This is a genomic window from Nocardia sp. NPDC004573 (genome assembly GCF_053602135.1).
On the sequence record NZ_JBSGDA010000014.1, the window covers coordinates 57,477 to 113,224 of the forward strand.

The window sequence follows — 55,748 nt, forward strand, 5'->3', positions numbered from 1 at the left end:
CCGGAGTTCACCAGGGTCCGGCTGCGCACCGAGGCGCTGCCTCTGTTGGAGCAGATCCTCGGCGGTGGCGTGGCCCCCGCGCTGGCGCGCACGGCCGAGCAATTGCGCGAGGACGGCGCGGTGCTGGATGTGCTCGCCGCCGACCTGCGGCACAGCGCCGGTGATGGGCGGGCGCTGGTGATCGAGACCCTCGCCACTGCGCCCGCCGCGCTCCGCAAACGGGCGATCCGGGCGTGGCTGCTCGACAACGGGGCGAAAGCCCTGACCACGAAGCATTTACAGGCAGTCGACGAACTGGTTACGGCTTGGCGCGGGCAGGGCGGCGTCGCGGTCGGCGGAGGAAGGCCGGGTAGCAGGTTGGTCGCCAGGCGCGAACATGGCAGGCTGACACTGCGGCTGGACGCGGACGGCATCGGACCGATGACGCAGACCGAACCGGCCCAACGGGCTCACCACCACGGAAGGGAATCCAGCTGACGTGTACGGGGATGACATCGCGTCGGTGCTGATCACCGAGGAACAGATCGCCGCAAAGACCCAGGAGCTGGCCGAACTCATCGCCAAGCGGTATCCCCCGGACGCTCCCGAGGGCGATCTGCTGCTGGTGGGCGTGCTCAAGGGCGCCATCTTCTTCATGACCGACCTGGCCAAGGCGCTGCCGATCCCGACCCAGATGGAATTCATGGCCGTCTCGTCCTACGGGTCGTCGACCTCTTCCTCGGGTGTCGTGCGCATCATGAAGGACCTGGACAAGGACATCGCGGGCCGCAACGTCCTCATCGTCGAGGACATCATCGACTCCGGGCTCACGCTGTCGTGGCTCAAGCGGAATCTGTCCACCCGCAACCCGGCCTCGCTCGAGGTGGTCACCCTGCTGCGCAAGCCCGACGCGTTACGCACGCCCGTGGAAGTCGCGCACGTCGGCTTCGACATCCCGAACGAATTCGTCGTGGGTTACGGTCTCGACTACGCGGAGCGCTACCGGGACCTGCCCTACATCGGCACCCTCGACCCCAAGGTCTACGGCGGCTGAGGCGTCAGCCGGGCAGGATGCCGAAAATCGTTGCCGGAGAGCCGGAACCGCCGCGATAGAGCGGTCCGCCGACCAGCACCCATGCCCCGGTCGCGGGCAGCGCGGCCAGGTTCGCCATGCATTCCAAGCTGATCCGGCGCTCGCCGTAGAGCAACTTGGACACCGCGTACGTCTGATCGGTACCCACATCGGGGCCGAACGTGTCGATGCCGAGCGCGCCACGGCTGCCGAGCCTGCCGCTGCGCAGCAGCCATTCCACCGTCCGCACCGCGAAACCGGGCTGACGCCCGGCCGATTCGCCCGCGCCGATGAACTCCGGTGTACCCCACTTGGCGTCCCAGCCGGTCCAGGCGATCACCGCCGCTTCGTCCGGGATCCGGCCGTGTCCTGCCTCCCAGTGCGTCAGATCGTCGACCGTGATCGCGTAGTCGCGGTCGGTCGCGCAACGGTGCCGGACATCGATCTTCACGGCGGGCAACAGCAGGTCGTCCGGCTCCAGTTCGTGCGCGGCCAGCCCGTCGGCGCGGAAATGGATCGGTGCGCCCCAATGGGTTCCGGTGTGCTCGCCCTGCCGGATGTAGCGCAGGTAATAGCCGTGATCGGCGATCGTGGCCACCACGTCGGTGCGGAACTCGGGGTCCTCCGGATACAGCGGCGTGGTGGCCGGGTCGTGGACGTGCGACAGATTCACCAACCGTCCCAGTGGGCGCGGGGTGGTCATCGAGTCCGCTGCGGGATCGCCCTGGCCAGCGCGAGCAGATCTGCTTCGAGGATGCGAAACAGCCGATAGGTCAGCACGAACGCCAGGATGCCACCCACACTCAGCACGCGCACCGGAACGATCACCAGCTCCAGGTCGGCGGCGTCGACGAAGGTCGCGCTCGCCACGCCGAGCAGCGGGACCGACGCCGCGACACCCAGATAGAAGTTGCCGCGCCGGGCCAGCGCGCGCAACTGGCGTTCGTCGTCGGGCCCGATGCCGCCGCGCACCAACAGCTGTGGATAGATCGACCGCACCGCGTAGACCATGATCGGGAAGAACGGATAGGCCAGTGCGATGGCCGCGCACACCACCTGCGCCGCGAAGAAATGCAGGAAGGTGCCGCGCGGCAGGTCGACGCCGGAGAAGGCCAGTCCCAGTGGCCAGATGATGCCGGCCACCAGCCAGAAGCCGAAGGGTATCCACACCGCCCAGTCGCCCATCAGCAGGGTGTCACGGCGCGCTTTCGCCAGCGTGCGCGCCGAATAACCGTGGCCGTGGCCGAGGCGGTAGGCGATGGCGAGCGGCCGCCGGGTCATGAACAACAGCAGCAGCGCGGCGACCGGGAACGCGACGACATTGTTGATCAATCCGACCGTCGCGAACTTCTCCTGGTCGGCGGCCGACATCCGGTCGATGATCAGGGCCTGGTTCAGCTGGATGTTGTAGAAGCTGGCCAGCACGTTGGGCACGCCGACGCACAGCGCCGCGACGGGAAGCAGCCACCCCCTGGCTCGGTGCGCGAGGCTGCCGGGCGGGGGATCGACCAGATCGCGGGCGCGGGTGTCCAGGCACAAGTCGAGTTGTGCGGCGAGTTCCGCGCCGCCGCGCCAGCGGCGTCGGGGGTCCGCGTGCAGGCAGTCCAGCAGTACGCGGCGCAGCGCGGCGGGGGTGTCTTCCGGCAGACGCGCGAGCGCCGCCTGCGAGACGCCCGCGCGGCGCACCGCGAGCATCGCCGCGTACGTCTCGGTGTCGGGCCCTTCCTCCTCAGGGGGCGGATCGTCGAAGGGAGTGGCGCCGGTCAGCATTTCCCACAGCAGCACACCTAGGGAGTAGACGTCGCTGGCGTCGCCGGGGACGGGCGCGCCGGGATCGAGATAGGCGGCCAATTGTTCGGGGGATCGGTAGGCCGAGGCGTCGGGCGCGCCGGGCCCGCGCGGCGCGGGAACGCGCGTCGCCGACTCGCCGAGGGCGAAATCGGCGAGTTTCGGAATGCCCTCCGCGGTGAACAGCACGTTCGCCGGCTTGATGTCGTGGTGTAGCACGCCCTGGTGGGCGGCGTAATCCAGCGCGTCGGCCAGCCGCCTGCCCACCCATGCCACGGTCTCCGGCCAGCTCAGCCGAGCGATCTCCGAGCGAACGCTGGAATCCGCGGGCCGGATCTCGCCCTTGGCCTCCATGGCGTTGTCCACCGCGCGCAACAGGAGGGTGCCGCCATCGGACACCGGGCCGCGACGGCGTTGTTCGAGGAGACCGACCGCCGTGCCGCCGGGAAGATACTGCATGTAGACCAAGCGCGGCAGGACGGTTGTCCGGGGCTCCGGGGCGAGGGCCGTTCCGGAGCGCGCGGACGTGGCGTCGTCCGGGGGACCCGCGATGGTCGCGTCCGGATCGACCGAGCCTTCGGTCACCGCCGTGTCGGGGTGAGCGAGAACCGCCGCGCCGGGCTCGGCCGATTGTGCGGACTCGGGCGTCCGAGGACGGCGAGAGGGAAGCGAGGGGGATCTGTCGGGCTCGGCGACGATGGTCTCGTCATCGACGGTTTCCCCGGCGACGACCGTGGCCTCGTCCAGGACGGACGGCTGGGTAACGGTCGCGCCGTGGCTTTCGGCGACGCGCGGGCGAGACTCGTCGTCGCCGGCGCGGCTCGGCGTCCGGAGGGGTGCGGCCGCGACGGTGGCTTCGAGATCCATGAGAGTGTTGTCGTCGCCGGAGCGGCCTGCGGTCCGGGCGGGCGGGGTGGCGACGGTGGTGTCGAGATCGAACGACTCGGTGGCCGAGGTATCGAGGTCAGAGGGCGGCGCAGCGACTGTGCTGTCCTCCACGGCATGGCCCCCGTTCGCGGGGGTTGCTGCCCTGGTGCGCGTCGGCGTGGCGTCGGCGCCGAGCACCCGCTGATCGAAGACGCGCACGATGTGGGCGTGGTCGAGCTGGGCCATCGTGCGCGGCGCGCCCGCCCGGCCCGCCGAGAACCGCACGGCGACCAGCCGCTGCATGGAACGCTGTCTGGCCAGGAAGACGCGGCCGAGCAGCCCGGAGCCCAGGTCGGTGAGCAGATCGAAGTCATCGATCCGGTGGCCGGGGGCGAGGTCGGCGAGCGCCGCGAGGGATTCGCCCGACAGGTCGCCGACGTCGTCGTCGGAATCGGCGAAGTCGGCGAGGATCTCACCGACCGCGCCCGCGAGATCCGGGTAGTCGCCGAGGAAGTCTTCCAGCGGCAGCTGGCCGCGGCGGCGGCGTACCAGGAATTCTTGGCACACGAGATCGACCAGCTCGGGGCTGTCGTCCACCTCCGGGAATTCCGCGCGGTATTCCGCGACTCGTTTGCCGAGCCCTTCGCGTTCCCAGCGCCGCCGCAGATCCACCCGGATCAGGTCGATGAGCACGGCCAAGCGAGCCTGCGTGCCGTCGGGCACGTAGTCGCGGATCTGGGGCGGTAACCGGTCGCTGTGAAGGCTGCGCTGCCAGTCGGCGGTGAACCGGGCGACGGCATCGGTGCGCGGGAAACTCACGTGCCGGACTCCGCGACGGTCGTGGTCGCTCGGACGGACCTGGTCTCGGTGGCTCCCGTTTCGGCGGCTTCGGGATCGACCACGCGCTCCAGCGCTCGCAGATCCGCTTCCAGCGCACGGAACAGCAGATAGGTGCCCACGAACGCGATTATGCCGCCTACGCACAGCAGCCGGACCGCGAAGATCACCGACGGGATGTCGGAGGGCGGCAGGAAGGTCACGCCGGCGACCGCGAGCAGCGGCACCGACGCGGCGACCGCGAGGTAACCGTTGCACCGCCGGTCCAGGCCGCGCAGCCACACCCCGTCCTCGGGGCTGATGTCCCCGTGCCGCAGGAACAGCGGGTAGATGCACCGCACCATGTAGAAGGTCAGCAGGAAGAAGGGATAGGCGACCGCGATCGCGCCGCACACAACCAATGAGGAGAAGAAGTGCACCACGGCGCGGGTCGCTATGTCTCCGGTCGACACCTGAAGCGCGATCGGGAAGATCAGTCCGGCCAGCACCCATAGCGAGAAGGCCACGACCACGGCCCGATCGCCCATCAGCAGCGCGTCCTTTCTGGCGCGCCGTAGGGTGTCCGGGTCGTATCGTCGTCCTTTGCGCAGACCACGCGGCACCGTCAGGACGTATCTCGCCATGTACAGCACGACCGCGATGCCTGCCGGGAAGAAGATGGCGTTGACCACGCCGGTGATGATCAGGAAGGTCTGCTGGGCGTCCTCGGTCATCCGGCTGATGATCAGATGTTGGTTGTGCTGGATGTTGTACAGCGACGCGAGCACATTCGGCAGCGCCACCGCCAGCAGCGCGACCGGCACGATGTACGGGCGCAGCCGCCGCCGCCAGCTTTTCGGCGGAGGGTCGACCAGGTCGCGCGCGCGCTCGTCCAGGCACATCTCCAGTTGCCTGGCCAGGGTCGCACCGCTGGACCAGCGGTCGGTCCGCTCCGGCGCGAGACAGGTCAGCAGCACACGGCACAAGGCGGCCGGGCAGTCGGGCGGAACCCGTTGCAGCGCCACCTCGTCCACGCCGGAGCTGCGCCGCTCCAGCATGGCCTCCAGCGTGGTGTCGTCGCCTTGCTCGCCCGCGCCCGCCGTCCGGTCGTCGAACGGCTTCGCTCCGGTGAGCAGCTCCCACAGCACCACGCCCAGCGAATAGATGTCGGCGCGAGTGTCCAGGTCGGCGGCGCTGCGGCCGAAGCTCGGGTGGCAGGCCTCCAGCTGTTCGGGCGACATGTAGGCCAGTGAGCCGCCGAAGTAGGCCACCGGGCTGGTGCCCTCCACATTGCGGCTGAAGCTGATGTTGAAGTCCGCCAGTTTCGGTACGCCCTCGGCGGTGAGCAGGACGTTGGCCGGTTTCACGTCGCGGTGCAGCACGCCGTGCGAGGACGCGTAGTCCAGCGCCTCGGCCAGCCTGCGGCCCAGCCAGGCCACCGTCTCCGGCCAGCTCAGCCGGGCGAGTTCGGCGCGCACACTGGAGTCGGTCGGCCGGATCTCGCCCTTCTCCTCCATGGCCGCGTCCACGGCGTCCAGCAGGAGCCTGCCGCTGCGCTCGGCGGGCGGGGTGGCGCGCACCCAGCGCAGCACGCCCAGCAGCGTGCCGCCGGGGAGGAACTGCATGTAGAGCAGCCGCAACCGGCGTGCGGCGCCCTCGGCGTCGTCGAGCAGCCGCTGATCGAAGACCCGCACGATGTAGTCGTGGTCCAGCTGCGCCAGCGTCTGCGGTTCGGTGCCGTGGTCGCTGGAGATCTTGACCGCGACCAGCCGCTGCAGCGAGCGCTGCCGGGCGAGGAAGACTCGGGCGAACGCGCCGCTGCCCAGACCGGTCAGCAGATCGAAGTCATCGATCTGCTGGCCGATCTCGATGCGGTCGAGCGGGTCGGGCCGGCTCGGTCCGGTGCCGATCGTCGTGGGCACGGCGGTCGCCGTACCCGTCAGATCGGCGGCGGTCGTTCTGGTCACCTCGGAATCACGAGTGGACTCGGCGGTTCGGTTCAACGCGGTGTCATCGAGATCGGCGCCGGTGTGGGCGAAGACGGTCCGGGTGACGTCCTCCCCGGGCGCGCGGCGGGTGCTCTGATCGACCTCGTCGGCGTTCAGCAGCTCGCGCAGTTCCTCGGCCTGACGTGGATATTCCCGCAGGCATTCACGCGGATCGACCCGTTCGCCGCTCTGGCGGCGGATGACGAACTCCTCGTACACCAGACCGGCCGGAATATCGTCGGAAACGAGTTCGGGAAATTCGGCGCAGTAATCGGCCAGGCGCATGCGCGCGGCAGGCTGCGTCGCGTCGCTCGTGCTGGCCCGGCGGCGGTGCAGCCAACGATTGCGCAGGTCGACGCGAATCAGCTCGAGCAGCGCCTCGCGACGCAGGGTGCTGGCATCGGGCAGGTATTCGGCGATGACCGGCGGGCGCCGGGTCGATTTCCAAGCCGCGGAGAACGCCGCCACCGCGTCGGATTCGGCGCGCGACAGCTCACCACTCCTGGCACGGGTGGAAATACCTGTGCTGGATTCGGAACTTCTCTCAGAGTTCGCACTCATGTCGGGACCTATGGCTCGGCGGACGCCGCAGAATCCGCATCGGTCGTTGCCGGATGGGCCGAAAATTTCTCGCCACACCCGACACCATCATCCCCCGCGCCGTATTCGAAATGATAACTTGCGGCTCGACAGTGGATCACCCGATTTCGACAACGACGCGACGGGGGATGACCAGCACATGTCTGACGAGGCCGCAACCGTGGCGGACAGCTCGAAAATCAGCGAACCCATGCTTTCCCGACCGTTGGTGACCGCTGCCGAAGCGCGGCCGGACAGCGCCGGGGACACCGAGAACGGTCTGGAACGCGGGGGCCCGGCAGCGACGATCGCGGCGTGTGTGCGCGACGGCCTGTTGCATCCCGGCCAAGTGGCGGCGGATGCCGGGACGCGGATCTCGGCGGCGGACCGGACCTGCCCCGCGTTCACCGTGCTGCGCGCCGAACAGGCGATGGCCGAGTCGGCGAGCCTGACCGAACGCGACGACCTCGACGTGTTGCCCATGGCCGGTGTCCCGGTCGCGGTCGAACACGGCGTACCCATCGCGAGCGAGCCGGTGCCGTGGGGCCCGGCGGCCGCCGCGGATGACCCGGTGGTGGCGCGGCTGCGCGCCGCGGGCGCGGTCGTCATGGGTCTGGTCGCGGCGCCCGAGCTGAGCCGCTGGGCGACGACCAAAGGCTCGGAGCGTGTCATCCGCAACCCCTGGAACCCGGCGCGCAACGCCGGAAGCGCGGCGGGCGCGGCCATCGCGGCCGGGCTGGTTCCGGTGGCGCACGGCTGCGACGGCTTGGGTGCGGTGCGGGTGGCCGCCGCGTGCTGTGGAGTCTTCGGGATCAAGCCGGGGCAGCACATGGTGCCCGGCGCAGGCGCCTGGTCGGGTCTGGTCGAGAACGGTGTTCTGGCAACCGGTGTGGACGACGCGGCGCTCGCGTTGTCGGTGCTGGCGGCGCGGCCGGATCTGGCCGAGGTGGATCCGCCCGGCCGACTACGCATCGCCCTGGCCGTGGACCCACCGTCTCGCCTGCTGCGCGTCGACCGGCATTGGACGGCCGCGGCCCGCCGAGCGGCCGCGGTGGCCGCGGCGGCGGGCCATGTGGTCGAACCGACCGCCCTACCGTACGGAAACGCACTGTTCGCGGCGTCCCTACGCTGGCTGGCCCTCGGTGCGCGCGATGCTCCCGCGCTACCCGAGCCCGACCAGCTATCCCGAAGAGCCCGCCGTCGACTGGCCCTCGGCCGGACGGTGCATCGGTTCCGGCTCGCGCGCCCCGCACAGATCGATCGGGTCGAGGCGCGACTACTGGAGTTCTTCGAGCGTTACGACGTGGTGATCACTCCCACGCTCGCCGCCCCGCCACCCCCGGCGCGGGCCTGGCACTTCCGCAATCGGCCCGCCACTCTGCTCGCCGGGGCGCGATTCGCCCCCTTCACTCCGCTCTGGAATCTGGTCGGCTGGCCCGCCGCGTCCATCCCGATGGGCATCCACCCCGGATCGGAGACGCCGGTGGCCGCCCAGCTCGCGGGGCCGCCCGGCAGCGAATCCACCCTGCTACGGCTGTCCGCGCAATTGGAGATCCGCTGCCCATGGCAGCGCACCGCACCCGAAGGCCGATTCAGACGCTGACCGGCGACTGCTGCGCCGCGAAGCCGCCTTCGACGGCACGACCGGCGAACTCGAGGATGGTCGGCCGGTTGTCGTCGGCCCGCCAGGCCACGGCGAGTTCGCATGGCGCGAGCCCCGACACGGGCCGCGCGGTCAACCCCGGCCAGCGGTACATCGGCACGTTGTTCTCGGCGAGCAGGCACACCCCCAGACCGAGGCTCACGGCTTCCAGTTTGTCCTCGGCGGTCGCTGCTTCGGCGCCGATCTTCGGCGCCCGCCCGCCGCGTCCGTCGTTGCCGAGCCAGAAATCGCGGACCGCGCCGGCTTCGGTGGGCAGCGCGACGAACGGTTCGTCGAGCAGATCGGCGAACTCGATGGTCTCGGAGACGGCGAGCGGGTGGTTCTCCGGGAGCAGCACCCAGCGCGGCTCGGTGCGCAGCACCTGCCACCGGTAACGACTCTGGTCCGGCAGCGGGAGCCAGACCAGCGCGAGGTCGGCCTGCCTGCCCGCGAGCCCGCTGGAGGGATCCGTCCACGAGGCGGCGTGCAGCGCGAGGCGATGTCCGCTCGCGCTCTCCAGATCGCTGAGCAGCCCGCGGCCGAGCGCGGACTGGATGCCGACGCGCAGCACCTCGCCGGCCTCCTGCAGCGAGACGTTCGTGACCTCCCACAGCTCCAGGATCTTGCGAGCGCCTTCGAGCAGTTCCTTGCCCGCGACGGTGAGCGCGACGCTGCGCTGGTTGCGGTCGAACAGGACCACGTCGAGCTGACGTTCCAGCTGACGGATCTGACGCGACAGGGTGGGTTGAGCGATGTGCAGCCGCTGAGCGGCGTTGGTGAAGTGCAGTTCCTCAGCGACGGCGACGAAATACCGCAGGTCGCGCAAGTGCGGGTCCATAGCCCCTTGCTATCAGAATCAGTCCGGAATTTCCAGCCTTATCAGGCCGAAAAGTTCGGATACGGGCACCGAAACAGTCGGCAGGTTTGTTAGGGACAGCATATTGCTTGTGCCGGTGCTCCGCACCAAGCGGTTGGGCGAATTTTCGGCATGCGGCCAGCGCCGACTGCCCGGGGTCCACACTTGGGCATTTGACCAGCATGGATGATGTGGCTCGAGTGGCGGCTTCGGCGGATTACGGCCGTCCGGATGCCGATGGAATGCGGCTGAGAATTTGCCGCTGACCGGCTATCCGAGGGAAGCGATATTTTGAGTGATTTTCATCACAAATCTAGCCTGGGTGCGGCGCTCGTAACTTACCCCGGACACGAGGAGGCGCCGCGCCCGAGACGAATCCCGGCCACGGCGCCCGCCTGTACCCAAGCTCACGCGCCGCGGGCGCGCTCCTCGTATGCCTTGCGCTTGTCGGCGTCCACGTCGTCGAGGAAGGCGCGGCCGGAGCCGAGTGCCCGCCCGATGCTGTCCCCGACCGCTTCCGGCAGCAGGCCGACGAACCGGGAGATGAACCCGGCCACCGCGGTCACCCTGACCTTCGACTTCGGCGCGACGATCAGGTTCGCCACGGCGTCGGCGATCTCCTCCGGCTCGGCGGGGCGCAGCAGCTTGGGCGCGGTGACGCCCGAGCCGAGCTCGGTGTTGGTCAGCGTGGGCAGCACCGAGGAGAAGTGCAGGCCGGTGCCGCGATACTCCTCACGCAGCGTGTCGGTGAATCCGAGCACCGCGTGCTTGCTGGCGTTGTAGGTGGCCAGGCCCGGGATGTGGGTCTCGCCGGCCAGCGAGGCGATGTTGATGATGTGCCCGCTGCCGCGCGGCAGCATCCGGCGCAGCGCCAGCTTGGAACCCAGGATCACGCCGTAGACATTGATGTCCAGGATGCGGCGGGTCAGCGGATCCGGCTCGTCCACCAGCTTGCCGGTCGGCATGATGCCCGCGTTGTTGATCAGCACGTCGATCGGGCCGAGGGTGCGCTCCACCTCGTCGAGGAAGCCGTCGAACGAGTCGTGATCGGTCACGTCGAGCTTGCCGTACAACTCGAAGCCGCGCGCCGTGCCCGACTCCTTGACCGTGGTCTCGTCGATGTCGCCGATCGCGATCTGCGCGCCGAGTGCCTGCAGCGCGGTCGCGGTGGCCAGCCCGATGCCGCGCGCGCCGCCGGTGATGACGACGACCTTGCCGCGGATCTGCTTCGCATCGGTCACTTGGCGTCTCCCTTCAGTTTCAGCAGGGCGGGCAGGTCGAGGCGGCGCAGACCGCGGGCGCCCGCCGCGCGCATCGCGCCGAGTGCGAACAGCAGCTTCGGCATCGAGTACGGGTACCAGAACAGTTCCTTCTGCTGGGTCGGCAGAATCGGCGTGGTGATCGCCTGCTGACGGCAGTACTTGCGCACGCCGTTCGCCCCGCCCCAGCGGGCCCCGACGCCGGACAGGCCCCAGCCGCCCATCGGCAACGCGTAACTGAACAGGTTGGCGAAGACGTCGTTGATGTTGACCGCACCCGCGTTCAGCTGCCGGGCGATCCGCTCGCCGCGCTCCTTGTCGCCGGTCCACACCGAGGCGGACAGTCCATAGACGGAGTCGTTGGCCAGCCGGATCGCTTCGGACTCGTCGGCCACCTTCATCACCGGCAGCGTCGGGCCGAAGGTCTCTTCGGTCACGCAGGACATGGTGTGATCGACGTCCACCAGCACGGTCGGCTCGAAGGCGGTGCCGAATCCGGCCCGCTTGCCGCCGGTGAGCACCTTGGCGCCCGCCGCGACCGCCTCCTCGACGTGACGCTGCACAATGGCCACCTGGTTCTCGTTGGCCAGTGCGCCCACGTCGTACTTCGACTCGCGCCCGTCGAGGCCTTGGCGCAGCGCCTTGACGTTGGCGGTGAGCTTGGCGACGAACTCGTCGTACACCGCCGCTTCGACGTACACCCGCTCCACCGAGATGCAGACCTGGCCGGAGTTGAACATGCCGCCGAAGGCGATGCCGTGCGCGGCGCGGTCGAGGTCGGCGTCGGCCAGGACGATGGCCGGGTCCTTGCCGCCGAGTTCCAGGCTGTAGGGCACCATCCGCCGCACGCAGGCGGCGGCGATCTTGCGGCCGGTCGCGGTCGAGCCGGTGAACTGGATGTAGTCGGCGTTGTCCACCACGGCCGCTCCGGTCGCGCCCGCGCCGGTGACCACCGCGAGGACCGGCGGAGCGCCGATCTCGGCCCAGCCCTTCGCCAGTTCGAGCGCCGACAGGGGAGTCACCTCGGACGGTTTGAGCAGCACGGCCGCTCCGGCGGCCAGCGCGGGGAACACGTCCATCACCGGCATCGCCAGCGGGAAATTCCACGGCGTGATGACGCCGACCACCGGGTAAGGCCGGTAGACCGTGGTCAGCCGCTTGACCCGTGCCAGCGGGCTGTGCGGCGACGGATGGTCGTCGGCGAGGAACTTGGCCGCGCGGCGCGCGTAGTAGCCGATCAGGTCGGCCGCGAAGCCCGGGTCGATCAAGGCGTCCACCCGGGGCTTCGCGGTCTCCGACTGCAGTACGGTGGCCAGCCGGTCGGTGTTGTCGATCAACCAGTCCTGGAACCTCAGCAGCCAGACCTTGCGTCCTTCGGGACCGAGTGCCTCCCACTCCGGCTGGTACAGCCGCAGTTCGCGGACCTTGGCCGCGACCGCGTCCGCGGTCTCGTCCGGCACCGTGCCGACGACCTCGCCCGTGCCGGGATTGCGCACCTCGATGACGGCGGGGCCGTCCTTCTTCGCGGTCGTTTCGCGTGCCCGCGCCTTTTCGGCCGCGGGCGCTGGTTCGGTGTTGGTCACTGCTGTTCTCCCACTGGCGTCTTGTTGAACCGCGGTCTGCTGACTGCTGTGAGGCAGGCCACTGAACTATGATCGTGACACAATCCGGACAGAGTTTCTTGGCCCAAGTTGTCAAGGAAAACAGGCGAATTTGTTTCCCCGAACCAAAGGATGCCGAGCCGAAGGAGAGGGCGATGACCGTTGGCCCTTCGCCGGGCGGCGCGGCCCGGCCGAGCCCGGCGCTGGACGAGGTGCGCGACTGGCTCGCCGAGTACGTCTACGAGACCACGCGCGCCGAGGCGCTGGAGCGGATCGTCACCCGGCTCGACGACGTGATCATCGCGCGCATTCCCGAACTCGCCGATCGCGATATGCGCCGCGACCTCGCGGCCAGCACCCGGGCGCACGCCAGGACCGTGCTCAGCCGCCTGGCCAGCGACGCCTTCGAGTTCTCACTGCCGGAGGAAGCGCACGCGTTCGCGCGCAGCGTGGCCCGGCGCGGCTTCGAACTGCGGTTGCTGCTGCGGGTGTACCACGTGGGCATGGAGGCCGTGCTGGACTACATGACCGAAGTCGTCGAACAGCGCCGGACCACGCCGGAACTCGAGCGCGTCGTCCTGCTGCGGCTGTTCGAGCGGGCCACCAAGTGGATCAGCACCTCGGTCGAACTGCTCACCGACACCTACATGGAGGAGCGCGAGCAGGTGCTGCGCGCCGCGCTCAACCGGCGAGCCGAGACCGTCCGCGCCTTACTGGACGGCGACGACGTGGACGTCGATCAGGCGTCGCTGCGGCTCGGCTATCGGCTCTCCCAGCAGCACCTCGCCTTCGTGCTGTGGACCGACGAGCCGACCGGCGAGCCCATGAGCGTGGACGCGGAGGCGACCGGCTTGCTGGAGCGGGTCGCGGCGCGGCTGGCCGCGGCACTGGGCAGCGCGCGGGTGCTCACCGTCCCGTCCGGCGCCAGTGCCATGTGGGCGTGGGCGGGCTCGGACGACGGGGAACGCGGCGCCGAACTCGCGGCGCCGGGCGAAGTGGAGCGGCTGGCCGCGGCACAGGTGGAGGCGCCGGTGCGGGTGGCGTTCGGCGTGCCCGCCTGGGGGATCGCGGGCTTCCGCCGCAGTCACCGTGAGGCGGTCGCCGCACGACTGGTTGCCGAGCGCGCGCCCGCGGGCGGCCTACGGGTCACCGGGTATCGAGCGGTGGAGATCGCCTATCTGGCAGGCGCGGACGAAGCGGCCATGCGGGGGTTGGTGGAGCGGGAACTGGGCGCGCTGGCGGCCAGGGACGCCAACGCCGCGCGCCTGCGCGAGACGCTGCACGCCTATCTGCGCAGTCAGCGCAGCCCGGAGGCAACGGCGAAAGTGCTCGGGGTACACAAGAACACGGTCCGCTACCGCGTGCAGCGGATCGAACAACTGCTGGGATATCCGATCGAAGAGCGCGGCTTGCCGCTGGAGATCGCGCTGGTGTGCGTCGCCGTCTACGGCGCCGACGCCCTGCCCTGAACCCGCGGCCGCCGGTTACTCGCCCGCCACAGCCTCGCGCGCGGCGATCCGGCGCAGCGGTGGCTCGGTGGTCGGCGCCACCCGGCGATCGGGTAACTCCGCGAGCAAGGTGGTGGTCGCCTCTGCGATGGCCGCGACGGCCTTGTCGACGGCCGATTTGGTGGTCGAGCTCAGGCCGGACACGCCACCGACCTTGCGCACGTACTGCAGTGCGGCGGCATAGATCTCCTGCTCGGTTGCGGCAGGTTCCAGACCACGCAGGACGGTGATGTTTCTACACATGCGAGAACACTAGCTCCAGATCACGACATGCGTGCGGGCAAGAAGCAAGCGCGACCGAAATCGATTCACCCGGCGGACCCGCCGTCGGTCCGCGCGGCGGGCGAACATGGGCGGCCATCGGCGAATCCCGCGCGTCGCCCGCGCGGGATGGGGAACAATCGGGACATGTCTGCGCGCGGTGTACCCACCTTGACGACGTTTCCGTACGCGGAGCTGGACGAGCGGGAGGAAGACCACTGGTCCGGCGTCGCGGTATCCGACGACGAACTGCGGGCACTCGCGCTCGGAGCCTTCTACTCGGCGCGCTGGGACGCCTTCCACGACGCGCTGCTGCTCGGTCCGGAACGCGCCCATCCGCTCGGCGATCGGCGGGAACTCGCGATCGACACGCTCACCGGCGCGTGGGGCATCACCGACGGCACCGAGGCGCAGGCGTCGATGGAGCAGCTGCTCGACGGTATGCACGCCCCGCTCTACGCATTGGTGCATCCGCTGGTGACGGCGTCGATCAACGCCAGCGAGCGCGATCGTTTCGGGGAACGGGCCGATCGGCACCGGGCGTTCCTGCGGCAGGTCGGCGCGTTCCGGGGGATGGACAATCCCGAGGCGCTGGTGCGCGACTACGACATCTGGTCGCAAGCGATCAAGATCGGGTTCACCGATCACCTGGCCCGGCCGCTGCCCAGCGACATCCATGCCTGGGACCTGGCCAGGGTGGTGGCGGTGGCGAGGATGGCCTACACCGCCGGGTACCTCGACGCCGACGTGGCTTGGAGCTATCTGGCGCGCGCCCTGCCGCTGGCGCAGAGCAAGTACCGCAATTGGCGTCAGTTCGGCGACGCCTACCTCACCGGCTGGACCTACTGGCAGGCCTGCGAGGACCTGGCCGAGCTGAAGAACGGCGGCGTCGACCGCCGCAAGGAGTTGCTGCGGCTGTGGCTGCGCCCGACCAGCCCGTGGCGGCGGATCGCGCTGAACTCAGCTCCCGTCGGGGAGTGAGCGCAGGATCCCGCGGCCGTAGCGCTGGAACTGCGCGTCGTCGACCATGCCCAGGGAGTGCCGCTCGACCAGCAGCTCCCACTCCGAATACAACTGGGCCACACCGGGGTCGGCGGAGCCCGCGGCGCCGTCGGCGGATTCCCGGCGCACCGCGAAGTTCAGCGCGCAGGTGACCCGCTCGGTGTCGGCGCGGTCGGCGCCCGCGAAATGCAGGGTCCGGCTGCCGTCGTGCACCTCGATGCCGGTGGCGCCACGCCCGGGACCGATCTCGCCGCGGCCCGCGGTGGGTGTGTCGGTGACGCGAGCCCACACGACCACCGGAATCGGGAGTTCGTGCGCGTAACGGCCGTCGCCGATCGCGATGAACAGCAGCCGCGTCGTCGTCGCGGCGAGCAAGCCGGAGCCGTTGCCCGCGGGCGGCTGCGCGGCCACCACGGCGGTCTCCAGGACGTACTCCTCCGGCGTCACGTAACGATGCAGAGCCGCTATCGCCTGCTTCGCCTCGCGGCGCGGCGACATCCGGCGCGTCGCCCGCTCCACGTCCGCGCGAATGGGCCCGCCACGCCCCCAGGTGGGCGCGGGCGGGCGCAGATCCGGCGCCGCCACGTCGATGCGCTGGGTGGCCATGATGTGCGCGTTGATCCGGTCGACGATCTCGGTGGCCGCGGGGACGTCGTGCTCGGCGATGATGACCGGAAGGGGGGTGCGGTCCGCGGGCACGCCGGTGAGCACAGGCGTCGGGTAGCGCAGATAGATCTCGATGACGACCGCGTCGTCCGCGCGCCGGTTCAGCCGGACCTTCAGCAGGTCGGAGACCGGGACATCGAGCACGCGTTCGCCGTCGGAGCCGGGCCGCAGGACGATCAACCTGCCGCGGCCGTGTCGCAGTATCGCTGTGGGTGTCCGTAACTCGACTATGTCCATACCCCCTGCGCTCGTGTCTGGTCTGCGGCGCTCCCGGGGTTTTTCGTGGTGTGCGAGCTACCGCCTACGTGCCCGTCGCTCGCGCCGCGAGGTTGTGTCGTCGCTCACGATAGGCCGAACATGCCATGATTGTTGCCACTTGGAGGAAGCCGGACCGGGGACATCGGGAACCACCGTCGGCCCCCGGCCGTTTACCTCTTTAACTGCACCTGCAGCCGAACTGCGCGATGTATCGAGTAGACCGTACGCGGTAACGTGGCTTGTCCGCATCCGAACCCCCGCGGAACCGGACGCGCCAGACGCATCGCTAGGCAAGAACCGGAGACACCGGAAAGGACTGGCCGCCCCGGCCGACGCTCTATGAACCGCAAGACTGTGTTTCGCACCCTGGCCATAGTCTCGGGCATTTTGCTCGTGATCTATGCGTTCAGCTACTTCGGCAACGACACGCGGGGCTGGAAGAGCGTCGATACATCGGTTGCCCTCAGCCAGCTCGAGAACAAGAGCAATGTGCAGAACGTCCAGATCGATGATCGCGAGCAGCAGCTGCGCATCGAGCTGAAGGACGGCAACGACGCCACCGGCGGCCAGAACAGAATCATCGCGAAGTATCCGGGCGGCAGCGAGACCTCCGCCCAGATCTTCTCGGCCGTGAAGAACTCCGGCGCCCCCTACAACACCGTCGTCAAGCAGGAGAGCTGGTTCACCCAGATCCTGCTGTTCGTGTTGCCGATGGTCATCCTGCTCGGTCTGTTCATCTTCGTGATGGCCAGGATGCAGGGCGGCGGCCGCGGCGGCATGATGGGCTTCGGCAAGTCGAAGGCCAAACAGCTGTCCAAGGACATGCCCAAGACCACGTTCGCCGACGTGGCCGGAGCCGACGAGGCGGTCGAGGAACTCTACGAGATCAAGGACTTCCTGCAGAACCCGGTTCGCTACCAGGCCCTCGGCGCCAAGATCCCCAAGGGTGTGCTGCTCTACGGCCCGCCCGGCACCGGCAAGACCTTGCTGGCCCGCGCCGTCGCCGGCGAGGCGGGTGTGCCGTTCTTCACCATCTCGGGTTCGGACTTCGTCGAGATGTTCGTCGGCGTCGGCGCCTCCCGGGTGCGCGACCTGTTCGAGCAGGCCAAGCAGAACAGCCCCTGCATCATCTTCGTCGACGAGATCGACGCGGTCGGCCGCCAGCGCGGCGCGGGCCTCGGCGGCGGTCACGACGAGCGCGAGCAGACCCTCAACCAGCTGCTGGTCGAGATGGACGGCTTCGGCGACCGTACCGGCATCATCTTGATCGCCGCGACCAACCGCCCCGACATTCTGGACCCGGCCCTGCTGCGTCCCGGCCGGTTCGACCGCCAGATCCCGGTGGGCAACCCGGACCTCGCCGGTCGCCGCGCCATCCTGCGGGTGCACTCGCAAGGCAAGCCGATCTCCCCGGACGCCGATCTGGACGGCCTGGCCAAGCGCACCGTCGGCATGTCCGGCGCCGATCTGGCCAACGTGATCAACGAGGCCGCACTGCTTACCGCCCGCGAGAACGGCGCGGTGATCACCGGTGAATCGCTGGAGGAGTCGGTCGACCGGGTGATCGGCGGTCCGCGCCGCAAGAGCCGGATCATCAGCGAGCACGAGAAGAAGATCACGGCCTATCACGAGGGCGGTCACACTCTGGCCGCCTGGGCGATGCCGGACATCGAGCCAGTCTACAAGGTCACCATCCTGGCGCGCGGGCGCACCGGCGGTCACGCCATGACGGTGCCCGAGGACGACAAGGGCCTGATGACCCGCTCGGAGATGATCGCCCGACTGGTCATGGCCATGGGCGGCCGCGCGGCCGAGGAGCTGGTGTTCCACGAGCCGACCACCGGCGCGTCCTCCGATATCGACCAGGCCACCAAGATCGCGCGCGCGATGGTCACCGAGTACGGCATGAGCGCCCGGCTCGGCGCGGTCCGCTACGGGCAGGAGCAAGGCGACCCGTTCCTCGGCCGCTCGATGGGCATGGGCTCGGAGTACTCGCACGAGGTCGCCGGCGCGATCGACGTCGAGGTGCGTAACCTCATCGAGGCCGCGCACACCGAGGCGTGGGCGATCCTCAACGAGTACCGCGACGTGCTCGACGATCTGGCCACCGCACTGCTGGAGCGGGAGACCCTGCACCGCAAGGATCTCGAGCAGATCCTCGCGTCGGTGCAGAAGCGGCCGCGAATCACCGCGTTCAACGATTTCGGCGAGCGCGTCCCCTCGGACAAGCCGCCGGTGAAGACTCCGGGCGAGCTTGCCGCCGAGCGCGGCGAGTCGTGGCCGCCGGAGCCGGTGGCACAGCCGGTCGCCGCGTCGGCACAGCGTGAGCCGCAGGCCGCCAACGGTTACCCGCCGCACGAGAGCGGATACGGCGCTCCGCCGCAGTATGCCCGCCCGCCCGCACCCGGCTACCCGCTGCCGCAGGCGCCCGCTCCGGCCTATCCGCGCCAGGGCACGCACGGTTCGCGGCCCGACTACGGCGCTCCGGCCGGCTGGTCGGCTCCCGGCTGGCCCCCACGGGACGAGCCGCAGCAGGGGCAGTCCGGCTGGGGCGACCCGCAGCAACCGCGGCACGGCTACCAGCAGTGGGGTCCGCAGGGTGCGCCCGAGGGCGGTTACGACCGGGACGGGTACGGCGATCGCGGTGGTTACGACGAGCCGCGCCGCGTCGATCCGCACGGTGAAGGCGACAACGGTGATTGGGATGGACCGAACGGTCGTCACTGATCGGTGACGATTAGGCTCGACCATCGGGGGGTGCCGAGAGATTGCCGGCGCCCCGGGAGTTTGGAGGTGTCCTCGATTGTCGCCGAACGAGCATGGCGGTGGTCACACCCTCGCCGAAGCGGACAGTGTTGATTACGACGGTGTCGATCTCGGCGTAACCGCGCCCGGCCTCGTCGCGTTGGAGACCGGCAGGTCGTTCGACCAGACACGGGCCGAGGCAGCGGTGCGTGAGTTGTTGATCGCCGTCGGGGAGGATCCGGATCGGCCCGGCCTGCGCGAGACACCCGCCCGGGTCGCGCGGGCCTACCGGGAGACCTTCGCCGGGCTGTACGTGGAACCGGACTCGGTGCTCAACACGACGTTCGACGAGGGCCATCAGGAACTCGTGCTGGTCCGGGACATCCCGATGTACTCCACCTGCGAGCACCACCTGGTGTCCTTCCACGGTGTCGCCCATGTGGGCTACATCCCCGGTCCGCACGGCCGGGTCACCGGACTGTCCAAGCTCGCCCGGCTGGTCGACCTGTACGCCAAGCGCCCGCAGGTGCAGGAGCGGCTGACCAGCCAGATCGCCGACGCGGTGATGCGCAAACTGGACCCGCGCGGCGCGATCGTGGTGGTCGAGGCCGAGCACCTCTGCATGGCGATGCGGGGCATTCGCAAGCCGGGCGCCAGTACGACCACCTCCGCGGTGCGCGGGCTGCTGCAGTCCAACGCCGCCTCCCGCGCCGAGGCGCTCGATCTGATCCTGCGGAAGTGAGCGAGCCCGCGGTGTCCGAACCGAGTAGCCGAGGGCGCGCACCGACCGGAGCGACCACGGAGGACACCGCCGCCGGAGCGACCGCGTCCCCGGACAGGTCATCGGCGCCGACGCGTGCGGCGGGGGCGAGCCGGTTCGGCGACGTCCGCGCCCGCGACGGACGTTCCTGCGTGGTGATGGGCGTCGTGAACGTCACCAGCGATTCGTTCTCCGACGGCGGGCGATACCTCGATCCCGAACTGGCCATCGCGCACGGCGTGCGCCTGCACGCCGCGGGCGCGGACATCATCGACGTCGGCGGTGAGTCGACCAGGCCGGGCGCGGTTCGCATCGACGCGGCGACCGAGGCCGCGCGGGTGACCCCGGTCATCCGCGGACTGGTCGCCGCGGGCGTGCCGACCAGCGTGGACACCATGCGTGCCGCGGTCGCCGCCGCGGCGATCGAAGCCGGTGTCTCGGTGGTGAACGACGTCTCCGGCGGGCGCGCCGATGCCGACATGGTGCGGGTGGTCGCGTCCGCGCGGGTCCCGTGGATTCTCATGCACTGGCGGGCGGGCGCCGACTACCGGCACACCGGACCGGCGGACCACTACGACGACGTGGTCGCGGAGGTGCTGTCGGAGCTGAGCGTGCAGGTGGACATGGCCGTCGCCGCGGGCGTCGATCCGTCCCGGCTGCTCCTCGATCCCGGTCTGGGCTTCGCGAAGAACGCCGAGCACAACTGGGCCCTGCTCGGCGCGCTGCCCGAATTGGTCGCGCACGGGTTGCCGGTCCTCATCGGCGCTTCGCGCAAGCGCTTCCTCGGTGCTTTGCTCGCCGACGAGGCGGGGCCGCGTCCACCGGACGGCCGGGAGACGGCCACCGCGACCATTTCGGCGCTGGCCGCGCTGCACGGCGCGTGGGGCGTGCGCGTGCACGACGTGCGCGCTTCGCTGGACGCGATCACGGTCACCGACGCGTGGCAGAATGCCGCACGGCTGCGCGCAGCACAGCACGACACCGCCCGACCCAGTGCGCAAGGAGCTCAACGATGAGCCGGTCCCCGGTCCACGCCGAAGACGATGCACTGCCCTGTGATTCGGCGATCCGGCGCGGCGCCGACCGCATCGAGCTGCGCGGCTTGCGCGCCTACGGGCACCACGGTGTGTTCGAGCACGAACGGCGCGACGGTCAGGAGTTCCTCGTCGACCTGACGGTCTGGGTGGATTTCGCCCTGGCCGCCGCGTCCGACGATCTCGCGGCGACGGTCGATTACGGCGCGCTGGCCGAGCGTGCCGTCCGCATCGTCCAAGGCGAGCCGCGCGACCTCATCGAAACGGTGGTGTCGGAGATCGCCGACGACGTGATGACCGATCCGCGGATCAGATCGGTCGAGGTGGTGCTGCACAAGCCGTCCGCGCCGATTCCACACTCGTTCGCCGACGTCCGGGTGATCACCTCGCGCCACCGGGAGGAGCCCGCCGGATGAGCGAGCTGGATTGCGGCACGGCCTGTTCCGCCGTGCCGGGCGCCGCGGAGGCGCGCCGATGACCCGTGCCGTGCTATCCATCGGTTCCAATCTGGGTGACCGGCTCGCGCATCTGCGCAGCGTCCTGGACGGGTTCGGTCACCGTGTGCTGGCCGTCTCCGCCGTGTACTCCACCGCACCGTGGGGTGGCGTCCCGCAGGAGGACTACCTGAACGCCGCTGTGCTGGTGGAGGATCCGGCCTTCGGCTGCGCCGACTGGCTGCGGCGCGGCCAGGAGCTGGAACAGGCCGCGGGACGAGTTCGCGACGTGCGCTGGGGCGCACGCACGCTCGACGTGGACGTGGTCTGGTGCGCCGAGTTGCGCGACGGGGAGCCGGTCGTGTGCCGCAGCGCGGATCCCGATCTGCTGCTGCCGCACCCGCAGGCGCATCGGCGCGCCTTCGTCCTGGCGCCGTGGCTGGACGTGGCGCCGGACGCGGTGCTCGAGGTCGACGGCGCACCGCACGCCGTGGCGGATCTGCTGGCGCGCCTGGATCCGGCCGAGCGCGCGGGAGTGCGCCGCACCGAGTTCTCGCTGACGGGCACGCCGTCGTGAAACTGAAACCGACGCGCATCCTCGATCTCGTGGCGAACGTGCTGATCGCCGCGATCGTCGCGTGGATCGCCACCCGGATGGCCTACGACAACTTCCCGCCGATCTCGATCTTCGCGGGCGCGTCGTTGTACCCGGTGGCCGCCATCGAAGCGGTGCTCGCGTTCGTCATCCGGGCGCGGGTCAACGACCACGAGATCGGCGACGGCCGCCACCAGTTGCATCCGATCACCGCGGCCCGCGCCGTCGCGCTGGCCAAGGCGTCCGCGCAGGTCGGTTCGATCGCCGCTGGCATCTGGCTGGGCTTCCTGTGCTGGGTCTTCCCCCAGCGCGGCACGCTGCGCGCGGCTGCCGCCGACAGCCCCGGCGCGATCGTCGGGATGCTGGCGGGGGTCGCTTTGGTTGCTGCGGCGCTCTGGCTGGAGTACTGCTGCCGGGCGCCGGAGGATCCGACCGACGATGCGGCAACTACTTAGCTAGTCGGACGAACGGAATCACAAGACGGAATCTGGGCGCGGCTCGAGCTATTGGCTACCCTGGCTGGCATGGTTTCACCCTCCCGTAGCAGCACTTCCCGTACCCGGCGGGACGATGCGGGAAAATTGTTCGTGGGCGTCCTCATCGTGCTCGGTCTGGTTGCCAGCGTTTTCCTGATCTTCAGTAACAGCGTGGAGTTCGTACGGGTAGGTCTGGTCGCGGCGCTGTGGGCCGCGGCAATCGGCGCTCTGGCTGCGACGAAGTACCGCAAAGAGGCGACGATAGACAAGGCGAAGGTGCGTGATCTGCAGACCGTCTACGAGTTGCAGCTGGAGCGGGAGATCACCGCGCGCCGCGAGTACGAGCTCGGCGTGGAGGCGCGGGTCCGCGAGGAAGTGGGAGCCGACGCGGCCGAACTCGCGGCCTTGCGCGCGGAACTCACCGTACTGCGGCAGAGCCTGCAGCGGTTGTTCGACGGCGATCTGCCGACGGATCGACCGGCGTTGCGCGCCGACGCCACCCGGATCCAGGAGCTGACCAGCTCGGGCGCCGAATCCGGGAACAATAGCTCCGCGAATGCCGGGATGTGGTCGATGTCCGCCGACCAGCAACCGCGTAGCAGTATGACGCCGATTTTCGAGCCCGATCATCCCGAGCCGCCGGTCTTCGCCAGCCCCTTCGACGACCCGGTGACCGCGGAGACCGCGATCGTCTCCCTCGACGACGACGCCGACGAGGCCGACCAAGCCGACGCGGAGCAAGCGCACTCCGCCGAGCCGCGCGGCTGGGCCGACGCCTTCACCGAGGCCGTGGACGAGCCGCTGGACGATCCGCCGACCCAGCCCGCCGTGCGGCCGCAACCGAAGCCCGAACCGGCCCCACGGCCTGCCTCCGCCCCCGCCATGGGCACGCCCAGCGCGCGCAGGCGGCGCCGGGCCGACAGCGACGACGAGACGCCGTCGCGCCGGCTCTCGGTAGCGGAGATCATGGCCAACTTGCAGTCCGAGGAGCGCGAACGCCGCTGATGAGGGCCGGGCACCGGCCCCGCACTGCGGCCTAGATCACCCGCGCACCCCGTGGCGGCGGTGAACCGCCTGCCGATATCCTCTTGGCGTACCGTCCGGTACCCGCATGGCGGGACTGGAACGACATCGAGAGGACAACGTTGACCTCGAGAAGCGTGAATTCCGACAACGCTGCTTCGGGCTACGACCCCGCGCCCGCACGCCTGACGGTGGGAATCGTCTCGGCGGGACGCGTGGGATCGGCATTGGGCGCCGCACTCGAGCGGGCCGGACATGTGGTGTTCGGCGTCTGCGCGATCTCCGACGCCTCGGTGCGCCGTGCCCGCACCCGGCTGCCCGATTCGGAGATCCTGCCGATCGAACAGGTGGCCGCCCGCAGCGAGCTGCTGCTGCTCGCCGTGCCCGACACCGAGCTCGCCGGTCTGGTTCGCGGCCTGGCCGGTGCGGGCGTGGTCCGGCCCGGCACCATCGTGGCGCATACCTCCGGCGCGAACGGCGTCGGCGTACTCGCCCCCTTGACCGAGCTGGGCGCCCTTCCGCTGGCCATCCACCCGGCGATGACCTTCACCGGACACGACGAGGACGTGACTCGGCTGGGCAACGCGTGTTTCGGCATCACCGCGGCCGACGAGGTGGGTTACGCCATCGCGCAGTCGCTGGTGATCGAGATGGGCGGTGAACCGGTCCGCGTGCCGGAGCAGAACCGGCCGCTCTATCACGCCGCGCTCGCGCACGGCAGCAATCACCTGGTCACGGTGATCGTCGACGCGGTGGCCGGGTTGCGCGCCGCGCTGTCCGGGCCCGGCCTGCTCGGTCAGCAGTTGGTCGACGACCAACCGAACGGCTTGGCCGAGCGTCTGCTCGCGCCCCTGGCCTCGGCGGCGCTGGACAACGCGTTGCGTCGCGGCCAGTCGGCGCTGACCGGTCCGGTCGCCCGCGGCGACGCGGACGCGGTGGCCGCCCATCTGGACGCGTTGGCGTCGGTCGATGCCAGGTTGGCCGAGGCGTATCGCGCGTTGTCGCTGCGCACGGCCCAGCGGGCCGGAACCGCGCCCGCTGTCATCGAGCTGCTGGAAGGACGCTGATGTTGGACCCGAAATTGCGCGGCGCCTACCGCCCCGGCGCGCTGACCGTGCACCACGATCCCGCGGTGGTGGGCGCGGTGTCCGCCGCCCTGCGCGGCGTCGGCCGCACCGTCGCCCTGGTGCCGACCATGGGCGCGCTGCACGAGGGGCACTTGGAGATCGTCCGGCTGGCCAAGCGGACCAACCAGGTCGTCATCGTGTCGATCTTCGTCAACCCCCTCCAGTTCGGCGCGAACGAGGACCTGGACAAGTACCCGCGCACGCTGGACGCCGACGTCGAGTTGTTGCGTGCGGAGGGCGTCGAGCTGGTGTTCGCGCCGAGCACGGCCGACATGTACCCGGACGGTCCGCGCACCACCGTGCACCCCGGTCCGCTGGGCGCGGAACTGGAGGGGGCCAGCCGCCCGACGCATTTCGCGGGCATGCTCACCGTGGTCGCCAAACTGCTGCAGATCGCGCGGCCCACCGAAGCGTTCTTCGGCGAGAAGGACTATCAGCAGCTCACGTTGATCCGGCAGATGGTCCGCGACCTGAACTTCGACGTCCGGATCACCCCGGTGGTGACCGTCCGTGAGCCCGACGGCCTCGCGCTGTCCTCGCGCAACCGCTATCTGGACCCGGTGCAGCGCGAAGCGGCGCTCGCCCTGTCGGCCGCGCTGTCCGCGGGCAAGCACGCGGGCGGCCTCGGCGGCGACGCGGTGCTCGCGGCCGCCCGCCGAGTACTCGATGCCGCGACCGGCGTTGACCTCGACTACTTGGAGCTGCGCTCGGCCACCTTGGGTCCCGCCCCGGCTACGGGCAACGCCAGACTGCTGATCGCGGCCCGGGTCGGCGCGACCCGGCTGATCGACAACATCGCCGTCACGCTCGGCGCTCCGATCGACGGCCATCCCAACGTCTCCGGTTCGCGGCCCGCCGTGGACTTCTCCCAGCCTGTCCCTGCGGTGTCGGATCCCGCCTCGTTTCCTTCCGCGAACTAGAAAGGTCGACGCGATGCTGCGCACCATGATGAAGTCGAAGATCCACCGTGCCACCGTGACGCACGCCGATTTGCACTACGTCGGCTCGGTCACCGTGGACCAGGACCTGCTCGACGCCGCCGACCTGCTGGAAGGCGAGCAGGTCTGCATCGTGGACATCGACAACGGGGCCCGCCTGGAGACCTACGTCATCGCCGGTGAGCGGGGTTCCGGGGTGATCGGGATCAACGGCGCCGCGGCGCACCTGGTGCACCCGGGCGATCTCGTCATCCTGATCGCATACGGCCAGCTGAACGAGCAGGAAATCGCCGAGTACGACCCGAAGGTGGTGTTCGTCGACGAGCGCAACCGCCCGGTCGAGCTCGGTTCCGATCCGGCCCACGCGCCGGAGGGCTCGGGCCTGACCTCGCCGCGCTCGCTGTCGTTCGTCTGAGGAGCGGCGACCCGGACATGCTGCTGACCATCGATGTCCGCAACACGAGTATCGAACTCGGTTTGTTCTCCGGTTCCGGAGCGCATTCGAAACTGGTTCGGCACTGGCGGATGCACACCAATCCGCTGCTGACCGCCGACGAATTCGCCATGCAGGTGCGCGGGCTGGTCGGCGCGCAACTGGACGAGGTGATCGGCGTCTCCGCGCTTTCGACGGTGCCGCCCGTGCTGCGCGAACTGCGCGGGATGCTCAGCCAATACTGGGGACACGTTCCGCACGTGTTGGTGGAACCCGGTGTGCGCACCGGGATTCCGCTGCTGGTTGACAATCCCAAAGAAGTGGGCGCCGACCGCATCGTCAATTGCCTGGCGGCTTATCAGCGGTATTCCGCGCCCGCGATCGTCGTCGATTTCGGCACGGCGATCTGTGTGGACCTGGTGTCGAAGAAGGGCGAGTTCCTCGGCGGAATCATCGCGCCCGGGGTAGAGATCTCCACTGAAGCGCTGGTGGAGCGCAGTGCGCTGCGGCGGGCGGAGTTGACCAGGCCGCGGTCGGTGCTGGGCAAGAACAGCATGGAATGCATGCAATCGGGCGCGGTGTTCGGTTTCGCCGGACTGGTGGACGGCCTGATCGATCGGATTCGCGACGAGTTCGACGCCTTCGCGGGCGACGATGTCGCGGTGGTGGCGACCGGCGCGACCGCGCCATTGATCGTCCCGGAATCGGAAACGATCGATGATCACGATCCGCACCTCACGCTGACCGGGCTGCGACTCGTATACGAACGCAACCAGCGGCGCAAGGGAAGTGTCTGATATGCGCGGTGTTGGATTCGTCGCAGGACCGGGAGTTGTCGGCACCGCGTCGTCTGCTGTTAAACTCCCTCTCGTGACGTTCTACGTGAGCACCCAGGAGTGTTGTCGAGGCTGACGCGCCTCGACCGATCGAGGCTGAGTTCCCGCCCTCGACCGATACCTTCCTCCTGGAGATTCGCTCATGCGTTCTTCTGTTCTTCCCCTTTCTTCCGCGCGTACCGCGCTGTCGGCCACCCCGCCGGTGGAACGTTCGGTGGCACCCGCCTTACCCACCCGGCTGCGCCCCGCCGATCTGCTGCGGCTGACCGACGAGGGTGCCGAGGACGTGCTGGCCGGACGGTACGACCACCTGCTTCCCGCCGCTGGGAATTGGCCGGCGGACGAGCGCTGGGCGGCCAGACTGCTCACGGACGACGAGGTGGACATCTGGCTGATCAGCTGGACACCGGGCAAGTCGACCGAGCTCCACGACCATGCCGGGTCACTCGGCGCACTCACCGTGCTCAGTGGGGCGCTGTCCGAATACCGATGGAACGGAACGGAATTGCGCTGCCGCACACTCGCGGCGGGTGACCAGGCCTCGTTCCCGATCGGCTGGGTGCACGACGTCATGCGCGCGCCGGCCGCGGCGCCCGGCGCGGCCGAATCCGCGGGCCCGCTCGATCCGACGCTGAGCGTGCACGCCTATTCGCCGCCCCTCACCGCCATGTCGTATTACGAGGTGACCGGTCACGGCACCCTGCGGCGCACTCGAACCGTCCTCACCGACCAGCCCGAAGGTGACATGTGATGACCCGTTTGACCATCGATCAGATGCTCGAGAACGCACGGGCGCAGCTCGACCGGATCTATGCCTTCGAATTGCCGGAAGCCATCGAGCGCGGCGCCATTCTGGTGGATATCCGGCCGCAGGCCCAGCGCGGACGGGAGGGCACCTTGCCGGGTGCTCTGGTGATCGAGCGCAATGTCCTGGAATGGCGGCTGGATCCCAGCAGTTCCGCCCGCCTGGCGCTGGCCGCCGATCACGACGTGGAATGGATCGTCGTCTGCTCGGAGGGCTATACCTCCAGCTTGGCCGCCGCCGCGTTGCGGCAACTCGGACTGCATCGGGCGACCGACCTGGTGGGCGGCTACCAGGCGCTGAAGGCGGCCGGGCTGTTGAACGTCGCCGTCGGGGCGCCGCACTTCGCGCGGGAGGCCGACGCGCTCGCCTTGCTGTAATTCCGCCGTCAACACTTCCATCTCGAAATAGCCGGTCGCGCAGGTGCTTTCGCACACAGCATGATGCGCACCGGCTATTTCGCGTCTTTGGCGGGCAAGCCGGGGCATCCTGGGCGGGACGCCGCATCGATACCGTTTCGTTACTCCGGGTCGGAGTCCGGGCGGCGCGCAAAACGATTTCCGGTGCACGCTAGGGTTGTTCGATGTGAGCACCCCGAACTCTGCATCTTCCAGCGCATCGACATCGGATTCGCGGCCTGCCGTGGCGCCCGCCGCCGACGATGCCCCGGAGCAGATACGGATTCGCCGGGAGAAGCGGGAGCGGCTGCTGGCGGCCGGTGGCGAGGCCTATCCCGTCGTCGTGCCGCGCACGCATACCCTGGCGGAAATTCGGGCCGCATATCCGGACCTGGCCGCCGACACCGCGACCGGGCAACAGGCGGGCGTCGCCGGGCGCGTCATATTCCTGCGTAATACCGGCAAGTTGTGTTTCGCGACACTGCAGGAAGGCGACGGCACCAAGCTGCAAGCGATGATCAGCCTGAACGGGGTCGGCGCGGACGCCCTCGCCGCCTGGAAGGCCGACGTCGACCTCGGTGACTTCGTTTTCGTGCACGGCGAGGTCATCTCCTCACGGACCGGGGAACTGAGCGTCATGGCCGATTCCTGGTTCATGGCGGCGAAGGCGCTGCGACCGCTGCCGGTGGCCCATAAAGAGATGAACGAGGAGTCGCGGGTCCGGCAGCGCTATGTGGACCTGATCGTGCGCCCGGAGGCCAGGGAAATGGCCCGGACCCGCATCGCCGTGGTGCGCGCGCTGCGCGCCGCGCTGGAGCGCAGGGGCTTCCTCGAGGTGGAGACGCCCATGCTGCAGACGCTGCACGGTGGCGCGGCGGCTCGGCCGTTCGTCACCCATTCCAACGCCCTCGACATGGACCTCTACCTGCGCATCGCGCCCGAGCTGTTCCTGAAGCGCTGTGTGGTGGGCGGCTTGGAGCGGGTCTTCGAGATCAACCGGAACTTCCGGAACGAGGGCGCGGACTCCACCCATTCCCCCGAGTTCGCGATGCTGGAGACGTACCAGGCATACGGCACCTATGACGACTCGGCGGTCATGATCCGGGAATTGGTGCAGGAAGTGGCTCAGGAGGCCTTCGGTACCCAGGTGGTGACCCTGGCCGACGGCACCGAATACGATCTTCGCGGCGAGTGGGCCACCGTCGAGATGTACCCTTCGCTGTCCGACGCGCTGGGTGTGCAGGTCACTCCGGAAACGTCGGTCGCCGAATTGCGCGCGCTCGCCGATCGGGTCGGTCTGGAAATTCCGGAGGGCAAGGGCTACGGCCACGGGAAACTCGTCGAGGAACTCTGGGAACACCAGTATGGTGACAAGCTGTACGCGCCGACTTTCGTGCGCGACTTCCCGGTGGAGACCTCCCCGTTGACCAGGCAGCATCGCAGCACCGCGGGCGTGACGGAGAAGTGGGATCTCTATGTGCGCGGCTTCGAGTTGGCCACGGGCTATTCGGAGTTGGTCGACCCGGTGATCCAGCGCGATCGGTTCGTCGATCAGGCTCGGCTGGCCGCGCAGGGTGACGACGAGGCGATGGTGCTCGACGAGGACTTCCTCGCGGCGATGGAGCACGGCATGCCGCCGACCACCGGAACGGGTATGGGAATCGATCGGTTGTTGATGGCGCTGACCGGATTGGGAATCCGAGAAACGATACTGTTCCCAATTGTGCGTCCGGTCACCAGGTGACCACTGGATTGCAAAGCAGCGGCTCCGTCTTGGAATTTCCGGAATTCGGGGTATTCTTGCCTCGGGTAATCGGCCTAGTATGCGGGTCGCACGATTTCGAGAGGACGTTCATCTCATGGCAAAGAAGGTCACCGTTAGCCTGATCGACGATGTCGACGGTGAGTCCATCGCAGACGAGACCATCGAGTTTGCGATCGACGGTGTGTCGTACGAGATCGACCTGTCGTCGGCAAATGCGGCGAAGCTGCGCGACGGTTTGGAGGAGTGGGTTACGAATGCCCGCCGGGTGAGCGGTCGCCGCCGGGTCAAGGCCGCAGCGGCTGCCACGGGCACTCCCAAGAGCCGGGTCTCGATCGATCGGGAACAAAGCGCTGCAATTCGTGAGTGGGCACGTCGGAATGGGCACAAGGTGTCCGCGCGGGGCCGCATCTCCGCCGACATCACCGACGCGTACAACAAGGCCGCGAAGGGATAGTTCTTTTTCCGGCCGCCGTCCCGGCGAATCGTGCGACGTCGGGGCGGCGGTCTTGTTTGTGATAGGGCTTCGATATAGCAGCGAGACCAGATCACACGGTAGGCCGTCCGCGGCGGATGAATCGATCTTGCTCGCGGTACCCGGACGCGGCACCATGGAAACGTGCGACGGTCACTGGCGGTATGGAGAGGTGAGGTATCGGCACAGTGACAGGATTCGTCGGATCATTCTTGCGGTTCACCGATGACGCAGGCCGGCAGCAGGAGTTCACGCTGACTCCCGATCGCGGGCGCGTCACCATCGGCCGCTCCCCGCATGCCGATCTCGCTCTGAGCTGGGACGCCGAGGTCTCCCGGCTGCACGCGGCGGTCGAATACCTCGGTGCCCATTGGACCATCGTGGACGACGGCCTCTCCCGCAACGGCACGTTCGTCAACGGGGACCGGCTCGTCGGCCGCCGCAGGCTGATGGCGGGCGACGTCATCCGCGTCGGCACCTCGCGGGTGTCGTTCCACGACTTCGGCGGCGTATCCGACGACATCACCCGTACATCCACCGGCTCGATACCCACCGCGCGCTCGCTCACCGAAACGCAGCGCTCGGTGCTGATCGCACTGTGCCGTCCGTACAAGCACGGCGCGGGTTTCGCCACTCCCGCGTCGAATCAGCAGATCGCCGAGGAGTTGTTCCTCAGCGTGGACGCGATCAAGACCCATCTGCGCGCGCTGTTCGCGAAGTTCGGGGTGGAGGACCTGCCGCAGAACCAGAAGCGTGTGCGGCTGGCGGGACTGGCCATGCAGAGTGGGCTCATTTCCGATCGGGACCTGTGAGGCCTCCACCGTAGACGCTCGCGCAGCCGGTCGAGCTTCTCGACCATGGAGAGTCACCGGGGCAGCGGCTTGACTGGGACACACGCGACCGGAGCGAGGACGACTCCGGCCGGTTTCCCAGCAGGAGGAAGTCATGACCGCCACCCGCCTCGCCGCACTGGTGCTCGCCACGCTGGCGACGGGCCTGATCGCGGGCCTGTTCTACGCGTACGCCAACTCGGTGATGCCCGCGCTGGCCCGCACCGACGATCGCGCCATGATCGAGGTGATGCAGAAGATCAACGTGGTGATCATCAATCTGTGGTTCATGATCGCCTTCCTCGGCACGGTGGGGTTCACCATCCTGGCGGCGGCGCTGCACCTGGGACGAGAGCACCGGAGCACGCTGCTCTGGATCGTGCTCGCGCTGGTGCTCAACGTCGTCGCCTTCGCGGTGACCTCGGGGCTGAACGTCCCGCTCAACGACCAACTGGCCGCCGCGGGTGACCCGGCGTCGATCACCGACCTCGCCGCGGTGCGCGCCGACTTCGAATCCGCCTGGGTCCGCTGGAACGTGCTGCGCGGCGTCCTGCACACGCTGGCCTTCCTGGTGCTGTGCGGCGCGCTTGTCGTCGCGGGCGTGCAGCAGGGCAAGGCGGCGGCGCCGCACCACTCCCCGGCGTCGGCCTTCGGTCAGAGCTAGTTTCCGCGGCGACCCGCCGGAATCTGCCTCGTCCTGGCCACTTCGTGCGGTAGCTTCCCGGGAAGACGAGACCGGACCGGGAGGCTATCGTGCGGCGTGTCCCAGGCTTTTCGTTGTTCATCGTTCTGCTCGCCGCGGTGTGCGCCACCGCGGGCGCGGCCAACGCGCAGGAGCGATATCCGGTCGAATTCAACTTCTTCGCGGGCATTCCCGCCGAACTGTCCAATCCGGGCGGCTCGCTGCCCGGCACCAACGACTGGTCCTGCCGGCCGGCCTCCGGGCATCCGAACCCGGTGGTCCTCGTGCACGGCACCGGAGGTGGCGCACAGACGAATTGGGGCGTGTACGCGCCTTTGCTGGCCAACGAGGGCTACTGCGTGTACTCGGCCACGTTCGGGGCCTACAACCTGCCTTGGCCCGCTTCGGCCATCGGGGGCATGCTCCCGATCGAGCAGAGCGCGGCCCAGCTCGCCGCTTTCGTCGACCGGGTGCGCTCCGCGACCGGCGCGCAGAAGGTCGACCTGATCGGCCATTCCCAGGGCAACTTCATCGGCAACTACTTCGTCAAACGGCTCGCGGGCGCGGGCAAGGTGGACAAGATGGTCGGCCTGGCCCCGCCATGGCAGGGCTCGAACGCGTACGGCATGGCGGACCTGAACGCGTTCGGTACGCGCCTCGGCCTCGGCCCGCTGTTCGACGCCGTGGCCGGATCACCCTGCAATGCCTGCCGCCAGGTGCTGCAAGGGTCGGAGTTCGTGCGCGCGCTCAACGCGGACGGCGTCTACCACCCCGACGTGACCTACACCAATATCGCGACCGTGCTGGACGAACTGGTGGTGCCGTACACCTCCGGATTGGTCACCGGCCCCCGCGTGACGAACATCGTGGTTCAGGACGGCTGCTCGACGGACTACTCTGGGCATACGGGCATAGCGGGCAGCAAGAGGGCCGCGACCTACGTGCTCAACGCGCTCGATCCCGCTCATCAACGCCCGGTGCCCTGCGGTTTCGTCGACCCGTACACGGGGTAGGCAGCCGAGGTCGTACGTGTGCGGCGCGGATCCGGCCGGCGGACGGTTTGTTCGCTGAGGGCAAAACCCGGCCGGAAACGAATCCCGCGGCGCCCACGTTATGAGTGAATGACCGTGCTGTCGCCGGTCGGCAATAGGGTGGACCGGCGGCGGTGGCATCCCCCGCCAACTAGAGTGGAGGCGGGGGCCGCAACCCCCGGGCTTCATGGCAGGCTGACGCCCACGGTTGTTGTACACAGCACACTGCGGCGTCTGTTGCCAGAATGTCGGAGCAGGAGAGTGAGGGAGCGATGTTCGAGAGGTTCACCGACCGCGCGAGGCGTGTCGTTGTCCTGGCCCAGGAAGAGGCCCGGATGCTCAACCACAACTACATCGGCACCGAGCACATCCTGCTGGGGCTGATTCACGAGGGTGAGGGCGTCGCGGCCAAGTCGCTGGAGTCGCTCGGCATTTCGCTGGAAGGCGTGCGCAGCCAGGTGGAGGAGATCATCGGCCAGGGCCAGCAGGCCCCGTCCGGTCACATCCCGTTCACCCCGCGCGCCAAGAAGGTGCTGGAGCTGAGCCTTCGTGAGGCGCTGCAGCTCGGTCACAACTACATCGGCACCGAGCACATCCTGCTCGGCCTCATCCGTGAGGGCGAAGGTGTGGCGGCGCAGGTGCTGGTGAAGCTGGGCGCCGATCTCAACCGTGTGCGCCAGCAGGTCATCCAGTTGCTGTCCGGGTACCAGGGCAAGGAGCCGGTGGAGTCCGGTTCGCGCGGCGAGGCGGGCACCCCGTCCACCTCGCTCGTGCTCGACCAGTTCGGTCGCAACCTGACGCAGGCCGCGCTCGAGGGCAAACTCGACCCGGTCATCGGCCGCTCGAAAGAGATCGAGCGCGTCATGCAGGTGCTCAGCCGCCGTACCAAGAACAACCCGGTGCTGATCGGCGAGCCCGGCGTCGGCAAGACCGCCGTCGTCGAGGGGCTCGCGCAGGCCATCGTCAACGGCGAGGTCCCCGAGACGCTGAAGGACAAGCAGCTCTACACCCTCGACCTGGGCTCCCTGGTCGCGGGCAGCCGCTACCGCGGTGACTTCGAAGAGCGCCTGAAGAAGGTGCTCAAGGAGATCAACACCCGCGGCGACATCATCCTGTTCATCGACGAGCTGCACACGCTGGTCGGTGCGGGCGCCGCCGAGGGCGCCATCGACGCGGCCTCCATCCTGAAGCCGAAGCTGGCCCGCGGCGAGCTGCAGACCATCGGCGCGACCACCCTCGACGAGTACCGCAAGTACATCGAGAAGGACGCCGCCCTGGAGCGCCGGTTCCAGCCGGTGCAGGTGGGCGAGCCGACCGTCGAGCACACCATCAACATCCTCAAGGGTCTGCGCGACCGCTACGAGGCGCACCACCGCGTCTCCATCACCGACGGCGCGCTGGTGGCCGCCGCCACCTTGGCCGACCGCTACATCAACGACCGGTTCCTGCCGGACAAGGCGATCGACCTGATCGATGAGGCGGGCGCGCGGATGCGCATCCGTCGCATGACCGCGCCGCCGGACCTGCGCGAGTTCGACGACAAGATCGCCGAGGCGCGCCGGGAGAAGGAGTCCGCGATCGACGCGCAGGACTTCGAGAAGGCCGCGCGACTGCGTGACAAGGAGAAGCAGCTCCTCGCCAAGCGGGCCGAGCGGGAGAAGCAGTGGCGCTCCGGTGACCTGGACGTCGTGGCGGAGGTCGACGACGAGCAGATCGCCGAGGTGCTGGCGAACTGGACCGGTATCCCGGTGTTCAAGCTCACCGAGGAGGAGACCACCCGTCTGCTCCGCATGGAGGACGAGCTGCACAAGCGGATCATCGGCCAGGAGGACGCGGTCAAGGCCGTCTCCAAGGCCATCCGCCGTACTCGTGCCGGCCTGAAGGACCCGAAGCGCCCGTCCGGCTCGTTCATCTTCGCCGGCCCGTCCGGTGTCGGTAAGACCGAGCTGTCCAAGGCGCTGGCGAACTTCTTGTTCGGTGACGACGACGCGCTCATCCAGATCGACATGGGCGAGTTCCACGACCGTTTCACCGCCTCGCGGCTGTTCGGTGCCCCTCCGGGCTACGTCGGCTACGAAGAGGGCGGCCAGCTCACCGAGAAGGTGCGCCGCAAGCCGTTCTCGGTCGTGCTGTTCGACGAGATCGAGAAGGCCCACCAGGAGATCTACAACACCCTGTTGCAGGTGCTGGAGGACGGCCGCCTCACCGACGGCCAGGGTCGGACCGTGGACTTCAAGAACACGGTGCTGATCTTCACCTCGAACCTCGGCACCTCGGACATCTCGAAGGCCGTCGGCCTGGGCTTCACGCAGTCCAACAACGAGGGCTCGAACTACGAGCGGATGAAGCTCAAGGTCAACGACGAGCTGAAGAAGCACTTCCGGCCCGAGTTCCTCAACCGCATCGACGACGTGATCGTCTTCCACCAGCTCACCAACGAGCAGATCGTCGAGATGGTGGACCTGATGATCGGCCGCGTCGCCACGCAGTTGAAGAACAAGGACATGGCGATCGAACTCACCCCGACCGCCAAGAGCCTGCTGGCCAAGCGCGGCTTCGATCCCGTGCTCGGTGCCCGGCCGCTGCGCCGCACCATCCAGCGCGAGATCGAGGACCAGCTGTCGGAGAAGATCCTCTTCGGCGAGATCGGTCCGGGCCAGGTCATCCAGGTCGACGTCGAAGGCTGGGACGGCGAGGGCTCCGGCGAGGACGCCAAGTTCACCTTCACCGGTAAGGCGAAGCTGACCAAGGCGCAGTCCGAGGAGAAGCCGGAAGTCGTGCTGACCGGCGCGGCCGAAGGCGCCACCGAGGCTGCCTCGGGCGAGTAGTAAGTCTCGAAAGAAAGCCCGTGCCCACCGTATGGCGGTGGGCACGGGCTTTTCGTGGTCCGGTGTCAGGCGCCGTCGTAGTGGCCGGCCAGGAAACCCACGGCCTCGGGTCGAGTGAAAATGTTCATGTGAAAAGACTGCGCCGAGGGGGCACGTCCGGGCGTCGGTCGCGCGTCGTCACCCGAATAGGTTCGGATACGTACGCTCGAAGTCGCGAACGGTCCCGGCACGGTGATTTACCAGTTATTTGCTGAGGGGCGTTATCCCTGCAAAATCTGGTTCGCTGAAGAATTGCTATCGGGGCGGTATCCCGGCGTTGGGATGACGACGCCGTACCGATTTCGATGTCGTCCGCATCTGCCGACCGCAGCGAGGCGATGAACATCGGAAGCCGGAGCGCGAGCTACACCATCCGCCGGAATCATTGAGTTTTGAATTCGATCGGCGGGTTGGCTGCCCGGACGACCGGTGCGGCCGGTCGACTTCCCCGCGGGCGAGAACCGTTCCTCACTGCCAGCCAGGGCGGACGAGCCCTGATTCATAGGCCATCACCACCAATTGGGTGCGATCCCTGGCGTGCAGTTTGGTGAGAATCCGGCTGACGTGCGTGCGGGCGGTCGCGGGGCTCATGTACAGGCGTTCCCCGATTTCGGCATTGGTCAGTCCCTCGGCCACCAGAGCCATCACCTCGCGTTCGCGGTCGGTGAGCTCGGCCGGCGTGGCGAGCGGCGGGGTTTTGGCGCGTGCGGAGAACTCCGTGATCAGTCTGCGGGTCACGCCGGGGGAGAGCAGCGCGTCGCCCGCGGCGACCACGCGGACGGCTCGCACGAGATCTACCGGTTCGGTGTGCTTGACGAGGAATCCGGACGCGCCGGAGCGCAGCGCCTCGAAGACGTACTCGTCGAGCTCGAAGGTGGTCAGCACGACCACGCGCACCTCGGCCAGCCGCGGGTCCTCGGCGATCATGCGGGTGGCCGCCAAACCGTCCAGGACTGGCATGCGGATGTCCATCAGGACCACGTCGGGGCGCAGACTGCGGGTCATCCGGACGGCCTGCTCGCCGTTGTCGGCCTCGCCGACCACCTCGATGCCGTCCTGGGCGGCCAGCAGCGCGACGAAACCGCCGCGCACCAACGCTTGGTCGTCGGCCACCAGCACCCGGATGCCGCCGGACGGAGTGAACGCCGGGTCCGCACGGGCGGGATCGTCGTGGTCGTGCATCCCTCTCCTCTCCGTGGCGCTGTCTCGTCCCGTCAGTGCTGCGGGCGACCGGCGGAGGTGCTCGGTCGACCGGTGGTATCAGCGGGTCGGCCCGGCGTAGGCGACTCGGCCTCGCTCCGGCCTGCGGTGGTCGGCGTGCCCGCGGCGGTCGAGTTCGATGTCTCGGCGTCGATGGCCGACGGGCCCGTCTTTTCCGCGCCCGGTCGAGTCACGCGCGATCTCGTGCCGCTCTGCGCGGTGCTGCGTATCCGTGTGCTGGTGGGCGTGCGGTCCTGGTTCGGCGCCTCTGATCCCGCGTTGTCTCGGGCCTGCGTCGGCGACGTCACGGTGGTCTGGACCTGAGCTTCTGCCCCCGCGTTGTGCCGGTCCCGTGCGGATGTCGTGTTGTCGCCGGCCTGCGCTTCCGCAGCCCCGGTGTTCTGAGCAGGTGCTTCTGACGCCGTGTTGCCCCGAGCCGGCGTTCCGGATGAAGCCGGTTCGCTTCCGGCAGCGCCGGGTTCGGGTGTCCTCGTGGGAAGCCGTGCGGCGACCCGGAACCCGCCGCTGGGGCGGGGGCCCGCGGTGAGGGCGCCGCCGAGGGCGTGGGTGCGTTCGCGCATGCCGATGATGCCGTTGCCGCCGCCGGTGCCCGAGCGCGTGGGAGCACTGGTCGGACGGGTGTTGTCGACGGTGATGTCGACCGAGTCCGGGGTGTAGCGCACGGTCACCGTGGCCTCGGCTCCGGGTGCGTGGCGCAGCACGTTGGTCAGCGACTCCTGGACTATCCGCGCCGCCGCCGCGTCGATGACGCTGGGCAACTGCTGCGGGGTGCCGAGCACTCGCGTGCCGACCGTCAGTCCGGTGGCGCGGGGGCGCTGCAACAAGTCGTCCAAGTTGCCGATGCTCGGCGCGGGAGCCCGCGGTGCGGGCGGCGGCTCGGCCACTGTCGTCCGGGGAGCGCTGTCCTCCGCGTCAGTTGCGGGCGTCTGCTCGCCAGGAGCTGCGGGCGCGGTGCCGGAGCGGATCGTGTGCAGGAGCGCATGCACCTCGGCGAGGGCGTCACGACTGGCGTTCTTGATCGCCGTGAGCGCCTTCTCCGCCTGCTCCGGGCGTTTGTCGAGCAGTTCCAGCGCCACCGAGGACTGCACGTTGATCATCGAAAGGCTGTGGGCCAGCACGTCGTGCAGTTCGCGCGCGATGGCGAGCCGCTCGTCGCTGGCTCGTCGCTCGCGCTGCGCTTCCTCGTCCCGTTGCGCGGCCTCGGCGCGCTGCCTGCGCGCGACCAGCACGGCCTTGCGCTGCCGGATGCCCTCGGCCGCCAGCAGCAACACCGACAGCCACGCCATCAGCGCGAACACCTGCCACAGGTCGGCGGGGCGGCCCAGCAGCGCGGGCAGCGGCCAGACCAGCGTCAGATACCCGAGCGGGACCAGCGGATAGGTCCACCACCGTGACCCGCTGCTCGCGGCGGTCAGGAACGCGACGACCAGTGCGACGAAGATCGGGCCATATCCGTAGCCCCGGAGGAAGTACGCGAGACAGACGGCGAGCACGACGATCAGCACGGGCACCGGCTGCACGCGCCGCCAGATCAACGCCACCGGCCCGGCCAGCAGCAGCGCGTAACCGAGCGCGTCGAGGGAGTGCACTCCGGTCTGCCGCATATTCGCGAAAGTGCCTCCGACCACTTGAACCGCGGCGACGACGAGCGCGACGCCCCAGTCCCAGCCGACCGAACTCCGATCCGTAATCCCTGCCACCCGCACCCACGTAGCCTATGCGGCTCGGTCGTGATTCGAGGTCCGCCTGGGAACGTATTTCGCCGGAATAGCGCCGATTCGAATGTTCGCCTACGGATTCGGTCTTTCCGGAAGCGACCGGGCGCAGGACGACTCGGCACGGCCACGGGCCGTGAACGAGTGCTGTCGTTCCAGCTACGTATGCCGATCGTCGCCCGCCGACGGATGTCCCGCAGCGGGTCGGCGGCGGATTCTCGAGGCATGACAGATTCGATCGTGGTCACCCGAGGGTTGACCAAACGCTACGGGGCGCACACCGCTGTCGAGGGTGTGAGCATGAGCGTCGCGGCCGGCGAGATCTACGGCTTCCTCGGCCCGAACGGCGCGGGCAAGACCACCACACTGCGCATGCTGGCGGGGCTGATCCGTCCGAGCGAAGGCACGGCCACGGTCGCGGGGCGTCGTCCCGGTGATCCCGCGGTGGTCCGCCGGATCGGCGTGCTCATCGAGGGCCCCGGCTTCTACCCGTACCTTTCCGGCCGCGACAACCTGCGCGTGCTGGCCGACTATCGCGGCCTCGGGCGGCCGGAGGTGGAGGACGTGCTCGAGCGGGTGGGGCTGGCGGGTCGCGCCGAGGACAAGTACCGCACGTACTCGCTGGGCATGAAACAGCGCCTCGGCGTGGGCGCCGCCCTGCTCGGCGACCCGGACCTGCTGATCCTGGACGAGCCGACGAACGGCCTCGACCCCGCCGGTATGGCCGAAATGCGCGACCTGATCACCACTTCGGCCGCCGAGGGCCGCACGGTGCTGCTGTCGAGCCACATGCTCAGCGAAGTGCAGGCGATCTGCGATCGGGTTGGCGTGATCGCGCAGGGCAGGCTGATCGCCGAAGCGACCGTCGCGGAGTTGCGCGGGAAGTCGTCGCTGCTGCTGCGGGCCGAGCCGGTGGAAGTGGCCTTCCCCGCAGTGCGGCGGCTGGTGGGCGAACGATCGGCGCTGCTGACCTCGAAGGGCATCCGGATCGAGTCGGACGCCGTCAGCGCGCCCGCGGTGGCACGCGCGGTGGTGGCGTCGGGCGCAGATCTGCTGGAGCTGCGGGCCGAGGAGAAGTCCTTGGAGGAAGTGTTCTTCGAGATGACGCGATGGGAGGCCGCGCGATGAACGGCACGGCCATCCGCGACCTGGTCGCGAGCACGAAGGGGGAAATGCTGCGGCTGCGGAAGTGGCCGGCGTTCTGGATCGTGCTCGGCACGTGGATTCTGCTGAATCTCACGTTCGCCTATCTGTTCAACTATCTGGCCTACACCTCGGGGGAATCGAGCCGGATGTCCAACGGCTTGCCGCGCGAGGTTTTGCTGCAGCAGTTGTTGCCCGCCGCGGTGCCGGAAGTGTTCACCCAGGGCATGGCGATGTTCGGCGGCGCGCTGATGCTCATCCTCGGCGCTTTGACGGTCGGCAGCGGATATGGCTGGGGCACCTGGAAGACCGTGTTCACCCAGGGGCCTTCACGGGTCAAGGCGGTCGCCGCGGTAGTGGTGAGTCTCGCGGCCGTGGTGGTGGCGCTGGTGTGCACGGCATTCGTCGCCGACCTCGCGGTGGCCGCGCTGATCGCGGCGTCTCGGTCGCAGCCGCTCACCCTGCCCGCGCTGGACCGGTCACTGCTCGGAATCCTCACGGGCGTCGTCATTCTCGGCATGTGGACACTGGCGGGAGCGCTGATCGGCGCGATCGCCCGCGGGCCCGCGCTCGCCGTGGGGCTCGGCCTGGTCTGGGTGCTGGTGGTGGAGAATTTGCTGCGCGGCGTCGCCGGGATCTTCGCGCCGATCGGGGTGATCGCCGATCATCTGCCCGGCACGGCGGCCGGGTCACTGGCGGGGGCGATGCGCACTGTGGACGGTCCTGCCACGCCAGGCGTGCTGCACGTGCTCTCCCGGACCGAATCGATGGTCGTGCTGGTGGCCTACCTGGTGCTGTTCGCGGGCGGCACGATCTGGCTGCTGTGTCGACGGGATGTGGTGTGAATTACGACTCGACGGCCGTGCTCACCTCTGCGTGAGCACGGTTTCGGCGATCACCTGGAGCGCGTCGGCGATCTGTCCGGAAGTGAGGCCGCGCTCGCGTTGCTGCCGATAGACCTCGGCCGCCAGTGGTGCGAGGAGCGGGTCGACCAGTGCGTCCGGTTCGCGAATCCCCGCCGCCACCACCAACGCTCGCACATGGGCGTACCAGAACCCGTAGGCCCCGGTCGCGAAGCGGGCCCCGCCGATCTCCGCGCCGAGCACGAGATGGGCGTGCGCCTCCAGCAATTCGACCATCGCGGCGTAGAACGCGCCCAGTCTCTGCGCTGGGGGAGCTCCGGGCCCGAGCGGCGGCGGACCGGAGAGCAGTTTCTCTTGCAGCGCTCGCTCGTGTTCGTCGAGCAGGGCTACGGCGACCGAATTGGTGTCGGGATAGCGCCGGTAGAGCGTGCCGCGGCCGACGCCCGCGGCCTTCGCGATGTCGTCCATCGTCACCGTGCGTGGGTCCCGGGCGGCGAACAACTCGGCCGCGGCGGCGAGCACTTTGGCTCGGTTGCGGGCCGCGTCCGCGCGTTCCGGGGCCGCCGACCGGCCGGAACCGAGGTCGGCGAGCAGATCGGATCGGGGGTGCATGCCGTGACTGTAGCCGATCGGACAATAAGTGGACAATGTGTCCAGATTGCGCGTACGGTGGGCTCGACGCTAATCGGACAATATGTCCACTTAATCGGAGGTCGGATCATGAGCACCCTGTTGCACCTCGACGCCAGCGCCCGGCGACGGTCGATCAGCCGGGAACTGAGCGGCGCCTTCGCCGACGCGTGGCGCACACGTCATCCGGACGGCGGCTACCACTACCGCGACCTCGCCGCCGAGCCGGTGCCGTTCATCGGCGAGGCGTGGACCGAACTGTGCGACGCCGTGCTCGCCCTGCCGAGCACCGACCCGGCGCGGCTCGGTGCCTTGGTGCGCACCCCGGCGCAGGCCGCCGCATGGAAGGTCGTCGAGCCGTTGCTCGCCGAGCTGCTCGCCGCGGATGTGATCCTGATCGGTACCCCGATGTACAACTACTCGATCCCGGCCTCGCTCAAAGCGTGGCTGGACCAGGTGACCTTTCCGCGAATGTCGCTGGGCCACCGTCGGTTCGTCGTGACGAGCGCGCGCGGCGGTGCTTACTCGCCCGGCGCACCCAAAGCCGCCTACGACTATCAGGAGCGCTTTCTGCGCGACTTCTTCGCGGGCCATTTCGCCGTCTCCGACGCCGTTTTCGTGCACGCGGAACTCGCGAATGCCCGTCAGGACCCGGCCCTGGCGCATCTGCGCGCCGAGCACGACGCGTCGTATGCGCGCGCTTCGGCCGCCGTCCGTGCTCTTGCCGGGGGGTACTGACATGAACTGGGTAGTTCTCGTCGCCGCCGGGCTGGTGGAGATCGTCTGGTCGCAGAGCATCAAACCGACCGAGAATTTCACCAGGCTGGTCCCCACCCTGGTCTGTTTCGTGCTCGGCGCGACCGCTGTCTACCTGCTGTCCCGCGCCATGCAGACGTTGCCGGTCGGTACCGCCTACGCGGTGTTCACCGGCATCGGCGCACTCGGCGCGATCACCCTCGGCGTCGTGGTCCACAAGGACCCGCTCGGTGCCGGGCGCTTGCTGGCGCTCGCGTTGATCCTCGGCGGCATCGTGCTGGCCAGGATCACGAACCCGGAGTAGACCCCCGACCGCGCGGATTCGTTTGGGCGTGGGGCACTTACCGCTGACGCGTCCACCGTGTCCGAGCGCCGCGTCGCGGCGAACGCGATCGGTGAACCGGTGGGCCGGGGCGCGTCGGCCGGGGTAGGTTCGTCCTGAATCGTCAAATGATCATCGGCGAAAGGACCGTGATGCCCACACGTACCGCGCGTACTGCCTGGACCGGCACCCTGCAGGAGGGTTCGGGACAGGTCGAACTGGCCAGTTCGGGGGTCGGTAAGTACGACGTGTCGTTTCCCAAGCGTTCTGCCGAGGAGGCCGACGGCACCACCAGCCCGGAGGAACTGATCGCGGCCGCGCACTCGTCCTGCTACGCGATGGCGCTGTCGGCGCAGCTCGGCAACGCCGGCGGCACCCCGGAGAGCCTGGACGTCACCGCCGATGTGACCCTCGGCCCCGATCCGGCGGGCGGCTTCCGGATCACCGGGATCAAGCTGACCGTCCGCGGTCGCGTCTCGGGCATCGACGCGGACGCCTTCCATGCCGCGGCCGAGGCCGCCAAGGCGGGTTGCCCGGTCAGCAAAGCCCTCTCCGGCGTCGACCACATCACCCTCGACGCGGCCCTCGCGTAGCACGCCGTTGCCCCGCATCCGCCATGGGTGCGGGGCACGCAGCGTGTGCGGCGGATCAGCGCTCGCGGAAGTAGCGGCGCGCGGGCCGGATGTAGAGCGCCGGGATGGCGATCAGCACGGCGATGACGTGAACCGCGCGGAACGCGGCGAGCAGCAGCGACGCGGGTGCGGCAGCCCGGACGAGGTCGCGCAGTTCGTTCGCGGACATGGCCGCGGCGAGCGGCTCGATGATCAACGACAACAACCCGAAGACGCCGATGCCGACCGTGAGCAGCAGGCGGGCCCATCGGTCGCCGCGGGTCATCCGCACCGCGACGGCGAGCACCAGAAGGTAGATCGCCATGCGAAGGCCCAGCCCGGTCGCGACGCTCGCCGGGTCGGCCGCGGGGGACAGAAAGGCCCGCGCGATCGTCTCCGCGACGCCCGCGACCAATGCCACGACCAATGCGATGAACGCGACACGGACAGCGCGTGGTGGTCCAGCAGGGTAGCCGCGCAGGGGCTCGGTCCAGACGGGAAAGGCAGTGCCGGTCATGGGACCGACACTGCCGCAGCGCTGCTAGGCGCGAATCACTCCGCGGTAGCGGCCGCGACCCGTACCGGGGTATCGGTGCGTGTCGCGAACTCACTGAGCGCCGCGAAACCGAGGGCCAGGCAGGCCCACAGGGTCGCTGTCTCGGCCAACGACGCCACCCGGAATTGCCACAGCAAGGTGGCGGGGAAGTCCGCGCTCACCTCGTTCACGCCGGGCAGCAGGAGGTAGCCGAGCGTGGTCACCAGGACGAACGCCGCGACGCCTCCGATCAACCGGAACGTGGGAAGTTGCCCGCGCAGCGCGGTGAACACCGCCACCGCCGCGCCGACGGCCACGAGGCCCAGCACGACCGCCGCCACCCACAGCAGGGTGCGCTCGTTGATGGTGTCCGGGTCGCCCACCGCCGGTGGGTTGGCCGGGTACTTGAAGAAGGGCACCGCGACGATCGCGGCCCAACCCGCCACGCCGAGCGCCAGTGCGAGCCGTGGGCCGGTAAGCGTGGTGTGGCGGCGCGCGAAATGCGCGACCGAGGCGTAGATGGCGCCGAGTGCGAGCCCGGCCAGGCCGAGCGCGAGAAACTGCCCGAACTTCTGGCCGCCGCGGCTCACCAGCGGTTCTTCCTCGTCACCGTGGGAATGCCCGCCCGGCGCTGGGGCGTGCTCGCCGTGCGCGTGCGGCGATTCGGCGTGCGCGTGTTCGCCGGCGGAGCCGGCTTGCTCGATGGCGATGGCGGCGTCCACCTTGGGTTCACCGACGAAGTAACCGACTGTGGCGGCCAGCAGTCCGGCGATCAATCCGGCCAGCAGGCCGCGCAGCAGCAGGGTTCGGAGCGAACCGATCAGTGGCACGGAAGCCCCAGCAGGTGGCGTCCGTCGTGCATCAGCTCATGCAGGTACATCCCGCTGCGCGAGATGACGCCCTGGTCGAACCCGACCAGGTACAGCGTGAGCAGTGCGAGAAGAACGACACCGACCGTGACGAGCACGGTGGCCAGGGAATCGGTTGCCCGGCTGGGTGAATGCGCGATGGCCATTCGAGTCCTCCTTGGGATACGCGTCCCGTCGGGTGGTGGCGCGACGGTGCCGGTGTCTGGCTTTCCGGCACCGGACTCGGTGCGTGGAACACAGTGGCGCGACCGCTCCGGAATCTCACCGGAATTACCGCGTCACCCTCGCGTTTGTCCTTCGAACTGTGACACCCGCACCGCCCCGGCGTCAACCGGGTCCGGCACGGGCGTACCACGGCGTCGGGCGAGTCGCCGGGCAGGCGGGCCTGCCCGGCGGTAGGTCTCGGACTCAGTTCGCGGGCTTGGCGTCGACGTCGAGCACGACCTCGAACTCCAGCAGGGACGCACCAGTCGAGACCGGCTTCTGCCGCTCGCCCGCGTGCGCCTCGCGCGCAGGCCCATCCCGCCAAGCCGCGAAGGATTCTTCCGAATCCCATTGCGTCACCACGAAATAGCGCTTCTCACCGGCCACCGGACGCAGCAACTGGAAGCCGAGGAAGCCGGGGGAGTTCTCGACCGCGTGCGCACGGTGGGCGAACCGCTTCTCCAGCTCGGGGCCCGCGCCCTCGGGAACCTCGATCGCGTTGATCTTCACAACAGCCATGCGTCCAAGCTAGCGGCTGCTGCCGAGCAGACAATCGGTGACTCGTATTGTCGAGGCGATGTTGTACGACGAAGGCGGAGCAGGCACGCCGCTCCTGCTGCTGCACGGACTGATGGGCCGCGCGCGCACCTGGCGCGATCAGCTGGGCTGGCTGCGCGAATGCGGCCACGTCTACACCTTCGACGCCGCCGGGCACGGCAGGCCCGCGCCGGAGCAGTTGACGACCGAGGCGTTCGTCGCCGACCTCGCCGCGAGCACCGCCGCGATCGCCGAGCCGATGGTGGTGATCGGCCATTCGATGGGCGCGCTGCACGGCTGGGTGTTCGCCGCGACCCACCCCGAGCGGGTCCGGGCGCTGGTGATCGAGGACATCGCGCCGGACTTCACCGGGCGCACCGCCGCGCACTGGGCGGCCATGATCGAGGCTTGGCCGCAGCCGTTTCCCGACGACGAGGCGGTGCTGTCCTTCTTCGGACCGGTCGCCGGGCGGTACTTCCTGAATTCGTTCGAGCGTGGGCCGGAGGGGTACCGGTTGCACGGCTCGGTCACCACCTTCCGGGATATCTCCGAGGAGTGGGGAACGCGCGACTTCTGGCGGCAATGGCATGCGGTGCGAGTCCCCGCCCTGCTGCTGGAAGGCGAGCACAGCATCACCCCGCCGGGGCAGATGCGGCAGATGGCCGCCGCACACCCGGGCGCCGACTACGTCCTCGTCCCCGGCGCGGGCCACCTCGTCCACGACGACCAACCGGAGCGCTATCGAGCGGAAGTCGAGCGCTTCCTGCGACGGGTATCGGGCAGCTAGGGACTTCGGCGCTTCCGTCGGGCGACCCGATGTCGGTTCAGCTGATCACCTCGGGATGTCCGCCCTCGCCCGCCAAGGCGAACAAACCGTCGGGTGTCTGTTCGATCAGACCGTCCACCAGCAGCGAATCCAGAGCGCGGTCGCGCTGGCCCGGATCGCGGGTCCAGGCCAGATCCAGGCGCATCCGTTCCACCGGACCGCTGGCGTGCCGCAAGACGTCGAGCAGGCGACCACGCGCTTGCCGGTCGGTGCCCTCGTACTTCTGGGTGCGGCGGACCACATCGCTCACCGGACGGCCCGCGGCGACCCACGCGCAGCTCGGCAACGGGCAGCGCGAGCAGTCGGGCGTGCGCGCAGTGCACACGGTCGCGCCGAGCTCCATCAGGGCGGCGGAGAACACCGCCGCGCGGTCGATCTGGAGCGGCAGCAGCGCCTCGGTTTCGGGGAGGTCCCGCGACGACGGATTGCCCGCCTCGGCGCGCCCGTGCACCGCCCTGGCAACCACCCGCCGGACGTTGGTGTCCACCACCGGAACACGCTGACCGTAGGCGAAGCAGGCGACGGCGCGCGCGGTGTAGGCGCCGATACCGGGCAACCCGAGCAGCACCTCCACATCGGCGGGCACCTCGTCACCGTGCTCGGCCGCCAATACCCGGGCGCACTCGTGCAATCGCAGCGCGCGGCGTGGATAGCCCAGCTTGCCCCAGGCGCGCAGCACTTCCGCCTGCGACGAGGCGGCCATCGCCGAGGGGACCGGCCAGCGCGCCACCCACTCCCGCCAGATCGGCTCCACCCGAACGACCGGCGTCTGCTGCAGCATGATCTCGCTCATCAGAATCTGCCACGCGGTGACGCCGTCGCGGCGCCACGGCAGATCGCGCGCGGTCGCTCCGTACCAGTCCAGCAACGTGTCCGCGTCGATGCCATTCGGTGCGCCGTTCCGCACTGTCCTCACTATCCCCGTCCTACGGCCGCCAGGCGGTATTTGCCCACCCGTAACCGACCGAACTCGCTGGTAGCACAACCATCCTGCACAATGGTCGGTATGCCGGATTCCAACCCGATCAGTGCCTGGAAGTCCCTGCGTGAAGGCAACGACCGCTTCGTCAGTGGTGCGCTGCTGCATCCTAGCCAGGGTGCCGCGGACCGGGCCAAACTTGTCAGCGGCCAGCATCCGCACGCGATCTTGTTCGGTTGCGGCGACTCCCGGGTCGCCGCCGAACTGATCTTCGACCAAGGTCTCGGCGACATGTTCGTGGTGCGCACCGCGGGCCATGTGGTCGACAGCTCGGTGCTCGGTTCGATCGAGTACGGGGTGCAGGTGCTCAACGTGCCGCTCATCGTAGTGCTCGGGCACGACAGCTGCGGAGCCGTGAAGGCCACCATCGACGCGCTCGACGGCGGCGAGGTCCCCGGCGGGTTCATCCGCAGCGTGGTCGAGCGAGTCACCCCGTCCATCCTGGTCGGACGCCGGGAAGGACTGTCCACCGTCGACGAGATCGAGGCCAGGCACGTGGTGGAGACCAGTCGCCTGCTCATGCAGCGGTCGATGATCATCTCGCAAGCGGTCGCGACCGGCGCGTGCGCCATCGCCTCCGTGACCTACAAGCTGGCCGAGGGCAAAGTGCAGCTGCACCGGGTCGTCGGCAACATCGGCGAGGAGGCCTGAGGCCGCGATCGGCCCAGCGTGCCGGCGGAATGTACTCGTCGCCCGCGGGTGCGGGCGGCCGACACGCCGTGCCCCTGAGACGATGCGCCCGACCATGCCCTTACCGTTGAGGCGTGCTGGAACCGAATGGACCGCTGCCACCGGAGATCTACTGGCGTCGACGCGTGTTCGCCATCGGAATCCTGGTGGTGGCCCTGGCGCTGGTGATCTGGGTCGTGCTCGCGGTCGCGCGCGGCGGCGACTCGCCCGGTGACTCCCGCACCGCCGGGTCCAGCACGGTCACGGCCGCGCCCGCCGACGCCGCGGCCAAGCCGTCGGGCGAGTCCGGCGCGCCGAAGACCTCCGTGGCGGCGAGCAGTGCCGCGGCAGGGCCATGCCCGGACCAATCGCTGGCGATCAAGGTGACCGTCGAGCAGCCCACTTACAAGACCGGCGAGCAGCCGGTGTTCGGCATCGTCATCACGAACATCTCGGCGGTGCCGTGCACCCGGGACATGGGCTCCGGCCTGCAACAGGTCTCGGTGCACACGCTCGACGGCCAGCGGCGTCTGTGGTCGAGCACCGACTGCTATCCGGACGGGCAGCCCGACGTCCGCACGATGAGCCGTGGCGAACAGGCGGCGTTCACCGTGACCTGGTCGGGCACCACGTCCCAGCCCAGCTGCGCGGGCGAACGCGTCCAGGTTCCCCCGGGGGCGTACAGCGTCGTCGCGCAACTCGGTTCGGTACGCAGCATGGCGGAGCCGTTCAACATCGCGTGAGAAAAGCGGTCAGCCGGCGGCCTCTTCGGGCGCGGCCCGTAGTTTGCGCAGGCCGGCTATGCGGATGGCCGAGCGGAGATCGTTGACTTCGTAGACCTTCATGGTGCTCTGCACCGGCGCGAGGCCGGGCGGCACCAGGGCCGTGGTGAAGCCGAGCCGTTCGGCTTCGGCCAGCCGTCGGTTGAGGCCGGTTACTTTGCGGACCTCGCCCGCGAGCCCCACCTCGCCGAGGATCACCCAGCCCGGCGGGATCGGAACGTCGGACTCGGCACTGGCGATGGCGAGCGCGATGGCCAGGTCGGCGGACGGCTCGACCAGCCGCATGCCGCCGACCGTCGCGGCGTAGACGTCGCTCTTGCCGAGGAACACCCGGCCCCGGCTCTGCAGGACGGCAAGCACCATGGCGACGCGGTTGTAGTCCAGGCCGCTCACCGCGCGGCGCGGCTGCGGGATCTCGGTCTTCACGGTCAGGCCCTGCACCTCGCCGACCAGCGGACGCTTGCCGTCCATCGCGACGGTCACCGCGGTGCCCGGCACGGAATCCGTCCGGTGGTGCAGGAACAGTCCGGACGGGTCGTCGACGCAGGCGATGCCGTCCTCGTGCAACTCGAAGCAGCCCACCTCGTCGGCGCTGCCGAAGCGGTTCTTGATGCCGCGCACCATGCGCAGTGTGGAGTTCTTGTCGCCTTCGAACTGCAGGACCACGTCGACCAAGTGCTCGAGCGTGCGCGGGCCCGCGACATTGCCGTCCTTGGTGACATGCCCGACCAGCAGCACCGCGATCCCGCTCGCCTTGGCCAGCGAGGTCAGCGCGGCGGTCACCTCGCGGACCTGGGTGACGCCGCCGATCACGCCGTCCACCTCCGGGGCGAGCATCGTCTGCACCGAGTCGACCACCAGCAGCGTGGGGCGCACCTGCTCGACGTGTCCGAGCACGATCGACAGGTCCGATTCCGCGGCCAGATAGACCCGGTCGTGCACCGCGCCGGTGCGATCGGCCCGCAACCGGACCTGCCCCGCCGATTCCTCGGCGGTCACGTACAGCGACTTCTCCTCGCGCTGGGCCGCCCAGCGATGCGCCACCTCGAGCAGCAGCGTCGACTTGCCCACCCCCGGCTCGCCGGACAGCAACACCACCGACCCGGGCACCACACCGCCGCCGAGCACCCGGTCCAGCTCGCTGACGCCGGTCGGCCTCGCTTTGGTGACCTTGGAATCGATCTGCGAGATCGGCGCGGCCGCGGTACTGGGCAACATCGCCTTGCGCCCGGGAGCCCCGACCGCCCCCGCCCCGGTGACCACCTCGTCGACGGTGCCCCAGGCCCCGCACTCAGGACACTTGCCCACCCACTTGGCGACTTCGTGTGAACAGGCGGAGCACCGGAAGGTCGGCTTGGTCTTTGCCACACGGGCACCATACGCACCACCGCCGACAGTGTTTGTTTTTCAGCGCCTGCGGCGCTGGGTGTTCGCGGCCCCTTTGTGGCACGCGTTTGCCCGACCGCCGCTTGCTCCTTCGTCGCCTACGCGGCGGCCGCGCAAACGCGAGCCGGGCCGCGAACCGGCAATGCTCGGTCTCGCTCCGCTCGGAAGACGTGGTCGGGGTGAGCCGGGTGCTTCGGTAGCGCGGACACGAAGGGGTACGCGGATCAGCTGTTGGAGCCCGTTCGGCGGGGGTCTTATGAGCGCCGTTCACGGAACGGTTCGTGTCCGGGTGGCGACGCAGTCGCGAGTCTCACCCGCCCGGACACGAACCGCTGAGGGGCCGCGAACCCGCCGCGCCGTAGGCGCGGCGGATCAGGGACGGCTCAGTGGCCGCCGGAGTGCTCGGCTTCGGCCGGGCCGGACTTGTCCGACTCGTGGCGCTCGGTGTGCTCGCCGGCGTCGACCGGGACCTGGACCTGGACGGTGCCGTTCTGCTTGAAGTTGAACGAGACGTTGTAGGTCGGGCCCGGGGTGACGTCCCTGGTGAGGCCGGTGATCTCGATCAGGATCGGATTGGCTTCCGGGTCGTCGGAGGCGGCCGGGGAGCCGTGCTCGCCGGCGCCGTGCGAGTCGGCGGTGGTGGTCGGCGCGGCGGAACGGGGCGCGGAGGTGGGCGCGGCGGCGCTCGTGGTCGGCGCGGCGCTGGTCGTGGTGGACGCGGCTTCGCGCTTGACCGGGTGGTCGGCCGCGACGACGGTCTGCTGCGGGGCGAGCTCGACGACGGACTTGCCGGAGGCCGGGGTGATCTTGACGGTGCCGAGGTCGGTGGTGATGCTGGTCAACTCGTCGCGGACGGACTCGCTGTTGTTGATGATGGACAACGCGATGAGCGCCTTGCCGCCTTTGGCGTTGTTGTAGGCGGTGCCCTCGGTGGGGTACACGATGTGCACGTTGCGCAGCGCGATGCGGCCGACGTCGGCGTGGTTGCCGTTCACGGCGGCGACCTGCTCCGCGGTCTGCGAGATCTGGCCCGCGCCGCAGCCCGACAGCGCGATCGCCGCTCCGGCGGCGAGTGCGGCAACCGTCACCATGCGACGTCGCGCCCCCTTCGGGGCGGTCACAGCTTTCAGGGCAGTCACGGGTTGTCCCTCCATGTCGACCGGGCTCTGGCTCCGCGCGGGAGCGTAGTAACTAGGCAGCGTAGTAGTTCCCTCGGCGGACCGGGCGCGGGGGCCGTGGGAACGCGGACGCGGCATCGCGAAGCGAAGGTGCGGTGTGCGGCGGGCCACCGGACATCCGGGCCGACACCCGGCGTGTCGATAACGGTTCGATCGAGCTTCGGAGGTTGCCGCGAAGGTGCCGGCGCGCGGGAGGCGAGCGACTCGGAACGAGCCGGGAGATAACCCCTTCTGGCACAACGTAATGCACACCGCCTGGCATCTGTCAAGCCCCACGGTAGCCTCGTTGTGGCCCTGACCTGCACAGTTGATCGCGCCGTTATCGAGTCGCATGTTAAACTGTGAACATCGAAAGGGGCACGGGACACATGATTTTTAAGGTCGGAGACACCGTCGTTTACCCCCACCACGGAGCGGCGCTGATCGAAGCAATCGAGACTCGCACCATCAAGGGTGAGCAAAAAGAGTATCTGGTCCTGAAGGTCGCCCAAGGCGATCTCACTGTTCGGGTTCCCGCGGAGAACGCCGAATACGTCGGCGTGCGTGACGTCGTGGGTCAGGAGGGTCTCGATCGGGTCTTCCAGGTGCTTCGCGCGCCGCATACGGAGGAGCCGACCAACTGGTCCCGCCGCTACAAGGCCAACCTCGAGAAGCTCGCCTCCGGCGATGTGAACAAGGTGGCCGAGGTCGTTCGCGATCTGTGGCGCCGGGAACAGGACCGCGGCCTGTCCGCAGGCGAGAAGCGCATGCTCGCCAAGGCGCGGCAGATTCTTGTCGGTGAGCTCGCGCTGGCCGAAGGCACCGATGACGGCAAGGCCGAGACCCTGCTCGATGAGGTCCTCGCAGCGGCTTCCTGACCGTGAACACACCTGACAACGGTGTCCGTTCCACCGACGGACCCGTCGTTGCTCTGGTGCCTGCCGCCGGCCGTGGCGTGCGTCTGGGTGAATCCACACCCAAGGCGTTCGTCCCGGTCGGCGGCACGCCCATGGTCCGGCTCGCCGTCGAAGGCTTGATCGCCTCCGGCGCGGTCGACCGCATCATCGTGATGGTTCCCACCGAACTCGTCGACAGCGCCGTTGCCCTGCTGCCGCCCACGAGTTCGGTTCAGGTGGTCGTCGGCGGCGCCGAACGCATCGACTCGGTGCGGGCGGGTATCGCCGCGGCGCCCGACGCCGCCTACTTCCTGGTGCACGACGCCGCCCGAGCCCTCACCCCGCCCGAGCTCATCGCGCGGGTCGCGGCGGAACTGCGCGCGGGCCGCCCCGCAGTGGTTCCCGGGCTCCCGGTGGCCGACACCATCAAGTCCGTCGACGCGGTCGGCGCCGTGACCGGTACTCCCGATCGCGCCTGCTTACGCGCGATCCAGACGCCGCAGGGCTTCGCGGCGGATCTCCTGCGCTCCGCGTACGCGCCCGAGGGCATTCAGGCCACCGACGACGCGGGGCTGGTCGAGCGGCTCGGCGTCGCGGTCCACACCATCCCCGGCGATCCGCTGGCTTTCAAGATCACCACTCCGCTCGACCTCCGGCTCGCGGGCGCGGTGCTCGACGGCGCCGGCCTCGGACGGGTGGTGGCGCCGTGACCATGCGCGTTGGCATCGGCAGCGACGTCCATCCGATCGAAGCGGGCCGGCCCTGCTGGATGGCCGGTCTGCTGTTCGACGGCGACGACGGCTGCTCCGGTCACTCGGACGGCGACGTCGCCGCGCACGCGCTGTGCGACGCGCTGCTGTCCGCGGCGGGTCTCGGCGATGTCGGCGCGGTGTTCGGCACCGGCCGCCCGGAATGGGCGGGTGTCTCCGGCGCGGCCATGCTGAAGGAAGTGCGCAGGCTCCTGGACGAGGCTGGCTTCGAAGTGGTCAACGCCGCGGTGCAGGTCATCGGCAACCGGCCCAAGATCGGGCCCCGGCGCGCCGAGGCGCAACAAGTGCTCGGCGAGCTGCTCGACGCGCCGGTCTCGGTGTCCGGCACCACCACCGACGGGCTCGGCCTGACCGGTCGGGGCGAGGGCGTCGCCGCCGTGGCGACGGCTCTGCTGCAAGCCTGTCGTTGATCCAGCTCCGGCGGACCCGAGCCGGTCCGTGAACGACCTTATACACCAGCTAGGATCGACTGCCGTGACGCTGCGCCTCTTTGACACCGACACGCGGACCGTGCGCGATTTCGCGCCCTTGGTCCCCGGCCGTGCTTCGGTGTACCTCTGTGGCGCCACCGTGCAGGGCGAGCCGCACATCGGCCATGTGCGCAGCGGAGTCGCCTTCGACGTGCTGCGACGCTGGCTGCTCGCGCACGACATCGACGTCCTCTTCATCCGCAACGTCACCGATATCGAGGACAAGATCCTGATCAAGGCCGCCGAGGCGGGCAGGCCGTGGTGGGAGTGGGCTGCCACGCACGAGCGTGCCTTCGATCGCGCCTACGAGCAGCTCGGTGTGCTGCCGCCGTCCGCGGAACCGCGCGCCACCGGCCATATCACCCAGATGGTCGAGATGATGCAGCGGCTGATCGAGCGCGGTCATGCCTACGCCTCGGCCGGCAACGTGTACTTCGACGTGGTCAGCTATCCCGATTACGGCAAGCTGTCCGGCCACCGGCTCGACGACGTGCACCAGGGCGAGAGCGCAGGCGAGGGCAAACGCGACCCGCGCGATTTCACCCTGTGGAAAGCGGCCAAGCCGGGCGAGCCGACTTGGCCCTCGCCGTGGGGTCATGGCCGCCCGGGGTGGCACCTGGAGTGCTCCGCGATGGCCGAGTTCTATCTCGGTCCGGACTTCGACATCCATTGCGGCGGTATGGATCTGGTGTTCCCGCACCACGAGAACGAGATCGCTCAGTCGAAGGGCGCCGGGGACGGCTTCGCCAGGTACTGGCTGCACAACGGCTGGGTGACCATGGGCGGGGAGAAGATGTCCAAGTCACTGGGCAACGTGCTGTCCGTGCCGAACGTGCTGAAGCAGGTCCGTGCCGTCGAACTGCGGTTCTACCTCGGGAGCGCGCACTACCGTTCGATGCTGGAGTACTCGGACAAGGCGCTGCACGACGCGGCGCAGTCCTACCAGCGCATCGAGGCGTTCGTGAACCGGGTGGTGGACCGGGCCGGTGTGATTCCGGTGGGCAAGTGGACCGACGCGTTCGCCGCCGCCCTCGATGACGATCTCGCGGTGCCGAAGGCGCTGGCGGAGATCCATCGGGTGGTGCACGAGGGCAACAAGGCGTTGGAGGCAGGCGCGATCGACTCGGCGCGCGACTTGGCGAGCCAGGTGCGCGCCATGCTCGCCATCCTCGGTGTCGACCCGCTGGACCCGCACTGGTACACCCCTGGTGATTCCTCCGCCGCGCTCGGCGCTCTCGACGTGCTGGTGCGAGCGGAACTCGACCGCCGTCAGGAAGCGCGCGCCACGAAGGACTGGGCGACCGCCGACGCCGTGCGCGATCGCCTGCAGTCGGCGGGTATCGAGGTCACCGACACCGCCGGCGGTCCCGACTGGGCGCTCGGCGCACCGCAATCCGGAAAGGCCCAGTGATGGCAGGCAATTCACAGCGCCGAGGTGCGGTGCGCAAGAGCGGCACCAAGAAGGGCGCCGTGGTCGGCTCCGGCGGCAAGCGCAGGCGCGGATTGGAGGGGCGTGGCGCCACTCCGCCCGCCGAGATGCGGACCAAGCATCCCGCCGCCAAGCGCGCGGCCGCGAAAGCCAAAGCGACGCAAGCGCGCTCGACCGCCCGCGGCGGGACCGCCCGGCCCGCCGGACGCAAGACCGACGACGGTCCGGAGTTGGTGCTCGGGCGCAATCCGGTGGTCGAGTGCCTGCGCGCGGGCGTGCCCGCGACGGCGCTCTACGTCGCGGTCGGCACCGAGAACGACGACCGGTTGACCGAGAGCGTGCGGCTCGCCGCCGACACCGGCATCTCCATCCTGGAGGTACCGCGCACCGACTTGGACCGGTTGAGCGCCAACGGACTGCATCAGGGCGTCGCCCTCCAGGTGCCGCCGTATCGCTACGCCCACCCGGACGACCTGCTCGACCGGGCGCGCGGATCCGCGCAGCCCGCTCTGCTCGTCGCGCTGGACAACATCTCCGACCCGCGCAACCTGGGCGCGGTGGTGCGTTCGGTGGCGGCCTTCGGCGGCCACGGCGTCCTGATCCCGCAGCGGCGCAGCGCGAGCGTCACCGCGGTGGCCTGGCGCACCAGCGCGGGCGCCGCCGCTCGGCTTCCGGTCGCGCGCGCGACGAATCTCACACGCACACTGAAGGATTGGGCGGCTCAGGGCGTTCAGATCGTCGGCTTGGACGCCGGGGGCAACACCTCGCTGGACGATTTCGACGGCCGCGAGCCGACCGTGATCGTGGTCGGTTCGGAGGGGAAGGGCCTGTCCCGCCTGGTCCGGGAGTCCTGTGACGCGATTCTGTCGATTCCGATGGCGGGTCCGGTGGAATCGCTGAACGCGTCGGTCGCCGCAGGTGTCGTGCTCTCCGAAGTCGCCCGCCAGCGCCGCGCCTGAGCGCGGTTTCCGCCTCGTACGCCTAAAAACCCGGAGAGGCCGCCCCGCCCAGTAGAATTCGGCTGGTGGTGATACCCAATCAGCCCATTGGTGCGCCGGTCGAGCATCCGAACGCGACGGCGGTGTTGTTTCTCGGCGCGGCGAGCGTCCTTTGCTGCGGGGTGCTCGGGCCGGTGGCGTGGGCGCTGGGACGGCGCGCGCTCGACCAGATCGAGGAATCCGGCGGCGCGTACGGTGGCCGGGCCCAGGTGCTGGTGGGCTACGTCCTCGGCGTCATCGGCACCGTCCTGATGATCATCGTCGCGGTGCTGTTCCTGCTCATCCTGATCGGCGGTAATGCTTGAGCGATGCCGCGGGGCCACGCTGTGGGCCGACGGGACCTAGTCCAGACTCGGCCGGTCACCCTCCGCGGCGTCCCAGGCGGGCCATTCCGAGCTGACGCTGCCCGACCAACTGGGCTGCCTGCGATCCCGGAACGCGGCCATGGCCTCGCCGCCGTCGACGCTCTTGGATGCGTGCTGGTTGAGTTCGGTCTCCATTTGGCCGACCACGGCCGGGCTCATCCCGAGCCCTTCCCAGAGCAGCCGCTTGGACAGTGCCACCGGTAGCGGCGCCGAGCCGTTCGCGAT

General features: G+C 69.2%; 57 protein-coding genes (2 of these 57 cut by a window edge). 38 read left to right on the top strand and 19 right to left on the bottom strand.

Annotated features, from left to right (window positions below; translation table 11 throughout):
• Together tilS and hpt are read left to right on the top strand one after the other, a co-directional pair.
• Nucleotides 1-477, top strand: the end of a protein-coding gene (gene tilS / locus ACWEKR_RS21765) for a tRNA lysidine(34) synthetase TilS (protein WP_452356019.1). Its footprint begins 651 nt before the window's first position; the window shows 477 of its 1,128 coding nt (coding positions 652-1,128); its start codon lies beyond the left edge, outside the window; the stop codon is at nt 475-477.
• A 1-nt stretch (nt 478) separates the two neighbouring features.
• Nucleotides 479-1,033, top strand: coding sequence for a hypoxanthine phosphoribosyltransferase (hpt, locus tag ACWEKR_RS21770; protein WP_040864524.1), 555 nt, complete (start codon nt 479-481; stop codon nt 1,031-1,033).
• Nucleotides 1,034-1,037: 4 nt separating this feature from the next.
• On the opposite strand, the gene ACWEKR_RS21775 is transcribed toward hpt, so the two are convergent.
• Genes ACWEKR_RS21775 through ACWEKR_RS21785 form a run of 3 tightly spaced genes read right to left on the bottom strand, consistent with a single transcriptional unit; the run spans nt 1,038 to nt 7,071 of the window.
• The gene (locus ACWEKR_RS21775) at nt 1,038-1,754 is read right to left on the bottom strand and encodes a cyclase family protein (RefSeq protein WP_452356020.1); all 717 of its coding nucleotides are present in this window, start codon (nt 1,752-1,754) and stop codon (nt 1,038-1,040) included.
• Nucleotides 1,751-4,525 (bottom strand): protein kinase domain-containing protein, encoded by a 2,775-nt coding sequence (locus ACWEKR_RS21780; protein WP_452356021.1) that lies wholly within the window; start codon nt 4,523-4,525, stop codon nt 1,751-1,753. The genes ACWEKR_RS21775 and ACWEKR_RS21780 overlap by 4 nt, the downstream gene beginning before the upstream one ends.
• Complete coding sequence (locus ACWEKR_RS21785) at nt 4,522-7,071, bottom strand: serine/threonine-protein kinase (RefSeq protein ID WP_452356022.1); 2,550 nt, start codon at nt 7,069-7,071, stop codon at nt 4,522-4,524. The genes ACWEKR_RS21780 and ACWEKR_RS21785 overlap by 4 nt, the downstream gene beginning before the upstream one ends.
• A 247-nt stretch (nt 7,072-7,318) precedes the next feature.
• Here ACWEKR_RS21785 and ACWEKR_RS21790 point away from each other — a divergent pair, with 247 nt between their 5' ends.
• The gene (locus ACWEKR_RS21790) at nt 7,319-8,692 is read left to right on the top strand and encodes an amidase family protein (RefSeq protein WP_452356023.1); all 1,374 of its coding nucleotides are present in this window, start codon (nt 7,319-7,321) and stop codon (nt 8,690-8,692) included.
• Here the strand turns inward: ACWEKR_RS21790 and ACWEKR_RS21795 are convergent.
• The 3 genes from ACWEKR_RS21795 to ACWEKR_RS21805 all read right to left on the bottom strand — a co-directional run bounded on the left by ACWEKR_RS21795 (nt 8,682) and on the right by ACWEKR_RS21805 (nt 12,429).
• Nucleotides 8,682-9,569, bottom strand: a complete 888-nt coding sequence (locus ACWEKR_RS21795; protein ID WP_159841894.1) for a LysR family transcriptional regulator — start codon at nt 9,567-9,569, stop codon at nt 8,682-8,684. The two genes, ACWEKR_RS21790 and ACWEKR_RS21795, sit on opposite strands and share 11 nt — an antisense overlap.
• A 425-nt stretch (nt 9,570-9,994) precedes the next feature.
• Nucleotides 9,995-10,828, bottom strand: coding sequence for an SDR family oxidoreductase (locus ACWEKR_RS21800; RefSeq protein WP_452356024.1), 834 nt, complete (start codon nt 10,826-10,828; stop codon nt 9,995-9,997).
• Nucleotides 10,825-12,429, bottom strand: a complete 1,605-nt coding sequence (locus ACWEKR_RS21805) for an aldehyde dehydrogenase family protein (RefSeq protein WP_452356025.1) — start codon at nt 12,427-12,429, stop codon at nt 10,825-10,827. Before ACWEKR_RS21805 ends, ACWEKR_RS21800 begins: the two co-directional genes overlap by 4 nt.
• 173 nt (nt 12,430-12,602) lie before the next feature.
• On the opposite strand from ACWEKR_RS21805, the gene ACWEKR_RS21810 reads away from it, so the two are divergent.
• Nucleotides 12,603-13,916 carry a PucR family transcriptional regulator gene (locus ACWEKR_RS21810; RefSeq protein WP_452356026.1) on the top strand — a complete coding sequence of 438 codons (1,314 nt, stop codon included), beginning with the start codon at nt 12,603-12,605 and terminating at the stop codon, nt 13,914-13,916.
• A gap of 15 nt (nt 13,917-13,931) precedes the next feature.
• Here the strand turns inward: ACWEKR_RS21810 and ACWEKR_RS21815 are convergent, their stop codons facing one another.
• Nucleotides 13,932-14,198: a DUF2277 domain-containing protein gene (locus ACWEKR_RS21815; protein WP_195088621.1), complete on the bottom strand. Its 267-nt coding sequence runs from the start codon at nt 14,196-14,198 to the stop codon at nt 13,932-13,934.
• 165 nt (nt 14,199-14,363) lie between these two features.
• Here ACWEKR_RS21815 and ACWEKR_RS21820 point away from each other — a divergent pair, with 165 nt between their 5' ends.
• Nucleotides 14,364-15,197: a DUF1266 domain-containing protein gene (locus ACWEKR_RS21820; protein ID WP_452356027.1), complete on the top strand. Its 834-nt coding sequence runs from the start codon at nt 14,364-14,366 to the stop codon at nt 15,195-15,197.
• Here ACWEKR_RS21820 and ACWEKR_RS21825 read toward each other — a convergent pair.
• Nucleotides 15,177-16,121: a hypothetical protein gene (locus tag ACWEKR_RS21825; RefSeq protein ID WP_195088619.1), complete on the bottom strand. Its 945-nt coding sequence runs from the start codon at nt 16,119-16,121 to the stop codon at nt 15,177-15,179. The genes ACWEKR_RS21820 and ACWEKR_RS21825 overlap by 21 nt on opposite strands.
• A 360-nt stretch (nt 16,122-16,481) precedes the next feature.
• On the opposite strand from ACWEKR_RS21825, the gene ftsH reads away from it, so the two are divergent.
• The 19 genes from ftsH to ACWEKR_RS21920 all read left to right on the top strand — a co-directional run bounded on the left by ftsH (nt 16,482) and on the right by ACWEKR_RS21920 (nt 35,351).
• Nucleotides 16,482-18,869 carry an ATP-dependent zinc metalloprotease FtsH gene (gene ftsH / locus ACWEKR_RS21830; protein WP_452356028.1) on the top strand — a complete coding sequence of 796 codons (2,388 nt, stop codon included), beginning with the start codon at nt 16,482-16,484 and terminating at the stop codon, nt 18,867-18,869.
• 178 nt (nt 18,870-19,047) lie between these two features.
• Nucleotides 19,048-19,629 (top strand): GTP cyclohydrolase I FolE, encoded by a 582-nt coding sequence (gene folE, locus ACWEKR_RS21835; RefSeq protein ID WP_452356119.1) that lies wholly within the window; start codon nt 19,048-19,050, stop codon nt 19,627-19,629.
• Between the two features lie 176 nt (nt 19,630-19,805).
• Nucleotides 19,806-20,663 (top strand): dihydropteroate synthase, encoded by an 858-nt coding sequence (gene folP, locus ACWEKR_RS21840; protein ID WP_452356120.1) that lies wholly within the window; start codon nt 19,806-19,808, stop codon nt 20,661-20,663.
• Nucleotides 20,660-21,097 (top strand): dihydroneopterin aldolase, encoded by a 438-nt coding sequence (gene folB, locus ACWEKR_RS21845; protein WP_452356029.1) that lies wholly within the window; start codon nt 20,660-20,662, stop codon nt 21,095-21,097. Before folP ends, folB begins: the two co-directional genes overlap by 4 nt.
• A gap of 58 nt (nt 21,098-21,155) precedes the next feature.
• Nucleotides 21,156-21,692: a 2-amino-4-hydroxy-6-hydroxymethyldihydropteridine diphosphokinase gene (gene folK, locus ACWEKR_RS21850; RefSeq protein ID WP_452356030.1), complete on the top strand. Its 537-nt coding sequence runs from the start codon at nt 21,156-21,158 to the stop codon at nt 21,690-21,692.
• Nucleotides 21,693-21,694: 2 nt separating this feature from the next.
• Nucleotides 21,695-22,165: a DUF3180 domain-containing protein gene (locus tag ACWEKR_RS21855; protein ID WP_452356121.1), complete on the top strand. Its 471-nt coding sequence runs from the start codon at nt 21,695-21,697 to the stop codon at nt 22,163-22,165.
• A gap of 69 nt (nt 22,166-22,234) precedes the next feature.
• A complete protein-coding gene (locus ACWEKR_RS21860; RefSeq protein ID WP_452356031.1) occupies nt 22,235-23,191 on the top strand; it encodes a DUF6779 domain-containing protein in 957 nt (318 codons plus the stop codon).
• Nucleotides 23,192-23,331: 140 nt separating this feature from the next.
• Complete coding sequence (locus ACWEKR_RS21865; RefSeq protein ID WP_452356032.1) at nt 23,332-24,276, top strand: Rossmann-like and DUF2520 domain-containing protein; 945 nt, start codon at nt 23,332-23,334, stop codon at nt 24,274-24,276.
• Complete coding sequence (gene panC / locus ACWEKR_RS21870) at nt 24,276-25,256, top strand: pantoate--beta-alanine ligase (RefSeq protein WP_452356033.1); 981 nt, start codon at nt 24,276-24,278, stop codon at nt 25,254-25,256. The genes ACWEKR_RS21865 and panC overlap by 1 nt, the downstream gene beginning before the upstream one ends.
• Nucleotides 25,257-25,269: 13 nt before the next feature.
• Nucleotides 25,270-25,689 carry an aspartate 1-decarboxylase gene (gene panD / locus ACWEKR_RS21875; RefSeq protein WP_040773236.1) on the top strand — a complete coding sequence of 140 codons (420 nt, stop codon included), beginning with the start codon at nt 25,270-25,272 and terminating at the stop codon, nt 25,687-25,689.
• Nucleotides 25,690-25,706: 17 nt separating this feature from the next.
• Complete coding sequence (locus tag ACWEKR_RS21880; RefSeq protein ID WP_159841920.1) at nt 25,707-26,504, top strand: type III pantothenate kinase; 798 nt, start codon at nt 25,707-25,709, stop codon at nt 26,502-26,504.
• A gap of 181 nt (nt 26,505-26,685) precedes the next feature.
• Nucleotides 26,686-27,294, top strand: coding sequence for a cysteine dioxygenase (locus ACWEKR_RS21885; protein WP_452356034.1), 609 nt, complete (start codon nt 26,686-26,688; stop codon nt 27,292-27,294).
• A gap of 8 nt (nt 27,295-27,302) precedes the next feature.
• On the top strand, nt 27,303-27,725 hold the full coding sequence (locus ACWEKR_RS21890; protein WP_452356122.1) for a rhodanese-like domain-containing protein: 423 nt from the start codon (nt 27,303-27,305) through the stop codon (nt 27,723-27,725).
• 262 nt (nt 27,726-27,987) lie between these two features.
• The gene (gene lysS / locus ACWEKR_RS21895) at nt 27,988-29,487 is read left to right on the top strand and encodes a lysine--tRNA ligase (protein WP_452356123.1); all 1,500 of its coding nucleotides are present in this window, start codon (nt 27,988-27,990) and stop codon (nt 29,485-29,487) included.
• Nucleotides 29,488-29,602: 115 nt separating this feature from the next.
• Complete coding sequence (locus ACWEKR_RS21900; protein WP_159841924.1) at nt 29,603-29,962, top strand: histone-like nucleoid-structuring protein Lsr2; 360 nt, start codon at nt 29,603-29,605, stop codon at nt 29,960-29,962.
• Between the two features lie 206 nt (nt 29,963-30,168).
• The gene (locus ACWEKR_RS21905) at nt 30,169-30,792 is read left to right on the top strand and encodes an FHA domain-containing protein (protein ID WP_039794674.1); all 624 of its coding nucleotides are present in this window, start codon (nt 30,169-30,171) and stop codon (nt 30,790-30,792) included.
• Between the two features lie 133 nt (nt 30,793-30,925).
• Complete coding sequence (locus tag ACWEKR_RS21910; protein ID WP_452356035.1) at nt 30,926-31,474, top strand: anthrone oxygenase family protein; 549 nt, start codon at nt 30,926-30,928, stop codon at nt 31,472-31,474.
• 113 nt (nt 31,475-31,587) lie between these two features.
• Nucleotides 31,588-32,505, top strand: coding sequence for an esterase/lipase family protein (locus tag ACWEKR_RS21915; protein WP_452356036.1), 918 nt, complete (start codon nt 31,588-31,590; stop codon nt 32,503-32,505).
• Between the two features lie 290 nt (nt 32,506-32,795).
• Nucleotides 32,796-35,351: an ATP-dependent Clp protease ATP-binding subunit gene (locus tag ACWEKR_RS21920; protein WP_452356037.1), complete on the top strand. Its 2,556-nt coding sequence runs from the start codon at nt 32,796-32,798 to the stop codon at nt 35,349-35,351.
• 507 nt (nt 35,352-35,858) lie between these two features.
• Here the strand turns inward: ACWEKR_RS21920 and ACWEKR_RS21925 are convergent.
• Both ACWEKR_RS21925 and ACWEKR_RS21930 read right to left on the bottom strand, forming a co-directional pair.
• Complete coding sequence (locus tag ACWEKR_RS21925) at nt 35,859-36,572, bottom strand: response regulator transcription factor (RefSeq protein ID WP_452356038.1); 714 nt, start codon at nt 36,570-36,572, stop codon at nt 35,859-35,861.
• Between the two features lie 32 nt (nt 36,573-36,604).
• Nucleotides 36,605-38,317: a histidine kinase gene (locus tag ACWEKR_RS21930; protein WP_452356039.1), complete on the bottom strand. Its 1,713-nt coding sequence runs from the start codon at nt 38,315-38,317 to the stop codon at nt 36,605-36,607.
• Nucleotides 38,318-38,551: 234 nt separating this feature from the next.
• Between ACWEKR_RS21930 and ACWEKR_RS21935 the strand changes: the two genes are divergently transcribed.
• Both ACWEKR_RS21935 and ACWEKR_RS21940 read left to right on the top strand, forming a co-directional pair.
• Nucleotides 38,552-39,454, top strand: a complete 903-nt coding sequence (locus ACWEKR_RS21935) for an ABC transporter ATP-binding protein (protein ID WP_452356040.1) — start codon at nt 38,552-38,554, stop codon at nt 39,452-39,454.
• Nucleotides 39,451-40,314 (top strand): ABC transporter permease, encoded by an 864-nt coding sequence (locus tag ACWEKR_RS21940; RefSeq protein WP_452356041.1) that lies wholly within the window; start codon nt 39,451-39,453, stop codon nt 40,312-40,314. The genes ACWEKR_RS21935 and ACWEKR_RS21940 overlap by 4 nt, the downstream gene beginning before the upstream one ends.
• Nucleotides 40,315-40,335: 21 nt before the next feature.
• On the opposite strand, the gene ACWEKR_RS21945 is transcribed toward ACWEKR_RS21940, so the two are convergent.
• A complete protein-coding gene (locus tag ACWEKR_RS21945; protein WP_452356042.1) occupies nt 40,336-40,944 on the bottom strand; it encodes a TetR/AcrR family transcriptional regulator in 609 nt (202 codons plus the stop codon).
• Nucleotides 40,945-41,052: 108 nt separating this feature from the next.
• Between ACWEKR_RS21945 and ACWEKR_RS21950 the strand changes: the two genes are divergently transcribed.
• The 3 genes from ACWEKR_RS21950 (at nt 41,053) to ACWEKR_RS21960 (ending at nt 42,633) form a co-directional block, all read left to right on the top strand.
• Nucleotides 41,053-41,700 (top strand): FMN-dependent NADH-azoreductase, encoded by a 648-nt coding sequence (locus tag ACWEKR_RS21950; RefSeq protein WP_452356043.1) that lies wholly within the window; start codon nt 41,053-41,055, stop codon nt 41,698-41,700.
• 1 nt (nt 41,701) lies between these two features.
• Nucleotides 41,702-42,022, top strand: a complete 321-nt coding sequence (locus ACWEKR_RS21955) for a DMT family transporter (RefSeq protein ID WP_452356044.1) — start codon at nt 41,702-41,704, stop codon at nt 42,020-42,022.
• A gap of 170 nt (nt 42,023-42,192) precedes the next feature.
• Nucleotides 42,193-42,633: an OsmC family peroxiredoxin gene (locus ACWEKR_RS21960; RefSeq protein WP_452356045.1), complete on the top strand. Its 441-nt coding sequence runs from the start codon at nt 42,193-42,195 to the stop codon at nt 42,631-42,633.
• Between the two features lie 55 nt (nt 42,634-42,688).
• Here the strand turns inward: ACWEKR_RS21960 and ACWEKR_RS21965 are convergent, their stop codons facing one another.
• From ACWEKR_RS21965 to mhuD, 4 genes are all read right to left on the bottom strand, one after another.
• A complete protein-coding gene (locus tag ACWEKR_RS21965; protein ID WP_452356046.1) occupies nt 42,689-43,168 on the bottom strand; it encodes a hypothetical protein in 480 nt (159 codons plus the stop codon).
• Between the two features lie 35 nt (nt 43,169-43,203).
• A complete protein-coding gene (locus ACWEKR_RS21970) occupies nt 43,204-44,016 on the bottom strand; it encodes a CbtA family protein (protein ID WP_452356047.1) in 813 nt (270 codons plus the stop codon).
• Nucleotides 44,007-44,201, bottom strand: a complete 195-nt coding sequence (locus ACWEKR_RS21975; protein WP_039794710.1) for a CbtB domain-containing protein — start codon at nt 44,199-44,201, stop codon at nt 44,007-44,009. Before ACWEKR_RS21975 ends, ACWEKR_RS21970 begins: the two co-directional genes overlap by 10 nt.
• A gap of 262 nt (nt 44,202-44,463) precedes the next feature.
• On the bottom strand, nt 44,464-44,778 hold the full coding sequence (gene mhuD, locus ACWEKR_RS21980) for a mycobilin-forming heme oxygenase MhuD (protein ID WP_039794711.1): 315 nt from the start codon (nt 44,776-44,778) through the stop codon (nt 44,464-44,466).
• 58 nt (nt 44,779-44,836) lie between these two features.
• Here mhuD and ACWEKR_RS21985 point away from each other — a divergent pair, with 58 nt between their 5' ends.
• Entirely contained in the window at nt 44,837-45,583 is a 747-nt protein-coding gene (locus tag ACWEKR_RS21985) for an alpha/beta fold hydrolase (RefSeq protein ID WP_452356048.1), read from the top strand.
• A 37-nt stretch (nt 45,584-45,620) separates the two neighbouring features.
• Here the strand turns inward: ACWEKR_RS21985 and ACWEKR_RS21990 are convergent, their stop codons facing one another.
• Nucleotides 45,621-46,538 (bottom strand): A/G-specific adenine glycosylase, encoded by a 918-nt coding sequence (locus ACWEKR_RS21990; protein WP_452356049.1) that lies wholly within the window; start codon nt 46,536-46,538, stop codon nt 45,621-45,623.
• A 90-nt stretch (nt 46,539-46,628) separates the two neighbouring features.
• Between ACWEKR_RS21990 and ACWEKR_RS21995 the strand changes: the two genes are divergently transcribed.
• Entirely contained in the window at nt 46,629-47,252 is a 624-nt protein-coding gene (locus ACWEKR_RS21995; protein ID WP_063022306.1) for a carbonic anhydrase, read from the top strand.
• Nucleotides 47,253-47,365: 113 nt separating this feature from the next.
• Nucleotides 47,366-48,013, top strand: coding sequence for a hypothetical protein (locus ACWEKR_RS22000; protein ID WP_195088588.1), 648 nt, complete (start codon nt 47,366-47,368; stop codon nt 48,011-48,013).
• A 9-nt stretch (nt 48,014-48,022) separates the two neighbouring features.
• On the opposite strand, the gene radA is transcribed toward ACWEKR_RS22000, so the two are convergent.
• The gene (gene radA, locus ACWEKR_RS22005) at nt 48,023-49,420 is read right to left on the bottom strand and encodes a DNA repair protein RadA (protein ID WP_452356050.1); all 1,398 of its coding nucleotides are present in this window, start codon (nt 49,418-49,420) and stop codon (nt 48,023-48,025) included.
• 401 nt (nt 49,421-49,821) lie between these two features.
• The gene (locus ACWEKR_RS22010; protein ID WP_452356124.1) at nt 49,822-50,529 is read right to left on the bottom strand and encodes a hypothetical protein; all 708 of its coding nucleotides are present in this window, start codon (nt 50,527-50,529) and stop codon (nt 49,822-49,824) included.
• 455 nt (nt 50,530-50,984) lie between these two features.
• On the opposite strand from ACWEKR_RS22010, the gene carD reads away from it, so the two are divergent.
• The 6 genes from carD (at nt 50,985) to ACWEKR_RS22040 (ending at nt 55,463) form a co-directional block, all read left to right on the top strand.
• Entirely contained in the window at nt 50,985-51,473 is a 489-nt protein-coding gene (carD, locus tag ACWEKR_RS22015) for an RNA polymerase-binding transcription factor CarD (RefSeq protein WP_011206964.1), read from the top strand.
• Nucleotides 51,474-51,475: 2 nt separating this feature from the next.
• Nucleotides 51,476-52,201 carry a 2-C-methyl-D-erythritol 4-phosphate cytidylyltransferase gene (gene ispD, locus ACWEKR_RS22020; RefSeq protein ID WP_452356051.1) on the top strand — a complete coding sequence of 242 codons (726 nt, stop codon included), beginning with the start codon at nt 51,476-51,478 and terminating at the stop codon, nt 52,199-52,201.
• A 2-nt stretch (nt 52,202-52,203) separates the two neighbouring features.
• Complete coding sequence (ispF, locus tag ACWEKR_RS22025; RefSeq protein ID WP_159842286.1) at nt 52,204-52,671, top strand: 2-C-methyl-D-erythritol 2,4-cyclodiphosphate synthase; 468 nt, start codon at nt 52,204-52,206, stop codon at nt 52,669-52,671.
• A 64-nt stretch (nt 52,672-52,735) separates the two neighbouring features.
• Entirely contained in the window at nt 52,736-54,142 is a 1,407-nt protein-coding gene (gene cysS, locus ACWEKR_RS22030; protein ID WP_452356052.1) for a cysteine--tRNA ligase, read from the top strand.
• Entirely contained in the window at nt 54,142-55,119 is a 978-nt protein-coding gene (rlmB, locus tag ACWEKR_RS22035; protein ID WP_452356053.1) for a 23S rRNA (guanosine(2251)-2'-O)-methyltransferase RlmB, read from the top strand. Before cysS ends, rlmB begins: the two co-directional genes overlap by 1 nt.
• 65 nt (nt 55,120-55,184) lie before the next feature.
• Complete coding sequence (locus tag ACWEKR_RS22040) at nt 55,185-55,463, top strand: DUF4190 domain-containing protein (RefSeq protein WP_159841964.1); 279 nt, start codon at nt 55,185-55,187, stop codon at nt 55,461-55,463.
• A gap of 36 nt (nt 55,464-55,499) precedes the next feature.
• Here the strand turns inward: ACWEKR_RS22040 and ACWEKR_RS22045 are convergent, their stop codons facing one another.
• Nucleotides 55,500-55,748: the 3' portion of an enoyl-CoA hydratase/isomerase family protein gene (locus ACWEKR_RS22045; protein WP_452356054.1), read on the bottom strand. The gene runs 558 nt beyond the window's last position; 249 of the gene's 807 nt are visible here — the last part of the coding sequence; the start codon falls outside the window, past its right edge; its stop codon occupies nt 55,500-55,502.

Bases quoted from the DNA above. Each gene is read 5' to 3' on its own strand.
- ACWEKR_RS21785 (WP_452356022.1), bottom strand. From the start codon at position 7,071: ATGAGTGCGAACTCTGAGAGAAGTTCCGAATCCAGCACAGGTATTTCC.
- carD (WP_011206964.1), top strand. From the start codon at position 50,985: ATGATTTTTAAGGTCGGAGACACCGTCGTTTACCCCCACCACGGAGCG.
- ACWEKR_RS21940 (WP_452356041.1), top strand. From the start codon at position 39,451: ATGAACGGCACGGCCATCCGCGACCTGGTCGCGAGCACGAAGGGGGAA.
- ftsH (WP_452356028.1), top strand. From the start codon at position 16,482: ATGAACCGCAAGACTGTGTTTCGCACCCTGGCCATAGTCTCGGGCATT.
- panC (WP_452356033.1), top strand. From the start codon at position 24,276: ATGTTGGACCCGAAATTGCGCGGCGCCTACCGCCCCGGCGCGCTGACC.
- ACWEKR_RS21885 (WP_452356034.1), top strand. From the start codon at position 26,686: ATGCGTTCTTCTGTTCTTCCCCTTTCTTCCGCGCGTACCGCGCTGTCG.
- ACWEKR_RS21985 (WP_452356048.1), top strand. From the start codon at position 44,837: ATGTTGTACGACGAAGGCGGAGCAGGCACGCCGCTCCTGCTGCTGCAC.
- ACWEKR_RS21795 (WP_159841894.1), bottom strand. From the start codon at position 9,569: ATGGACCCGCACTTGCGCGACCTGCGGTATTTCGTCGCCGTCGCTGAG.
- ACWEKR_RS21825 (WP_195088619.1), bottom strand. From the start codon at position 16,121: ATGGACATAGTCGAGTTACGGACACCCACAGCGATACTGCGACACGGC.
- ACWEKR_RS21995 (WP_063022306.1), top strand. From the start codon at position 46,629: ATGCCGGATTCCAACCCGATCAGTGCCTGGAAGTCCCTGCGTGAAGGC.
- folK (WP_452356030.1), top strand. From the start codon at position 21,156: ATGACCCGTGCCGTGCTATCCATCGGTTCCAATCTGGGTGACCGGCTC.
- ACWEKR_RS21960 (WP_452356045.1), top strand. From the start codon at position 42,193: ATGCCCACACGTACCGCGCGTACTGCCTGGACCGGCACCCTGCAGGAG.
- ACWEKR_RS21810 (WP_452356026.1), top strand. From the start codon at position 12,603: ATGACCGTTGGCCCTTCGCCGGGCGGCGCGGCCCGGCCGAGCCCGGCG.
- folP (WP_452356120.1), top strand. From the start codon at position 19,806: ATGGGCGTCGTGAACGTCACCAGCGATTCGTTCTCCGACGGCGGGCGA.
- folB (WP_452356029.1), top strand. From the start codon at position 20,660: ATGAGCCGGTCCCCGGTCCACGCCGAAGACGATGCACTGCCCTGTGAT.
- ACWEKR_RS21910 (WP_452356035.1), top strand. From the start codon at position 30,926: ATGACCGCCACCCGCCTCGCCGCACTGGTGCTCGCCACGCTGGCGACG.
- ACWEKR_RS21775 (WP_452356020.1), bottom strand. From the start codon at position 1,754: ATGACCACCCCGCGCCCACTGGGACGGTTGGTGAATCTGTCGCACGTC.
- ACWEKR_RS22010 (WP_452356124.1), bottom strand. From the start codon at position 50,529: ATGGTGACGGTTGCCGCACTCGCCGCCGGAGCGGCGATCGCGCTGTCG.
- ACWEKR_RS21925 (WP_452356038.1), bottom strand. From the start codon at position 36,572: ATGCACGACCACGACGATCCCGCCCGTGCGGACCCGGCGTTCACTCCG.
- ACWEKR_RS21935 (WP_452356040.1), top strand. From the start codon at position 38,552: ATGACAGATTCGATCGTGGTCACCCGAGGGTTGACCAAACGCTACGGG.
- rlmB (WP_452356053.1), top strand. From the start codon at position 54,142: ATGGCAGGCAATTCACAGCGCCGAGGTGCGGTGCGCAAGAGCGGCACC.
- ACWEKR_RS21950 (WP_452356043.1), top strand. From the start codon at position 41,053: ATGAGCACCCTGTTGCACCTCGACGCCAGCGCCCGGCGACGGTCGATC.
- ACWEKR_RS21820 (WP_452356027.1), top strand. From the start codon at position 14,364: ATGTCTGCGCGCGGTGTACCCACCTTGACGACGTTTCCGTACGCGGAG.
- ACWEKR_RS21860 (WP_452356031.1), top strand. From the start codon at position 22,235: ATGGTTTCACCCTCCCGTAGCAGCACTTCCCGTACCCGGCGGGACGAT.
- ACWEKR_RS21965 (WP_452356046.1), bottom strand. From the start codon at position 43,168: ATGACCGGCACTGCCTTTCCCGTCTGGACCGAGCCCCTGCGCGGCTAC.
- ACWEKR_RS21815 (WP_195088621.1), bottom strand. From the start codon at position 14,198: ATGTGTAGAAACATCACCGTCCTGCGTGGTCTGGAACCTGCCGCAACC.
- ispF (WP_159842286.1), top strand. From the start codon at position 52,204: ATGCGCGTTGGCATCGGCAGCGACGTCCATCCGATCGAAGCGGGCCGG.
- ACWEKR_RS21920 (WP_452356037.1), top strand. From the start codon at position 32,796: ATGTTCGAGAGGTTCACCGACCGCGCGAGGCGTGTCGTTGTCCTGGCC.
- ACWEKR_RS21880 (WP_159841920.1), top strand. From the start codon at position 25,707: ATGCTGCTGACCATCGATGTCCGCAACACGAGTATCGAACTCGGTTTG.
- panD (WP_040773236.1), top strand. From the start codon at position 25,270: ATGCTGCGCACCATGATGAAGTCGAAGATCCACCGTGCCACCGTGACG.
- mhuD (WP_039794711.1), bottom strand. From the start codon at position 44,778: ATGGCTGTTGTGAAGATCAACGCGATCGAGGTTCCCGAGGGCGCGGGC.
- ACWEKR_RS21900 (WP_159841924.1), top strand. From the start codon at position 29,603: ATGGCAAAGAAGGTCACCGTTAGCCTGATCGACGATGTCGACGGTGAG.
- ACWEKR_RS21945 (WP_452356042.1), bottom strand. From the start codon at position 40,944: ATGCACCCCCGATCCGATCTGCTCGCCGACCTCGGTTCCGGCCGGTCG.
- ACWEKR_RS21955 (WP_452356044.1), top strand. From the start codon at position 41,702: ATGAACTGGGTAGTTCTCGTCGCCGCCGGGCTGGTGGAGATCGTCTGG.
- ACWEKR_RS21975 (WP_039794710.1), bottom strand. From the start codon at position 44,201: ATGGCCATCGCGCATTCACCCAGCCGGGCAACCGATTCCCTGGCCACC.